The following is a 57,671-nucleotide window of genomic DNA, read 5'->3' as shown; positions in this document are numbered from 1 at the left end:
GTATTATTTATTTTTTTAGTGTTTTTTACTAAAAATATAGAATTTTTGTTATATATTTTACCTGAATCTCCAATTTGACCAGAAGATTCACCAAAAAAAGTTGTTTTTTTTAATATAATTTCACCTTTTTCCTTTTTTTTTATTATATTTTTTCTCTTTTTTTTTTTATATATATCTAAAATTTTGCTTTTTATTTTTTTTAATTTATATCCTAAAAATTTTGTTTTTCTTAAATTTAAAATATAATTTTTATATTTTTCTTTAAATTTATTATTTTTTTTATTTATTTTTTTTTTTTTTTCTATTATTTTTAATATTTTTTTTTTGTTTATTTTTATATTATTTTTTTTACATTCTTTTATAGAAGTATTTATTGGGAAACCTAATGTATCATATAGATAAAAAATTTTTTTTTCGTTTATATTTTTTTTTAATATATTTTTTTTTAAATATTTAAAACCACTATTAATAGTATTTTTAAAAATTTTTTCTTCGTTTTCTAAAATTTTTTTTATTTTTTTTTTATATATCTTATTTTTATTATCTTTTATTATTTCTTTTATTAATGTATATAAAAATGGAATTTTTATATTTATATTATATCCATATATTATTATTCTTCTAATTATTTTTCTTAATATATATCCTTGATATTTGTTTGAAGGTATTATTCCTTCTGACATTATAAAATTCGCGGTTCTAATATGATCTATAATTATATTAATAGACTTTTTACATATTTTTTTAGATTTACTTATTTTAATTATTTTTTTTCTAATATTTTTAAAAATGTCTATTTCATAAGTAGATGATTTTTTTTGTAATATATATGTTATTCTTTCTAAACCCATTCCTGTGTCTATATATAAGTGTTTTAATTTAACAAATTTATTTTTTTTAATTTTATTATATTGTATAAAAACTATATTCCATATTTCTACAAAATATTTTATTTTTTTTTTATTTTTTGTATAATATTTTTTATAAAATATTTCTGTTGATGGACCGCATGGACCTGTTTTTCCCATTTCCCAAAAATTATCAGAGCTATTTTTTTTTGATATTTTTATATTTTTTTTTGATATTTTTATTATATTTAACCATATTTTATAAGTTTCCATATCTTTATAATTTACTGTTATAAACAATTTTTTTTTTTCTAAATTAAAATATTTTTTGTTAGTTAATAATTTCCACGCATATAAAATTGCTTTTTCTTTAGAATAACTTCCAAAACTAAAATTTCCTAACATATTAAATGAAGTATGATGATGTGAAGTCATCCCAACTTGTTTTATATCATTATGTTTACCTCCTGTTCTAATACATGTTTGAGATGTTACAATTTTATTATATTTTATATTTTTTTTTCCTAAAAAATATTCTTTAAATTGATTCATTCCAGCATTTGTGAAAAGTAATGTTTTATCTTTTTTAGGTATTATTGATCCTTCCTTAATTATTTTATGACCATGTTTTTTAAAAAAGTTTAAAAATATTTTTTTTATTTCATTATATTTTATTTTCATTTTATTTATCTTTTATATTTTTTTTAATGTATAATTTGTATTTATAATTTTAATTTTAATATATATCTTATTTCAAAAATATTAAAATAAATTTAATTATAGTAATTTATGTTTTATTTATGGTATTTATTATATTTAATTATATTATTTTTAGAATCTTTGTTTTTATTAAATTTTCTAAAAATAATTATAAGAAAAATTAATTATGTATTTTATTTTTTAAAAAATAATTTTAAATTTTTTTTTTATTTTTATTACAATATTTTTTATGAATTATAAAGTTGGAAGTAAAAATGTATTTTTTATTAATTTGAAAAAAAAATATAGAATAGATGTTATTTTACAAAAAAAAATTTCTAAATATTCTAGATCAAAAATTAAACATTTTTTTATTAATGGAAAAGTTTTTTTAAACGGAATTGTTTGTAAAAAACCTAGTAAAAAGATTAATTATTCTATAATAATGTTTATAGAAAAATCATATAAAAAAAAAATTTTTTTCCCAGAAAATATTTTTTTAAATTTTATATATATAGATAAATATATAGCTATAATAAATAAAAAAAATAATATTATAATGCATCCTGGTAATGGTAACCAAACAGGAACTATATTAAATGCTATATTGTATTATTTTAAGGAATCTAATAACATTCCTAGAGCAGGTATAGTGCATAGACTTGATAAAAATACTACTGGATTATTAGTTATAGCAATAAATTTATTTTCTTATTATAAACTTTTAAAATTAATAAAAAAAAGAAAAATAGTAAGAGAATATGAAGCTATTGTAATTGGAAATATATTTTCTGATGGATATATTTCAGCTCCCATAAAACGTCATAAATTTTTTAAAACTAAAATGTGTGTTAATAAACATGGTAAAAAGGCAGTTACTTATTATAAAGTTATTAATAGATTTTCTAATTGTACACATCTAAGAATAAAATTACAAACTGGTAGAACTCATCAAATAAGAGCGCATTTTTTACATATTAATCATCCAGTAGTAGGAGATAAAAAATATTTTGATAATAGAAATATACATTGTTTAAAAAAAAATTGTTTTGATTATATAAAAAAATTTCCAAGACAAGCATTGCACTCTGTTATGATAAAGTTTAAGCATCCTAAAACAAAAAAAAAATTAAAATTTTGTTCTAATTTGCCTGAAGATATTAAAAAATTGGTCACAGTTTTAAAAAACAATTTTTAATAATATTGCACTTTTCTATTTAAAAAAAGAAAAGTGCAAAAAGAAATTTATATTTATTATATAAATTTTAATAATTATTTTTATTTTTCTTTTATTATTTTATCATATATTGCTTCTAATGCTAAAAAATATCCTTTTATTCCTAATCCGCATATTATTCCAGAAGAAATGTCAGAAAACCAAGAATTTGCCCTAAAATTTTCTCTAGAATATATATTAGATATATGTATTTCTATAAATGGAATATTTACTGATAATAAGGCATCTCTTAATGCTATACTAGTATGTGTATACGCTGCCGGATTTATTATAATATATTTTACTATTTTTTTTGATATTTGTATTTTTTTAATTAATTTAGATTCAGAATTAGATTGAAATGTTTTTAAATGAATTTTAAAAAAATTTGCTTTTTTTTTTAATTTTTTTACTAATTTTTTTAAAGTAATTTTTCCATATATCTTATTTTCTCTTTTTCCTAATAAATTTAAATTAGGTCCATTTATTAGTAGAACTGTTTTTTTTTTCATAAAAATATTTTTTATAAGTTTTTACATAAAATAATATTAATAATATATTATTTTAATAAATATATATATTTTTTAAAATTTTTATAAATATTAAATTTAAATATTAAAAATATAAATAAAAATTTTTTTTAAAAGTATTTTTAAATTTAAGTTTAAAAATTTTTATTAAAAATAAAAATATTTATATCATGCAGGTATACTGCATGATCTTAAAATTAAAAAAATTTTAGAATTTTATTTAATTTTTTTTTTAATTTTTCTTTCTTTTATTTTATAAGATTTTCCATGTAAATTTCTTATATAATATAATTTAGATTTTTTTACCTTTCCATATTTTTTTATTTCTATTTTTTTTATTATAGGAGAATATTTTTTAAAAACTTTTTCTATTCCTTCTCCATTAGAAATCTTTCTAACACAAAATGATGATCTAAATCCTTTATTTTTAACATAAATAACTATTCCTTCAAAATTTTGTATTCTTTTTTTTTCACCTTCTGATATCCAACTTTGTACATTAATTGTATCACCAGGCCTAAATGTTAATATATTTTTTGATATATTTTCATTTTCTATTTTATTTATAATTTTTTTCACAAATTTTCATCTTATTTTTATTTAATATTATTTTTTATATTTTTTTTTGAATATATTTAAAATTTTTTTTTTATTTTTTTTTAATTTTTTTTTGAATAGGTCTGGTCTTTTTTTTAAAGTTGTTTTTAATGATTCTTTAATTTTCCACAATTTTATATTTTTATGATTTCCTGATAATAAAACTTTTGGTACTTTCATTCCTTTAAATTTTTTAGGTTTAGTATAGTTAGGATAGTCTAATAATCCATTGAAAAATGAATCTTCTTTAATACATTTCTTTTTTAAAATTCCAGGTATAAATCTAACAATACATTCTATTAATACCATTGATGGTATTTCTCCTCCAGATAAAACATAATCTCCTATAGATATTTCTTCATCTACTTCTTTAAATATTATTCTTTCATCTATTCCTTCATATCTGCCGCAAATTAATATTATTTTATTATATTTTAATATATTTAATATATTTTTTTTGTTTATCTTTTTTCCCTGAGGAGATAGATAAATAGTTTTTATATTTTTTTTTTTATATAATGATTTTATGTGTTTTATAGTTTTATATAATGGATATGGATTCATTATCATTCCAGGTCCACCGCCATAAGGTGTATCATCTATATTTTTATTTTTTTTATTTGTAAATTTTCTTGGATTCCAAAATTTTATTTTTAATATTTTAGATTTTATAGATTTATGTATTATTCCATATTTTAATATAGTTTTAAACATTTTAGGAAATATTGTTACAATATTTATTGTAGTATTATTTTTTTTTTTCATGTACTATTTTAAATAAAATTTGAATAGTTTTTTATTATTATTTTTTTTTTATATAAATCTATATTTTTTATATATTTTTTTAATATAAATGGTATTAAAATTTCTTTTTTTTTAATTTTTTTTTTATTTGTTTTTATTACTAATATATCATATGTTTGTGTATCTATAATTTTATATACTTTTCCTAAATATATATTTTTTTTATTAAATATTTTACATTTTATTATATCTTTCCAATAATATTCATCATTTAATAAATTAGGTAAGGAAGAATTTTTTATAAATATATTTTTTTTAACAAATTTTTCTGATTCTGTTCTGTTTGATATGTTTAAAATTTTTATTAATATTTTTTTTTTATTTTTTTTCCATTTTTCTATTTCTATAACTTTATATTTTTTGTTTATATATATATATAATGGAGAATATTCAAATATTTTTTCTTTTTTTTCTGTAAAAGAAATTATTTTTAACCAACCTAATATTCCATATGATTTTATTATTTTACCAGCTATAAGCATAATTTATTTTTCTTTATTATACTTTTTACTCTTTTTGAAAATACTGCTCCTCTTGTTAACCAAAATTGCATTCTATCTTCTGAAACATAAAAATTTTTTTTTAAATTTTTTTTTATAGGATCATAATACCCTATCTTTTCTATAAATCTACCATTTTGAGGAAATCTTACATCTGACACTATAATTTTATAAAATGGTCTTTTTTTAGATCCCTTTCTTGAAAGTCTTATTTTTATCATATTATATTTTTCTCATTTTTTTTTAAAAAATTTTATTCGTAAAAAAATTTTTCAAAAAATTTTTTGTTCCATTTATTTTTATTTTTTTCATAATTTTTTTTACATTATTAAATTTTTGTAATAATATATTAATTTGCTGAACTGTTGATCCTGAACCTAAAGCTATTCTTTTTTTTCTAGATCCTTTTATTATTTTAGGATTTTCTCTTTCCTTTTTTGTCATTGAAAGTATTATTGTTTTGAAACTTTTAATTATATCATCATTAAATTTTTTTAATTTTTCATTTTTTTTTACATATTTAAAAGGTATTTTATTTATTATTTTTTCTATTCCTCCCATTTTATTTAGTTGATTAATTTGTTCTAGAAAATTATTTAAATTAAATGTATTTTTTTTGTTTATTTTATTTTTATTAGAAATATATTTGTCTTTTTTTATTTGTAAATTTATCTTTTCTATTAAAGATGTTACATCTTCCATCCCTATTATTTTATTAACTATTTTTTTTGGTTCAAATATTTTTATTTTATCTATTTTTTCTCCGTTACATAAAAATTTTATTGGTTTATTTGTTATTATTCTGGCAGAAAAAGCAATACCACATCTTGCATCACTATCTGTTTTAGTCAATACTATTCCTGTTATTTTTACATATTTTTTAAAAGTTTTTATTATTTTTATAGAATCTTGTCCTATCATAGCATCACATACTAATAAAGTTTCTATAGGATTTAAAAATTTTTGAAATTTTTTTAAATCATTCATCATATTTTTATTTATATGTAATCTTCCAGAAGTGTCTATAACTACGCAATCATACATTTTCTTTTTTGCTTCTTTTATTCCTAATTCTAATATTTTGCTATGTTTTTTTTTACCATGTACATTTAAAAAATCTATTTTTGATAATTTTGATAAAAATTCAAGTTGTTCTATTGCAGCTGGTCTATTTATGTCTAACGAAAATGTACAAACTTTTTTTTTATAGTTATTTTTTATAAAATTTGCAATCTTAACTACACTGGTAGTTTTTCCCATTCCTTGTAATCCAACTATTAATATTATAGCTGGGTTTTTTGTAGATAGATTTATAAAACTAGGCTTTTCACCAAATTCTGAAATCATTTCTTTTTGTATAATATTTATTAGTTCTTGTCCTGGTGTAAAACTTTTGTTTATTTTTTTTCCTACAGCCTTTTTTCTTATTTTTTCTATAAAGTTTTTAATAATTTTTATTGGAACATCTGATTCTAAAAAAGACTTTCTTATTTCCCTTATAGTTTCATTTATATTTTTTTCTGTAATTATTCCAGATCCAGATATTTTTTCTATAATTTCATTAAAATTTTTTTTTATATTTTCAAACATTTTTTTCTCTTAATATAAATATGTTAAGTAAAAATTTTTTTCAATATTTTTTTATTAATATAAAATATTAAATTAAATTTTTATTTTTATAGTTTCCTATTATTTTTATATTTTTGGATATTTTAAATATTTTTCTTAATATAATATTTATATTTTTCATTAAAAATTTGTTGTTTATTAGTTCAATAAAATATATATTTTTATGATTTTTTGTTTCTGATTTATTGCATATAATTTCTTTTATTTCTATTTTATTTTTATATAAAATAGAAAAAATTTTGTTTGGAAATTGTTTTTTGTTATAAGAAAATCTAATTAAAAGTATATTTTTTTTGTTATTTAATTTTATATTTTTTTTTCTTTTCAAAACTATAAATTTAGTAAAATTTTTTTTATTATCATTTATATTTTTTTTTAAAATTTGTATTTTAAATAAATTTATATTTTTTTTATTTCCTATAGCTGCTATATTATTGTTTTTTTTATTGATAATTTTATTTATAGCATATGATGTACTTTTCATAAATATTATATTGCTTTTTTTATAAAATTTTTTTATAAATTTTTCACATTGCAAAAATGGTTGTATATGTGTATATATAGTTTTTATTTTTTTTGTTTCAATATTTTTTTTTGAAAATAAACAATGATTAATTTTCAAACATATTGTTTCTACAACAAACAATTTAGTTTTTTCTAAAATATTATATATTTCATTTATTTTACCTGTATTTGAATTTTCTATAGGTAATATTGCAATTTCTGTTTTTTTTTCTTTTACATATTTTTCTACATTTTTAAAATTTTTATATATAAATTTTTTTTTATATATATTTTTTTTTTTACAATATTTTTTTGCAGCATAATATGAATATGATCCCTTTGGACCTAATATTGATATTTTTTTAGTTATTAATTTTCTAAATATTTTTTTTTGTATTTTTATAGAATATTTTATTATACTTATAAATATCTTTTTTATATATTTTTTAGAAATATTATATTTTTTAGATTTATTATATATATTTAATAAAATTTCTTTTTCTCTATTTTTGTCTTTTATATTCTTTTTAAGATATATTTTTATTTTTGCAATTTTTTTAGAAATTTTATTTCTTTTAAATAATAAATTTATTATTTTTTTATCTATTTCATTAATTTTTTTTCTAAAATTTAAAAGATTTATTTCTGAATTCATAAAAATTTTTACTCTTATTTTATAAAAAAAAAATAAATTAGAATTTTAATATAAAATTATGATATTTAAAAAATATTATATAATTTTTATTTTAATAATTTATATTATTTTGTTTTAATATAGTATTATATTAATAATTTATTATATAATAAATATTTTTAAAATTCTTATTAATTATAGTATTATATAGGTATTTTTTTAAAAATGAAAAGTTTTTTAATAAAAAATATAAATAAAGAAAAATGGTTTTATGTAAATGCTAAAGGTAAGATATTAGGAAGATTAGCATCTAAAGTTTCTAAATACTTAATGGGAAAACATAAGTCTAATTATGCTAATAATGTAAATAATGGAGATTATATAGTTATATTAAATGCTGACAAAATATCTGTTACTGGAAAAAAAATGAAAGATAAAATTTATTATAGTCATACTGGATTTATAGGAGGGTTAAAAAAAATTTCTTTAAAAGATATGCTTATAAAGAGTCCAGAAAAAGTAATAATAAATGCTATAAAAGGAATGTTGCCTAAAAATTCTCTTAGAAGAGTTTTTATGAAAAAGTTAAAAGTTTATTCAGGAGAAAAGTTAAGACATTTATCTCAAAAACCAAAGTTATTAAAAATTTAATTGGAAATTTTATATAATTAATTATGAAAACTAAAAACTATGGAACTGGAAGAAGAAAAACTTCTTCAGCTAGGGTATTTTTAAAAAATGGAAATGGAGAAATTTTTATAAATAAAAAAAGTATAAATGATTATTTTAAAATCGATACTATTTGTTCTGTAGTTTTACAACCTATTTCAATGTTAAATTTAAATAATAAATTTAATTTTTTTATTACTGTTAAAGGTGGGGGTATTTCTAGTCAAGCTCATGCTGTAAGACAAGGAATTACTAAATCATTAATAGAATATGATAATGTTTTTAAATCTAAATTAAAAAAATTTGGATTTATTACTAGAGATTCTAGAAAAGTAGAAAGAAAAAAATTTGGATTTAGAAAGTCTAGGAAAAGACCTCAATTTTCAAAACGTTAAATTAATTTTATTATTATAACCCGGTATAATTTTTTATATACTCGGGTTTTAAATTTTTTAAATATCTTTTATTTTATTTTTTTTAAAAATTTTATAATATTTTTACAAAGTTTATTAGTTCCTTTTTTATATTTTGCAGATATAAAAAATAATTTTTCTTTTATTTTTTTTTTAAAATTTATTTCTTTGATTTTTTTTTTATAATTTATTTTATCTATTTTATTTAACACTAACCATATAGGTTTATTTAATATTTTTTTATTATATTTTCTTATTTCTTTTTTTATAATGTTTATATTTTTTATAATATTAGAATTTTTTTTTAAAGAAAAATCTACTATATGAAGTAATATTTTGCATCTTTCTAAATGTTTTAAAAATTGTATACCTAAACCTATTCCACTTGATGCTCCCTTAATTATTCCTGGTAAATCAGCTATTGTAAAATATTTTTTATTATTTATTACAAATGCTCCTAAATGTGGATGTATAGTAGTAAATGGATACATTCCTATTTTTGTTTTAGAATTAGATATTTTTCTTACTAATGTGGATTTTCCTGAATTTGGTAAACCTAATGTACCAACTTCAGCAAGAATTGTTAATTGTAATTTAACTTTTAATTTTTTACCTTTTTTTCCTTTAGTATGTTTAATTGGAGATCTATTAGTAGAAGATTTAAATCTATAGTTTCCTAATCCTTTTTGCCCTCCTTTTAATATTAAAAATATTTGTTTTTTTTTTGTAATATCTGCTAATATTTTTTTTTTTTTTATGTCTATTATTTTTGTTCCTAATGGTACATTTATATAAATGTCTTTTCCTTTTTTGCCAGAACATTTTTTTTTCTTTCCATTATGTCCATTTTCCGCTTTTAAAACTTTTTTGAAGTTATATTTTACTAATGTATTTATATTAAAATCAGATTTTATCCATACATTTCCACCATTTCCTCCATCTCCTCCATCAGGACCTCCTTTAGGAATAAATTTTTCTCTTCTAAAACTTGTACATCCATTTCCTCCATTTCCTGATTTTATGTAAATTAAAATTTCATCAAAAAATTTCATTTATTTCTCTTTACAGGAAAATATCTTTTTGTTTTAAAGACATTTTTTTAGATTTTAATATTTTATTATTTTAAAAATTTATTATATTAATTTACATATATATATTTTTTTTTATTAATTCCTTTTTTTTTAAAATGTACTTTTCCTTTTTTTAATGCAAATAAAGTATGATCTTTTCCACATCCAACATTTTTACCTGGATGAAATTTTGTACCTCTTTGTCTCAAAATTATATTACCAGGTTTTACAAATTCTCCTCCAAATTTTTTTATACCTAATCTTTTTGAATTAGAGTCTCTACCATTTCTGGTTGAACCACCAGCTTTTTTGTGAGCCATTTTATATTCCTGTATTGTTACTAATTTTTATTATTTTTATCATAGTATATTTTTGTCTATGACCTTGTTTTTTTTTATAATGTTTTCTTCTTTTGAATTTTATGATATTTATTTTTTTCTTTTTATTATGTGATTTTATTTTAGCTGAAACATATTCTTTTTTTAAAAATGGTTTTCCTATAATTGAATTTTTATTTTTACATATCATTAAAACCTTTTTTGATGTAATTGTTTCACCTATTTTTAAATTTAACTTTTCTACATTTATTGTATCACCAACATTTGCCATATATTGATTATTATTTATTATGAATATTGCTTTCATATATTTACCTATTTAAACATTTTTGCGTTTAATAAAAATAAAAATTTATTATTTTTTTTAAAATTTTTATTAAAAATTTATTATTAACATTAATAATTTAATTTGTAATTATTTTTTTTAAAAAAAATTATTATATAAAAATTTAATATTTATATTATATATTTATATAATATTTTTATAATTAATATTTTAAATATTATTTTTATAAAATTTTATGTTTTTTATAAAATAAATATAATTTTATTTAGAATTATTTATTTTTTTCCATTCTTTAATAGAATATGTGTAAATCATAACAGCATGTATTTTTTTTTTTATAATTATATCTTGTATTGACTTATATATTATTTGTTGTCTTTCTAAATCTGTTTTATTTATAAAAATATCACTTATTGCAGTAATTTCTATATTGTCATTTTCTTTTATTATTTTTATTTTATAAATATCTATATTTTTTTTTATTATATTTTTTATTTTTTCTATTTTCATTTTTTATATTATAATATTATTAATGTTTTATAAAATTATAAGACATTTTTTTAAATATAATATATTTTTTTTTAAAAAATTTTGTTATTTACATTTTTTTAGTTATAAATTTTTTTATGTTATGTGTTGTTAAATATTTTATTTTTATTATTTTAACTTATATAATTACAAAAATTTTTATGTTTTATTTTTTTTAAGTTTATTAATTATTTATTATTTATATAATTAGTTATTTAACAAATAATTAATAATTTGATATAATTATAAATATATAAATTTATTATTATTTAAAAAATATTATAAATTAATAAAAAGTTGAGGTTTTAGTTTGGTTAAAAAAATACCTATAACTGTTTTAGGATTCAAAAAACTTAAAGATGAATTAAACAATCTTAAAAATATTAAAAGAAAAAAAATTATAAATAACATTAAAAAAGCAAGAGAACATGGAGATTTAAAAGAAAATGCAGAATATCATTCTGCAAGAGAAGAGCAAAGTTTTTGTGAAGGAAAAATTAAAGATATAGAAAGCAAATTGTCTAATATAGATATTATAGATATAACAAAAATACCAAATAAAAATAAAGTAGTTTTTGGAGTAACTGTAACTATTATGAATATATTTTCTAAAAAATATTTTAAATATAAAATTGTAGGTGAAGATGAATCTAATTTTAAAAATAGATTAATTTCTATAAGATCTCCTATATCTAGAGGTTTAATAGGAAAATATATAGGTGAAATCTCTTCTATAAATACTCCTAATGGTAAAATAAAATATAAAATTATAAATGTAGAACATTTATAATATTATAAAAATTTATATGAAATATAAAAATTTTTCTAAAAGTTCTACAATTTGGTTGAAAAGAAATTTTAAAGATAAAAATGTTTTAATTGCTAAAGAAAAAAAATTAATATCTAGATCTTGGTTTAAGATAGAAGAAATAAATTTAAAAAGTAAAATATTTAAAAAAAATATGAATATTGTAGATTTAGGATCTTCACCTGGTGGTTGGTCTAAATATGCTTCTAAACATATTGGTAGTAATGGAAATATAATTTCATGTGACATAAATAATATGAAATTTACAAATAATATAATTTTTTACAAAGGAAATTTATTAAATAAAAAATTTTTAAAACTTTTTTTAAAAAAAATTAGTATATATAATATTGATGTATTAATGTCTGATATGTCACCTAATATAAGTGGAAACAGGTGTGTTGATAATTTTAATATAATAAATTTGTTAAATTTGTCTTTTAAAATATGCAAAAAAATTTTTTTTAAAAATGGAATTTATATAACAAAAGCGTTTGAAGGAGAATATTTAAATAAATATATAAAAATTTTAAAAGATTTTTTTGTAAATATAAAAATTTATAAATTAAAGTCTTCTTATAATAGTTCTAGAGAATTATTTATTGTAGGAAAAGGAATAATGAGATGATTTTTTTTTATAATAGTTGTTATATGAGGTTAATTCTTTGAGTCATTCAGCTAAAAATATAATTATTTGGTTATTTGTATCTGTTATGTTTATGTCTGTTTTTCAAAGTTTTACTACTAGAAATTCTTTTAACAATAGAATATCTTATACTGCTTTTTTATCAGAAGTAAATAAAAATAAAATATCTGAAGTTACAATTGATGGAAGACAGATAGAAATAATAAATAAAAATAATAATAAATACTATACTACTATACCAATTAATGATCAAAAATTATTAGATATTTTATTATTAAAAAACATAAAAATTTTTGGTAAATCTCCTATATCACCAGGATTTTTTACTTCTTTAATAATATCTTGGCTTCCTATGTTTTTGTTAATAGGAATATGGATTTTTTTTGTTAGACAGCTTCAATCTGGCGGCAAAGGCGCTATGTCATTTGGAAAAGATAAATCAAAAATGCTTTCGGATAATAAAGTAAAAATTACTTTTTCTAACGTGGCAGGATGTGACGAAGCTAAAGAAGAAGTTAAAGAATTAGTTGAATATTTAAAAAATCCTAAAAAGTTTAAAAAATTAGGGGGTAAAATTCCAAAAGGAATTTTATTAGTTGGACCTCCAGGGACTGGAAAAACATTATTAGCAAAAGCGGTAGCAGGAGAGGCTAAAGTTCCATTTTTTATTATTTCTGGTTCAGATTTTGTAGAAATGTTTGTAGGTGTTGGAGCTTCTAGAGTTAGAGATATGTTTGAAAATGCAAGAAAGTTTTCTCCATGTATAATATTTGTAGATGAAATAGATGCTGTTGGAAGACAAAGAGGTACAGGTTTAGGTGGAGGACATGATGAAAGAGAACAAACTTTAAATCAAATATTAGTAGAAATGGACGGATTTGAAGAAAACAAAGGAATTATATTAATAGCAGCTACAAATAGACCAGATGTTTTAGATCCAGCATTATTAAGACCTGGTAGATTTGATAGAAGAGTTATAGTTTCTTTACCTGATGTAAAAGGAAGAAAACAAATATTAAAAGTTCACATGAAAAATATAATTGTTAAAAAAAATGTATCAACTTCTATTTTGGCTAGAGGGACTCCTGGTTTTTCAGGCGCTGACTTAGCTAATTTAGTAAATGAAGCAGCTTTATTATCAGCTAGATTAAATAAAAGCAGTGTTTCTATGTCGGAATTTGAAACATCTAAAGATAAAATAATAATGGGATCAGAAAGAAGATCTATGATAATGACTGATAAACAAAAAGAATGTACAGCATATCATGAAGCAGGTCATGTAATAGTAGGAAGATTAGTTCCAGATCATGATCCTGTTCATAAAGTAACTATAATTCCCAGAGGTATGTCTTTAGGTGCAACATTTTTTTTACCTGTAGATGATGAAATAAGTGTGAGTAAAGAAAAGTTAGAAAGTAAAATATCTACATTATATGGAGGAAGATTAGCTGAAGAAATAATTTACGGATCTAAAAATATTTCTACTGGAGCATATCAAGATATAAAAATGGCTACTAGTATAGCTAGAAATATGGTAACTAAATGGGGGTTTTCAAAAAAATTAGGTCCAATATTATATACTAAAGAAAAAGAAGAAATATTTTTAGGAAAAAATATATCTGTTTCTTCTAACATTTCTAATAAAACTGTTAGAGTTATTGATAAAGAAATAAAAATATTAATAGAATCTAATTATAATAGAGCTTTTAAAATTTTAAAAGAAAATATTGATATTCTTCATGCTATGAAAGATGCTTTAATTAAATATGAAACAATTGAGTTTTTTCAAATAGATGATTTAATGAATAGAAGAAATATTAGAAAAAATATAAATTCTAAAATTCATTAAAAAAATAGTATATAATATATTATTTATAAAATTTTTTATATATTTAATAAAATATGTTAGATCATTTTTTACATACTATACTATATATAAAATATAATATTTATTATTATATAATATTATATAAAAATTTATATATTTAAGTTTTTTATTAATTTTTTTTATAAAAATTTAAATTATATTATTATAATTTTTTAGTTATAATAATTTATATTTTTTTTAATAATAAATTATTAGGGTGATTATGTATGTTATCTTTTTTACATTTTTCATTATCGTTTCGATTTCTATAAATTTTATAATTTTGACACAAAAAGTTAAAATGTTAGAAATGCATGATTTTTATAGTATAAAAAATAAAAATAAATTATTTTTTTTTAATATTTTAAAAAACAATTTAACTAATAAAGTTATATCTATTTTATTATTATTTTTTTTCTTTATTAACTTAGTTTTATGTAATTTAATGACATTAAAAAAATAATTATATATTTAAATAAAATTATATATTTTTAAATTGTTAAAAGAATAAAATTTTATTTTTAATATTATTAAATTTTGCCAAGATGGTGAAATGGTATACACGCTATTTTGAGTTAATAGTGCCTTTTATAGGCTTACGGGTTCGAATCCCGTTCTTGGTATAAAATAATATTATATTTTTTTTTTAAAATTTAAATATTTTAAAATGTATTTTTAATATTAAATTTTATTTTTTAAAATATTTTGAACCCCGTAATTATCGGGGTTTTTTATTTTTATTTATAAATTTTATAAATACAATTTTTAAAATAATATTATATTAGAACTTTTTAAAATATATTTCTTTAAAATAAAGGATTTTTTGATGAATAAAGAAATTTTGTCTGTTGTAGAATCTGTTTCTAATGAAAAACAATTGCCTATAGAAAAAATATTTGAAGCTTTAGAATTTGCTTTATCTGCAGCTACTAAAAAAAAATATAATAAAGAAATTGATGTAGTTGTTAAAATAGATAGAAAACATGGTAGTTTTAAAACTTTTAGAAGATGGATTATTGTAGATAAAGTAAAATTTCCTACTAAAGAAATTACTCTAGATGCAGCGAAATTTGAAAATAAAAATGTAAAATTAAAAGAATATATAGAAGACGAAATAAGTTCTATTGTTTTTGACAGAATTACTACTCAAACAGCTAAACAAATAATGGTTCAAAAAGTTAGAGAAGCAGAAAAATGTATGATAATTAATAAATTTAAAAATAATATTAATGAAATTATTACTGGAATAGTAAAAAAGATTAATAGAGATTGTATTTTTTTAGATTTAGGAAATAATGCAGATGCAATAATAATGAAAAAAGATTTACTTCCTAGAGAAAATTTTAGATTAGGAGATAGAGTAAGAGGATTATTATATTACATACATACTGAGTCTAAAGGAGCTCAATTGTTCATTAGTAGATCAAAGCCTGAAATGTTAGTAGAGCTTTTTAAAATAGAAGTTCCAGAAATAGGAGAAGGTTTAATAAAAATAAAAGCTACTGCTAGAGATCCAGGATCTAGATCTAAAGTAGCTGTAAAATCTAATGATAAAAGAATAGATCCAGTAGGAGCTTGTGTAGGAATGAGAGGTGCTAGAGTTCAAGCAGTTTCTAGTGAATTATGTGGGGAGAGAATAGACATAGTTTTATGGGACTCTGATGAGATTAAATTTGTAATAAATTCTATGTCTCCAGCAAATGTATCTTCTATAATAGTTAATAAAAATAATCATACTATGGATATAGCTGTAGAATCTATAAATTTAGCTCAAGCTATAGGAAGAAATGGTCAAAATGTAAAATTAGCTTCTCAATTAAGTGGTTGGGATCTTAATGTTATGACATTATCTGAATTAAAAAAGAAACATAAAAAAATATAATTAATTTAATATAAATTTATATAGTTTTTTTTGAAAAAAAAATAAAATATTTTTTTATATAAAAATGTTAGTTTTATAAAATATTTTTTTTTAAAAATAATAGAAATAAAATTAAATTTATTTTATATAAAAATTAATAAATAAACTAAATTATATTTTTTTTAAATTTAATATTAACAATGTTCTTAAATAGGAAAAAAATATGAAAAGTAAAATAAATAAAAAATCTTTTTTAAAAAAAAAATTTGTAGAAAACAAAAATATTAAAGATAAAAAAATTTTTATAAAAAATAGTTTTTCTAATAAGTTTAAAAAATCTATTTTTATAAAAAGTAAAAATAGACCACATGATAAAGTAAATAGTTTTAAAGAAGATTTAAAAAATAAAAAATTTTTAAAAAAAAATACTTTTAATAAAAATATTTCTTCAGTAAAAAATAAAAATTTTAATAAAATATATAGTTTAGATATTGTTAAAAAAAATAATGTTAAAAATAAAAAAAATATTTTAAAAAGTGAGAAAATAAAATTAATAAAACAATCTTTTATCAAACCCAATAATATTATAAATAAAAATATAGTTTTAAATGAAAATATTTCTTTAATGAAATTTTCTTCATTATTAGGAATAAAAGTAAAAAATATATATGAAAAAATTTCTAAATTAGGAATAAAAATAAATAATAATTTTTTAAGTTTTAAAGATACCAAAAAAATATCAGAATTATTAGGATATAAAGTAATAGAAAAGAAAAATAATAAAATAAAAGATTTTCTTAAGAAAAAAAAATGTTCTAATAATTTAAAAATGAAAAATAGACCTCCTATAGTTACTATAATGGGTCATGTAGATCATGGAAAAACTTCAATTTTAGATTGTATTATATCTAGTAATATTAAAGATAAAGAATTTGGAGGAATAACTCAAAATATATCTATATATAATACTAAAATAAATAATAAAAACATAGTTTTTTTAGATACTCCCGGGCATGAAATATTTTCAAATATGAGATCTAGAGGTGCTAAAATAACAGATTTAATAGTTTTAGTTGTAGCAGCAGATGATGGTGTAATGCCTCAAACTATAGAGGCTATAAAACATGCTAAAACATCAAATGTTCCAATAATAATAGCAGTGAATAAGATAGACAAAGTTGACAAAAATATAGACTTTATTAAAAATGAATTAATGAAATATGAGATAGTTCCTGAAGAATTAGGAGGTGAAAACGTTTTTGTTTCTGTATCAGCTAAATTTAATAAAGGAATTGATAATTTATTGGATGCTATTTTTTTACAAACAGAAATTTTAGAATTAAAAACATTTTATGAATGTACTGCTAAAGGTGTTGTTATAGAATCTTTTTTAGACAAAAATAAAGGTATAATATCTGTTATAATAGTTCAAGAAGGTACATTAAAAATAGGAGATTTTATTATATGTGATTTAGAATATGGAAAAGTTAAAGCTATTAATGATGAATTTGGAAATTCTTTAAAATTTGTTACACCTTCTATTCCAGTTAGAATATTAGGATTATCAGGAATACCTATTTCAGGAAGTAGTTTTGTAGTTACACAAAATGAAAAAAAATCTAAAGAATTTATTTTTTATAAAAAAAATAAAGATAAGCAAAAAAAATTTAATAAATCAAAAAAAAATGAATCAGAAAATTTTTTGGAAAATATAAAAACAAAAAATTTTAGTAATATAAATTTATTAATAAAAGCTGATTCACAGGGTTCTTTAGAAGCTATTTATAATAAAATATTTAATATGTCTAGTAAAGATTTTGTTATAAAAATAATAAGTTCTGGTGTTGGATCAATAAATGAATCAGATGTGTCATTAGCAGAGACTTCTAAATCAATAATTTTAGCTTTTAATGTTTATCCTAACAAAATAGCTAAAAAAATAATTTTATTAAATAAATTAGATATAAAATATCATTCTATAATATATAATTTGTTGAATGAAATAGAATTGTTAAAGAAAAAAGTTTTGAGTTCTAATTTAGAAAATATTGTTTGCGGTGTAGCTCATGTAAAAAATGTTTTTAAAGTTTCTAACTTAATTAATGTTGCTGGATGTATAGTAACAAAAGGATTTATACAATGTAATTTAGATGTGAATATAATAAGAAATAAAAAAATTATATTTACAAGTAAAATAGATTCTATAAAGCATTTTAAGAAAGATATAAAAAAAGCTAAAAAAGGTTTAGAATGCGGAATTATTATAAAAAATTTTAATAAAATAAAAATAAAAGATGTTTTAGAAGTTTTTATAAATAAAATATAATAAGAATTTATTTTTATATTAAAAAATTTAGAGAAAATTATGATTTTATATTTTAACAGACAATATAAGATTTCTACTATTATTAGAAAAGAAATATCTAATATTTTATCTTTTTATATAAATGATAAAAGAATTAATTTTTTAGTAACAATTTCAGATGTAGAAATTTCCAAAGATTTAAAATATGCAAAAATATTTTTTACTTTTTTAAATATTTATAATTCTAGAAATATTAAAAATATTATTAAAATATTAAATAGCTATAAAAAATATATAGTAAAATTACTTTGTAAAAAAATAATATTAAGAACAGCTCCTATATTAAAGTTTTGTTATGATAATTCGTCATTAGAAGGAAACAAGATATCTGAAATTTTGAAAAAATGTTTTTAATAAAATAATTTTATATTAAATTGTTTTTTTTAGAGGTTTTTATGAGTAAAAAAAATATAAAACATTCAAAAATATTTTTAAAATTTGGTAAGAGTATTAATGATAGTGGATCTGCAGAAGTTCAGATTGCATTAATAACATTTAGAATTAAAACTTTAAAGATTCATTTTGACATTAACAAAAAAGATCATGGTAGTAAAAGAGGATTGTTGTGTATGGTTTCTAAAAGAAGAAAACTATTAAATTATTTAAAAAAGAAATCATTATCTAGATATAAATATGTCATTAAAAAACTTTCTATAAGAAGATAAAAATGTTTTTAGGGCTGTAAGAAGCCCTTTAACAAAAATAATTTTAAATTTTTTATGTTATTAAGTTTTATTTTTTAATTAATATTAATTATTTTAATTTAGAAAATAATATTATATATTTATATTTTTTTTTATAATAAATTTTAATAATGATATGTTAAGGAAATTATTTTGCAAAATTATATAAAACATAAATTTGAATATGGTAATAATACTGTTATTTTAGAAACAGGAATTATTGCAAAACAGGCTACTTCTGCAGTAGTCGCAAATATAGATGATACTATAGTTCTTGTAACAGTTGTTTTTAATAAAAAAGTTAAAGAAGAAAACAATTTTTTTCCTTTAAAGGTAGATTATCAAGAGAGAACATATGCTGCTGGTAGAATACCTGGTGGTTTTTTTAGAAGAGAAGGAAGACCAAGTGAAAATGAAATATTAATAGCAAGATTAATAGATAGACCAATAAGACCATTATTTCCTGAAGGTTTATTAAATGAAATACAAATTGTGGCAACTGTTATTTCTGTAAATCCTCAGATAAATCCAGACATAGTAGCTGTTATAGGAACTTCAGCTGCTTTAAATATTTCAGGAATTCCATTTTTTGGACCTATAGGAATTTCTAGAGTTGGTTTTATAAATAAAAAATATTGTTTAAATCCAATAGTTCAAGATATGAAATTTAGTAGTTTAGATTTGGTAGTTTCGGGTACTAAAAATGCTATATTAATGGTAGAAGCAGAATCTAACATGTTAACTGAAAAAGAAATTTTAAATGCTATTTTATTTGGACATAAGAATCAAAAAAAACTTATTAAAAATATTTCTTTATTTTCTAAAAAAGTTATAAAACCTAAAATAGATTGTAATTTTTTATTAAATAAAAAAAAATTGTTTTATAAAATTAAAAAATTTTATAAAGATAAAATTGTTAGTTCTTATTTAACTAAATTTAAGTTAGAAAGGGAAGAAAAAATTAATATTTTAAAAAATGAAATTTTAAATTTTATAAGTTTAAAATATCCAAAATATAATAAAATAGAAATAGAAAATTCTATAAATTTAGTTGAAAAATATATTTTTAGAAATATCATTCTAAACAATTTTAGTAGAATTGATAAAAGAAATTTTAATGAAATAAGAAAAATATATATACAAACAGGAACGTTGCCTAGAGTTCATGGATCTTCTTTATTTACTAGGGGTCAAACTCAATCTTTAGTTTCTGTTACCTTAGGAACTTCTAGAGATGCGCAAAATTTAGATGAATTATTGGGAGATAAAACAGATAATTTTTTGTTTCATTACAATTTTCCATCTTATTCTGTTGGAGAAATAGGACTATATGGATCTCCAAAAAGAAGAGAAATAGGACATGGAAGATTAGCAAAAAAAAGTTTAATTGCAGCTATGCCTAATACAAAAGAATTTCCTTATACTATAAGAATAGTTTCAGAAATTACTGAATCTAATGGTTCTTCTTCTATGGCTTCTGTTTGCGGAGCTTCATTGGCTTTAATGGATGCCGGCGTTCCAATAAAATTTGCAATAGCAGGAATAGCTATGGGATTGATAAAAAGATGTAATGAATATGTAATATTATCAGATATTTCTGGTGAAGAAGACCGTTTTGGTGACATGGATTTTAAAGTTTCTGGAAGTTTCATTGGAATAACATCTTTGCAAATGGACATAAAAATAGAAGGAATAACTATAGAAATAATTAAAGTTGCATTAGAAAAAGCTAAGTTAGCTAGATTAAAAATTTTAAAAATTATGTCAAATCATATTAATGCTCCTAAAAAAGAAATATCTATATTTGCACCAAGAATTCATACTATAAAGATTGATCCTTGTAAAATAAAAGATGTTATAGGAAAAGGAGGATCTGTAATAAGAATGCTTACTGAAGAAACAGGTACTACTATAGAAATAGAGGATGATGGTACTGTTAAAATTTCTTCTTCTTTAAAAGATCAAGCTAAAAATGCTATAAAAAAAATTAAAAAAATTACTTCTGAAATAGAAGTAGGAAAAATATATTCTGGAAAAATTACTAAAATAGTTGAATTTGGAGCATTTGTATCTATAGGGTCAGGAAAAGAAGGTTTAGTTCATATATCTCAAATTTCTAATAAAAGAATTAGTAAAGTTTCTAATTTTTTGAATATAAATCAAAATGTTTCAGTAAAAGTTTTAGAAATAGATAAAAATGGAAGACTTAGATTAAGTATAAAAGATGCAAAATTTAGTTAAAAATATATTAAAATACTTTTTTATAATATTTATATTATTATTTTATTTTAATAAATATTTTTTTTTTAATTAAAAAATATAATTAAAGTTATTATTTTTTTCATTAATATATTTTTTTTTAAAAAAAAATAATATATTTTGATTATATAAATTATACACTAAATTTTATTATTTATGATAAAATAATTAAATCTTATTAATATTTTTAAAATAGTTTTAAATAAAATTTATTATTTTAGTTAACATAAATAATATTTGTAAATTAAAAGGCATATAAAATTGCATGACTAATAATAAATTTACATTTTCTTCTTTAGGATTAAAAGATTGTTTAATAAAATCATTAAATGAAATAAAATATATAATACCATCTCCAATTCAAAAACTGTGTATACCTTTTTTGTTAAAAGGAGTAGATGTATTAGGAATGGCTCAAACTGGAAGTGGTAAAACTGCTGCTTTTGCTTTACCTTTATTAAACAATATAAAATTAAATTTAAGATTGCCTCAAATTTTAGTATTAACTCCAACTAGAGAGTTAGCTATACAAGTATCAAAATCTTTTTCTATATTTTCTAAATATATTTCAGGAATAAATGTTTTAGCTTTATATGGAGGTCAAAGATATGAATTACAATTAAAAATATTAAGATTAGGACCTCAAATTATAGTAGGAACTCCTGGAAGGTTATTGGATCATATTAAAAGAGGTACTTTAAATCTTTCTAATTTAAAAAGTTTAGTTTTAGATGAAGCTGATGAGATGCTTAGAATGGGTTTTATAGAAGATGTAGAGAATATAATGTCTAATATTCCGAAAGATCATCAAACTGCTCTTTTTTCAGCTACAATGCCTAACGAAATTAGAAGAATTTCTAGAAGATTCATGAAATTTCCTAAAGAAATAAAAGTAGAATCTAGCATAAAAAATAGACCTAATATAAATCAAAAATTTTGTATTGTATATGGTAAAAAAACTGATGCATTAATAAAATTTCTGGAAACGGAAAAATTTTCTGCAACTATAATTTTTGTTAAAACAAAAAATTCTACTATAGAAGTATCTGAAGTTTTAGAAAAAAATGGTTATAATAGCTCAGCATTAAATGGAGATATGAATCAATCTATAAGAGAAAAAACGTTAGAAAAATTAAAAGATGGAAGATTAGACATATTGATTGCTACAGACGTTGCAGCAAGAGGGTTAGATGTCGATAGAATAAGTTTGGTTATTAATTATGATATTCCGATGGATGTAGAATCATATATACATAGAATAGGAAGAACAGGAAGAGCTGGAAGATCAGGAAATGCTTTATTATTTGTAGAACCTAGAGAAAGAAGATTGTTATATAATATAGAAAGATCTATAAAAACTAAAATATTAAGAATAGATTTGCCTAATTCTAAATATTTAGAAAAAATTAGATTAAATAATTTTTGTAAAAAAATTATAGAAGAAGTAAATAGTAAAGATTTAGATACATACAAAAAAATATTTAAAAAAATGGATGCAATAAAGAATATTAATTTAGATATATTATTACCAATATTATTAAAAATAGCGCAAAAAGATAGACCTTTAATTATAAAAGAAAAAAATAAATTAAGAAAAAACTTTTTTAATAATAAAATTAAAGAAAATTTTTATGATAGAAGTTCGAGCAAGTTATATAAAAAAAATGCTTATAACATGAATTTGTATAATATAAGTGTAGGGAAAAGAGATGGAGTAGAAGTAAGACATATTGTAGGAGCAATAGCTAATGAAGGTAATATTAGTAGTAATAATATAGGACATATAAAACTTTTTGATTTTCATTCTACTATAGAAATATCAAAGAATGTAACAAAAAAAAATAATTTTTTAGAAAATTTTAAAAATACTAGAATTTTAAATAAGTTAATTAATATTAAGATTATATCTGGATTTAAAAATAATATTTTTAATAAAAATATAAAGAAAAATTTTTTTAGAAAGGATGTTTTTAAAAGAAAAAATATTACTAATACAAAAAAAAGATTTAACTAAAATTTTTAATATTATGCCACTACGTGGCATATTTTATTTAATAGCTATTGCATCTATTTCTATATCAGAGTTTTTAGGAAGTTTAGATACCTCTACACATGTTCTAGCTGGAAATTTTTTTGTATATTTTTCAAAAAATTTTTTATATATTTTATTTATTATTTTTATATTTTTGATATTTGTCACAAAAATTGTAATTTTTACTATATTTTTTATTTCTAAATTATTGCATTTAATAATGTTTTTTATATTTTCTAATATTATTTTTATTTGTGAAGATATTTTTTTAGGAATTTTTTTATTTTTTTTAGATATAGGTATTTGACCTGATATCATAAAAATTCCTTTTGACTCATAAATATAACTATATGGACCTATTTCTTTTGGAATTTTTTTTTTAATATTTTTCATTTAATTAAAATTTTATATTATTTTTTATATAATTTTATTATATATTAAAAATATAATTAAAATTTTAAAAAGTTTATATTTTTTTTTAAACTTAATATCATTATTGCTTGTATTATATATATTTTATTTTTAACTTGTTCAAATACTAAACTATTTTTAGATTTAAATACTTCATCAGTTATTTCTAATCCATTATTAATTTTGTACTTTCTAAAAATTTTTTTAGAAAATTCTGTTTTATTATTGTGAATTGCAGGCATGCAATGTAATATTCTAGTATTTTCATTTTTAGTTTTTTTTAATAAATTTTTGTTAATTTGATATTTTTTTAATAATTTTATTTTATTTTTTATTTTATTATTGTTTTGACCCATAGAAAACCAAGTATCTGTATATATAAAATCTACATTATTTAATCCTATATATTTATTTTCTGTAAATAATATTTTTTTATTTTTTTTCTTAATTTTTGGTAAAAATTTTTTATTAGATATCATATTTATATTTATGTTTAAAATTTTTGAAGCTTCTAAAATAGTTTTGGCTATATTGTTCTTACAATCTCCTATATATGCAATAGTTATTTTACATAGTTTTTTGTTTTTTTTTAAATTTTCTATAATTGTAAATATATCTGATAATATTTGTATAGGATGGTATTTATTAGTTAAACCGTTCCATACTGGTATTTTAGAATATTTTTTTATTTCTTTTATTACATTATGGTTTGGGCCTCTATATTGTATAGCATCGTACATAAAATTAAATACTTTTACAGTATCTTCTATAGATTCTTTTTCTCCCATATGAGTATTTTTTACATCTAAATTTGTAACATTTACTTTTTGATTAAATGCTGATATTTCAAAAGCACATCTTGTCCTAGTGGAATTTAATTCAAATATTGAAACTATGTTTTTACCTTCTAAAAAAGATATTTTTTTTTTTGTTTTTTTTAAATGTTTTAATTTTTTAGCTAGATTAATTATTTTTTTTATTTCTAATTTGTTTAAATCTTTTAAAGATAATAAACTTTTATTATATAATGAATTTTTCATAATTTATTTTTATTATATATTTATATTTTATATAATTATATTTTTTTTATTAGTTTAGTGCAAAATTATTTATTTTAGTATATTTCATTTTTATATCTATTTTTAATATTTTATTTTATTTTTTTTATATTTTTAAAAAATATTTTATATAAATTATATAAATTTTATTTTTTTAAAAAAAAATATGTAGTAAATATTATTATAATTATTTTGTATTTTACACAAAAATAATTTTATTGTTATATTTTTACATTATATATTTTTTTTAATTATACATTTTATTTTTTTATTATTTTTTATATTATAAAATATAATTTTGTATTAAATTGTTTAAAATTATTTTAAACAATAAATTTATAAAAATTTAATATAATATTTTTTTTTATAAAATATTAAAAAATATTATTATTTTTTAAAGTATAAAATTTTTATATGTTATATTTATTTTTATAAATATATTTTTTTTTAATACATATAATTTTTTAATATATTTTTAATATTACTTTATAAAAAAATTATTAAAATATATATTTTAAATTAAAAAATAATTAATTTTACAACAGAAATAATATGAAAAAAATATATGATCATAAAAAAATAGAAAAAGTATTATATGATTTTTGGGAAAAAAACGGTTATTTTGAATATAAAAAGCAATATAAAAATAATTTTTGTATAGTAATGCCTCCTCCAAACATTACAGGAGATTTGCATATGGGGCATGCATTTCAGCATACTATAATGGACATAATAATAAGATATAATAAAATGATAGGTAAAAATATATTATGGCAACCTGGAACTGATCATGCTGGTATAGCTACTCAAATAATAGTAAAAAATTATTTATTTTCAAAATATAAATATAAAAAAATAAAATTTTCTAAAAAAAAATTTTTAAAAATTATTTGGCAATGGAAAGATAAGATGCAAAATAATATTTGTTCTCAAATCAGAAGATTAGGAAGTTCAGTAAATTGGAAAAGGAATTGTTTTACTATGGATAAAAATATGTCTCATTCTGTTAAATTTGCTTTTATTTCTTTATATAAAAAAAAATTAATATATAAGAAGAAATCTTTAGTAAATTGGGATTTTAGTTGTAAGAGTGTTATATCAGATATAGAAATAGAGAAAAAAAAATGTAAAGGATTTATGTGGTATATAAAATATTATATTGTAAAAGATAATAATAAAATTAAAAACAAAGAAGAATATATCACAGTTGCAACTACAAGACCTGAAACTCTTTTAGGAGATGTAGCTGTTGCTGTTAATCCAAAAGATTCTAGATATAAAAATTTTTTAGGAAAAAATGTTTTAGTTCCTATTGTAAATAGAATTGTTCCTATAATATCAGATAAATCTATAAAAAAAAACAAAGGTACTGGGTGTGTAAAAATTACTCCAGCTCATGATTTTCATGATTATAAAATTGCTTGTGATAATAAATTACCATTAATAAATATTTTTACTGATTCAGGAAATATTTGTAATAAATTTACAATATATTTTGAAAATAATGTATGCAAAGAAACATCTCCAAAATTTTTGTATAATTTAGACAAGTATAAAGCTAGAGAAAAAATTTTAAAATTTTTAAAAAAAGAAAATATATTAGAAAAAACAGTTAGTAAAAATATAAAAATTCTTATAGGTGATAGAACAGGGTCTTTAATAGAACCAAGAATAACAGATCAATGGTATCTAAAAGTAAAAAAAATTTCTAAAAAAGCATTTAAATTGGTTAAAAATGGGTTAATAGAATTTATTCCAGAAAAATATAGAAATATATTTTTTTCTTGGATGGAAAACATAGATGATTGGTGTATATCAAGACAATTATTTTGGGGTCATAAAATACCAGCATGGTATGATAGTGATGGTAAAATATATGTAGGAATTAATAGAAAAGAAATAATAAAAAAAAATTTATTACCAAAAAATTTTTTTTTAAAGAGAGATAAAGATGTATTAGATACTTGGTTTTCTTCAGCTATATGGTCTTTTTCTTCCTTGGGGTGGCCTAAGAAAAATGATTTGTTGAAAATGTTTCATCCTACTGATGTTTTAGTTAGTGGTTTTGATATTATATTTTTTTGGATATCTAGAATGATAATGTTAACTTTAGTTTTATTAAAAGGAAATAAAGAATTTCCTGTTCAAATACCTTTTAAAAAGGTTTATATTACTGGTTTAATTCGAGATGAAATTGGAAATAAAATGTCTAAATCTAAAGGAAATGTAATAGATCCAATAGATATAATTGATGGCATTTCTTTAAAAGACTTATTGAAAAAAAGAACGACATATATGTTTAAAAGTTCTATGAAAAATAATATTTTAATTAGAACAAAAAATAATTTTCCTAATGGAATAGATTCTTATGGTGCTGATGCTTTAAGATTTACTTTAGCATCTTTATCTTCTCCTACTAGAAATATAAATTGGGATATGAAAAGATTAAAAGGTTACAAAAGTTTTTGTAATAAGATTTGGAACATCAATATTTTTATATTTTCTAATATATCTAGAAAAGAAATAAATGAAAATATGATTTTTAAAAAATTTAATATTATAGATATCTGGATAATTTCAAAATATAATATTATGATAAAAAAATATAGATATTATATAGATAATTTTAGATTTGATAAAGCTTCTGTAGTAATATATAATTTTATTTGGAACAGTTTTTGTAATTGGTATTTAGAATTCTTAAAAATAATTTTTAAATTTTTTCCTAAAAAAGACATACTATATTATAAAAATAATTTAATTAAGATCTTTCAACTACTTTTAGTTTCTTCTCATCCTATTATTCCTTTTATTACTGAATCAATATGGCAAAAAATAAAATTTTTTAAATATAATTGTACTAAAAGTATTTTATTGCAAAAATTTCCTAGTTATAAAAAAGATCTTATAGATAAAAATATTTTATATAATGTGACTTTTATAAAAAAATTTTTAAGAAATATTAGATCTATTAGAAATAAAATAAAAATAAATTTTTCAAAAAAAATTTCCGTTGTTATAAAATTTTATGAAATTTCTTTGAAAAAAATTTTTTTTCAAAATATAAATTTTTTAATAAAAATGGCTAATTTAAAAAAAATTATTTTATTAAAAAATACATATAATTATGAAGATTATTTTGTTAAAGTGTTGAAAGAAGCTAAAATAATAGTTATTTATAAAAAAAAATATTATGATAGTTTAAATATTAGAAATTTTATAAACAAAATAAAAAAAATAAATTTTAATATTAATTCTTCAAAAAATAAACTTAGTAATAAAAATTTTTTAAAAAAGGCTCCTAAAAATATAATAAAATTTGAAAAAAATAAAATATTTAATTTAATTAAAATTAAAAAATCAATTATAAAAAAAATAAAATCAAACAAACAATTATTATAAAAAAATTATATTTTTTATTTTTTAAATAATTGTGTATAAATTTATTTATAATCATATTTTTTATACTTTTGGTAAACAAAAAAATGAAAAATTTTTCTATAAAAGAAATATTTTATAATAAAATAAAAATAGAAAAAGAAATAAAAATTTATGGATGGATAAGAAGTAAAAGAGATTCTAAAAGTGGAATATCTTTTATTGATATTTTTGATGGTTCTTGTTCTAATACTTTACAGGTAATAGCTAAATCAAATTTAAAAAATTATAAAAATGAAATTATTAAATTAACTAGTGGTTGTTCTGTTTATGTAATAGGTATTTTAATATATTCAAGAAGAAAAGAACAGAAATATGAATTATTATTAAAAAAATTAAAAGTATTTGGAATTGTAAACAATCCAGAAAAATATCCAATTTCTTTGAAGAAACATACTTTTGAATATTTAAGAAAATTTGCACATTTAAGACCAAGAACTAAATTATTTAGTTCTATTTCAAGAATTAGAAACAGTTTATTAAATGGTATAAATAGTTTTCTTAAAAAAGAAAAATTTTTATGGGTTCCAACACCAATTATTACAAGAATAAATACTGAAGGATCAGGGTCTATGTTCAATGTAAGTCCATATGATTTTTATCAAAAAAGTAAATTTTTGAATAAAAGAAAAAAAATTTTTGAAGATTCTTTTTTAACTGTATCAGGTCAATTAACTTTAGAAACTTATGCTTCAGCTTTATCTAAAGTATATACATTTGGACCTGTATTTAGAGCAGAAGATTCTAATACTAAAAGGCATTTATCTGAATTTTGGATGTTAGAAATAGAAGCATATTTTTTTGATTTAGAAAATATAATTTTATTATCTAAAAATATTTTAAAATATGTTTCTGAATATATTTTAAAACGTTCTTTTTATGATATAGAATTTTTAGAAAAAAATTTTAATAAAAATATAATAATTAATTTAAATAATTTAATAGAATTAAATTTTGTAGAACTAGAATATAAAGATATAATTGTTCTATTAAACAAATTAGGAAAAAAAATATCTTTTGGAGAAGATATATCTTTAGAAAAAGAAAAATATATTGTAAATAAATATTTTCGTAAACCTTTAATAATAAAAAATTTTCCTAAAGAGTTAAAAGCATTTTATATGAGGAATAATTTAGATAATATTACTGTTTCTTCTATGGATATATTTCTTCCTAACATAGGTGAAGTTATAGGTGGATCTCAAAGAGAAGAAAGATTAAATGTTTTAGACAATAAATTTAAAGAATTTAATTTAAATAAAAAACAATATTGGTGGTATAGAGATTTAAGAAAATATGGAACTTCTTTTCATTCAGGATTCGGAATAGGATTTGAAAGATTGTTATGTTACATAATAGGTTTAGAAAATATTAGAGATGCATCTCCTTTTCCAAAAACTCTTAATAAATTTAATTATTAGAATTTAATATTTTAATTTTTAATAAATTTTTATATTATTTTATAATTATAAAATAATATAAAAAATATTTTTTATTAACAAAATTTTCCTAATATTTTTCCTCCTAATAAATGCATATGTAAATGTGGTATTGTTTGACCACCATATTTGTTGCAATTTATTACAATTCTATACCCTTGTTTATAAAAATTAAATTTTTTTGCTATTTTTATTGCTGTATATGCCATAGTTCCTATTATATTTTTATTTTTTTTATTTATTTTATTTATAGATTTTATTATTTTATTTGGAACAATTAAAATATGTATTGGAGATTTTGGATTTGCGTCTTCAAAAGCTGTAACTTTTTTATTTTGATATATTATTTTTGACTTAATTTTTTTTTTTATTATTTTTGTAAAAATATTTTCACAATTCATATTTATTCTCTTCTATTTTATACTTAAATTAAAAATTTTTATTATATTGTGGGTTGTAAAACCCACTTTTTTAAATATTATTTAAAGTTTTTTTTTTAAATGTTCTTCAATATTAGTTTTTATACTATCTGACTTAGTTCCGAAAACTGCTTGAACTCCGCATCCTGAAATTATAACTGCAGATGCTCCTAGATTACTTATTTTATTTTTATTAACTTTAGATGCATTTAAAACTGTTATTCTTAATCTTGTTATGCATGCATCTAAATTAGAAATATTTTTTTTTCCTCCTAAAGCTTTTATTAACTCTGGAATAATATTTTTATTTTTATAAATTTTATATATTTTTTCTCTACCTGGAGTATTTAATTTAAAAAATTTTATTAATGTCACAAATATTATATAATATATAAAACCATATAATATACCTATTATAGGAAATAATAAAATGTTGTTGCTGTTACCACTTAATATCATAAAATCTATAATTCCATGAGAAAAACTTGCTCCAGCTCTCATATTTAATAAAATACATATTGGAAATGACAATCCAGCTAATATAGAATGTACTATATATAAAATAGGTGCTGATATCATAAACGCAAATTCAATTGGTTCTGTTATTCCGGTGATAAATGAAGTTAAAATAGCTGATGTCATTAAACCACCTATTTTTTTTTTATTTATTTTTTTAGCACATTTCCATATAGCTATAGCAGCCCCTGGTAATCCATACATTTTAAATAAAAATCCTCCAGATAATTTTCCAGCTGTAACGTCACCAGCCATATATCTTGCAATATCTCCATGAAATATTTTTCCTGAATTGTTTACATATTCTCCAACTTGCATTTGAAATGGCACATTCCATATATGATGAAGGCCTAATGGTATTAATGCTCTTTCTACAGAACCATAAATAAAAAATGCTAATATTGGATTTTGATATGCAGCCCATTCAGAAAATTTTTCTATTATTTTTCCTATAGGAGGCCATATTAATGATAATAAAATTCCTAAAATTATTGAAAATAACCCTGATATTATTGGTACAAATCTTTTTCCTGTAAAAAATCCTAAATATTCTGGAAGATTTATTTTATAAAATACATTAAATAAATATGCTGACATTGCACCTGATAAAATTCCACCTAAAATACCTGTATCAATTAGGTTAGTTTGTTTATCCAAAACAGTAGTAAAATTTGTTAAAGCAGGTAACATTATAGAAAATGTTTTAGACATTATTTCATATGAAATGACAGATGCTAATGCTGCTACACCATCATTTTTAGTAAAACCTAATGATACCCCTATAGCAAAAATTAAAGGCATATTTTTAAATATAGAACTTCCTGATTCAATCATTATATTTGAAATTAAACTAGGAACAATTGAAAAATTAGCTGAACCTATACCTAACAATATACCTGCTATTGGAAGAACAGAAACAGGTAACATTAAAGATTTTCCTATTTTTTGTAAATTAGAAAAAATATTTTTGAACATATTTAATCTCTATTTTTGTATTTTATAAAATTATTATATTATATTTATGTTTTATGTTATTAATTTTTTATTTAAATTAAATAATTTTTTAAAATTTTCTTTCATTATTTCTGAAATTTCATCTAATTTTATTTTTTTTAATTTTGCAACACATTTTGCTATATAATATAAATTTGAAGGTTGATTTTCTTTTCCTCTATGAGGTTCTGGAGAAAGATATGGTGAATCTGTTTCTATAAGAATTTTATTTAATGGTATATATTTTATAATATTTCTTAGTTCTGATGCATTTTTGAATGTTATAATACCAGATATTGATATATAAAAATTAAGATCTATTATTTTTTTTAAATTTTTTAATTTTGTTTGATTAAAAGAATGAATTATTCCTCCATATTTACTAATTTCTGAAATTTTTAAAATTTTTATTGTGTCTTTTATAGAATTTCTTGTATGCACTATTATTGGTTTTTTAAATTCTTTGCTTATTTTTATTTGATCTAAAAACATTTTTTTTTGTTTTTCTTTATTTATTTTGTTTTGTTTTGAATAATCTAATCCTATTTCTCCTACTGCAATAACTTTCTTGTTTTTTAATCTTTTTCTTATATTTTCTATTTTTATATTTTTTTTATAATAAAATGGATGTATACCGCATGAATAAAATATATTTTTTTTATTTTTTAATAAAACATTCATTTTATCAAAATTATTTATTGAAGTAGAAACATTTAAAATATATTTTATATTTTTTTTTTTCGCTTCTTCTAATATTTGATATATATTTTTTTTTATTTTTTTATAATTTATTTTATCTAAATGGCAGTGAGAATCTATTAATATCATTTTTTTTTACACTTCTGGAAGTAATATATTGTTTATATTATTTTTTAATATTTTTTCCCATTTCAATATTTGTTCTAATAAAATTAATTCATAATTTATTCTATTTATATTTAATACATTTTTTTCAAATTGCATCCATGACATTATACTTTTATATATAATTTTTTTTTTAAACTTTTTAGATATTAAAATTATTAATTTTTTTTGATCTATATTTATTATAAAATTAAACATTTTTTTTTTATATTTTATAGAATCTAATAATATTGTATAAATTAAATTTAAAAAAAAAACTATTAATTTTTTTTTTATTACATATAAAATATCTATTATTTGTTTTTTTTTTATTTTTTCAAATAGATTTTTATAAAAATATTTTCTAATTTTCCATAAATTTCCTAACAACATTTTTTTTGCAAATAATGGAACATTATTACTTATTTCTATTGCTTGATTACATTTTTTATAATTAAAATTTGTATTTTTTAATAACCATTTTATATTTTTATTTTTTTTTATATTAAATATATTTATTATATATAGTCTACTTTTTAAAGTAGATATTATATTTTTTATTTTGTTTGTTTGTAAAAAAAATATTGTATTTTTTGGAGGTTCTTCAATTATCTTCAACAATGTGTTACTTTCTAATTTTGTTAATAATTCAGAATTTTTTATATATACTATTTTTTTTTTACTATATTTAGGTGTTAGTAATATTTTTTTTATTATTTCTCTTAAATTATTTACTTTTATTATTTTAGATAATTTTAAATCATATATATCAAAAAAAATATTTTTTTCTATTAAATTACATTTTGTGCATTGGTTACAAAAATATTCTTTTTTTATATTTTCACAAAATATCCATTTTTTTATATTTAAAATAAGTTTATTAATTCCTAAATTGTTATCAGAATTTATTAAAATAGAATGATGTTGTCTTTTTTTTAACATTTTAACTATTTTTTTATAATATTTTAATAACCATGGATATAATTCATTTTTCATTTTTTTTTAACCAAAATATAATTTTTTTTTTTAAAGTTTTTTTTACATATTCTTTATCTAAAGAAGCATTTATGATTATTTTTTTAGATATTTTTTTTATTTCTTTAATATAGTTTTTTCTAACTTTTAAAAAAAAATTTATACTTCTTTTTTCTATTCTGTCTATATTTTTTCTTGTACTTATTCTATTTAAACCTATTATAGGTAACGTGTCAAAATATATAGTTAAATCTGGATCCATATTTTTTATTAAAATGTTTGATAGAATTTTTATTATTTTTTTATTATTTTTTTTGTATACAGTTTGATATGCTATTGTAGAAAGATTATGTCTATCAGAAATAACCCAATATCCTTTTTTTAGATATGGAAATATTTTATTTTTTAATAATTGTATTCTAGATGCATAAAAAAGTAATATTTCTGTTTTATTATAAATTTTTTCGTTTTTAACTTCTGTTTTTAGAATTGATCTTAATTTTTCAGATATAATAGTGCTTCCTGGTTGCCTAACAGATATTATTTTTTTTATATTTTTTTTTTTTAATATTTTCTTTAAATATCTTGACATTTCTGTTTTACCAGATCCTTCTATTCCTTCTAGTACTATAAATTTACTTTTATTATGACAATTTTTTTTTAATTTCATTTTTTTTTATTATGTATTTTGAAATATCTATTACTGTTTTTAACTTTTCTATTTCTTTGTCTTTTATTTTTATATTAAATTTTTCTTCTATCCTCATAATAAATTCTATTTTTTCTAAGGAATCTATATCAGCATCTTTTTCTAAAGAAAAATCATTCTTTATTTTTTTTGTATTTATTTTGAATTGTTTAGATATAATATTTTTTATAATATTTTTAATTTTTTTCATGTTTTTCCTAATTTTTTTATTTCATGTACATACCACCATTTACATGTATTGTTTGACCTGTTATATAAGAAGATTTTTTTGATATTAGAAATGTTACTACATTTTCTATATCTTTTACTGTTCCAAATCTTTTTACTGGTATTTTTTTAATATATATATTTTTTTTTTCTTTTATTATATTTTTTGTCATTCTAGTGTTTATAAATCCTGGAGATATAACATTAGAAGTAATTCCATATTTTGCTACTTCTAAAGCTAAAGATTTATTAAATCCTATAATTCCATATTTAGATGCAGAATAATTTGATTGACCTATATTTCCAGTTGATCCTATTATAGAGCTTATATTAACTATTCTTCCATATTTATTTTTTATCATATATTTGATTACGTTTTTACACATTAAAAATATAGATGTTAAATTAATTTTAATTATTTCTGACCAATTTTTTTTTGTCATATTTAATATAATTTTATCTTTTTTTGATCCTGCATTATTTATTAATATATCAATAGATCCGAACATATAATAAATTTTTGATATTATTTTTTTTATATTTTTAGGTTTTTTAAAATTTATTAAAAATCTTGTTTTTGAATTTTTAATATATTTTTTCATATTTATTAGTCCTTTTTCAGATGAAGTTGTTCCTATTACTATTATTCCTTTTTTTAATAATTTTTTAGATATTTCTTTTCCTATTCCTGAACTTGCACCTGTAACTATAGCTATTTTTTTTTTCATTTTGTTATTATTTTTCTTGCATATAAAATATTTTTTTTACTATTTATTGTTATTGTTTTTATAAAATTATTATTTTCTTTTATAAAAATTTTATTAGTACTCATTTCTATAAATAATTTTACATTTTTTTTTATAATATAGTCAATACATTCTTTCCACTTAACTTTTTTATATAATTGTTTACATAAATATTTTTTTATATTATTTTTTTTATATATATTTTTTGCATCTATATTATTTATTATATTAAAAATTGGATTTTTAAAATTTATTTTTTTTAATAAATTAAAATATTTATTTTTAATAGATTTTAACATATTACAATGTACTGGAACAGATATTGGAACAGATAATATTTTTTTAGATTTATTAATTTTACATAGTTTTACAGCTAATTTTACTGATTTTGAATCTCCAGTTATAGTAATTATTTTTTTTGAATTTATGCTAGATATTTCTACAATATTATTGTAAGAACATTTTTTACAAATTTTTGTTACTTTTTCTTCTGTTAATCCAAATATTAATTTTGTAGAAAATTTTTTTTTAGATACTTTTTCCATAAGTTTTCCTCTTGCTTTTATTAATAATAAGCAATTTTTAAAACTTATAGAATTTGAACATATTAATGATGAATATTCCCCTAAGCTATGTCCAGCAATTATTTTAGGTTTTATATTTATATGTTTTATAAATAATTTATATATTGCTATTGATATTGTTATTATTATTGGTTGAAAATATCTATTCTTTATTTTTTTTATAGAATTTTCATAAATATTTTTCCAAATATTATATTTTATAATTTCAGAAGCTTTTTCAAAAGTATTTTTTATTGAATTATCATATTTATATAGTTTCATTAATCTATTTTTATTATATTTACTTTGTCCTGGAAAAATTATTGAAAAATTAATTTTTTTTTTCATATTTGTTTTAAATATATATTAAAAATAAATTCTATATGATTAAACAAATTTCATATAGAATTTTTTATTTTTAAAATACTTTTTTGCCTTTATAAAAATTTTTTTTTGTAATATGATGTCTTATATGTTTTTCTTTAGAGTTTTTATCTATTGATATTTGAATTATCTTACATTTATCTTGAGATCTTCTCATATCTCTTTTTGATCTAGAATGTTTACTTTTTTGTACAGCCATTTTTTTTCTCTTTTTTATAAAATTATTTTTTCATTAGATGTTATATTAATTTTTTCTTTTGTTTTAGGATGCACAAAAGAAAATTTGCATGCATGTAAACATAAATTTTTATTATTTATATTAATTTTTTTGTCTAGATTTCTATTTCCATATCTATTATCATTTACTATTGGATATCCAATTTGTGATGTATGTACTCTTATTTGATGAGTTCTTCCTGTTATTAGTATTATTTTTAATATTGTTATATTTTTATATTTTTTTTTTATTTTAAACTTTGTTTCCGAAACTTTTCCATTTTTATTTACTATAACTAGTCTTTTTCCAAATATATTTTTAGTTTTTAATAAAGGAAATTTTATTGTTTTTATTTTTTTTGGCCAACTTCCATGTATTGCTGCTATATATGTTTTTTTTGTAGTTCTATTTTTTATTTGTTCATGTAAAGATTTTAATACAAATTTTTTTTTTGATATTAATAATATTCCTGAAGTTTCTTTATCTAATCTGTGAACTAATTCTAAATTTTTTTCTATTGTATATATAAATCTCATTATTTCTATTATTCCAAAACTTATTCCACTTCCTCCATGTACAGCAATTTTTTTAGGTTTGTTTATTATAATTAAATATTTGTCTTCATATAAAATTCTTTTTTTTATAATTTTTGCATAATATTTTATACATATATTTTTTTTTTTATTTTTATTTATTTTGTATATTGGAGGAATTCTAATTATATCATTTTTTTTTAGTTTATTTTTTGCTTTTGCTCTTTTTTTATTTATTCTTATTCTTCCCTTCCTTATCATTGTATATATTGCATTTTTAGAAATTTTTTTAAATTTTTTTTTAATAAAATTGTCTATTCTTTGTCCTATTGAATTTTTTTCTATTAATATTTTTTTTACATTAGTATATTTTTTTTTTATTTTTTTCATATAATTTAAATACTTTATTATATATTAAGTTTTATGTATTTTTTATATAAATACATAATATTTTATTTTTGTTTAAAACTTTTTGATAGTTATAATATTGTGTTAATATATTTTTTTATTGTTTTTTAGGTTTAAAATATAATTTTATGAAAATAATGTTAATAAATTCTACTAAAAAAGAAGAAACAAGGATAGCAATTTTAGATAATAATAAATTATGTTATTTAAATATAGAAAATAATATAAATAAAAAAAATAAATATAATATATATAAAGGTAAAATAGTAAAATTTGAAAAAAGTTTAGATGCTTTTTTTATAAATTATGGTGTAAAAAAAAATGGATTTCTTCCTATAAAAGAAATATATAATTTACAATTATATTATAATAATAATATAAATTTTAAAGATAAAAATATTTTTTTTCAATTTGATTTATATATATTAGTTCAAGTAATTAAAGAAGAAACAAAAAACAAAGGAGCATTTTTAACTACATATATAAGTCTGCCAGGAATATATTCTGTTTTGCTGCCTTATAGCATAAATAAAGAAGGAATATCAAAAAAAATAACAGGAAATACTAGAACTAGAATAAAAAAAATTATTTCTTTTATAAAAGTTCCTAATAATATGGGTTTTATAATTAGAACAGCTAGCTCAAATGTTTCTATAAAATTACTTCAAAAAGAAATAGATATAAAAATAAAATTATGGAAAAAAATAAAAAAAAAATATAAAATGACAAAAAATCCAGGTCTAGTTTATAAAGAAAATGATATAGTAATAAAAACTTTTAAAGATTGCTTACATAAAGATACAGATAAAATAATTATAGATAATCCAATAATATTAAAAAAAATTTATAAATATTTTTTTTATATAGAAAATATTTCTTTTTTAAAAAATATAAAAGTATATAGTAAAAATATTTCTTTATTTAGTTTTTACAAAATAGAATCTCAAATTAATAATTTGTTTAAAAGAAAAATAACATTAAAATCTGGGGGGTCTATTACTATAGATAATACTGAGGCATTAACTGCTATTGATGTTAATTCTTTTAGATCTAAAAAATATAATAGTATAGAAGATACAGCTTTTAATACAAACATGGAAGCTATAGAAGAAATATTTCATCAAATAAAAATTAGAGATTTAGGAGGTTTAATAGTAATAGATTTAATAGATATGGAGTTTTTAAAAAATAAAAAAATTTTAAAAAATAGATTAAAGAAGTTAATTAAAATGGATAAAGCTAAAATTAAGGTAGGAGATATATCTAAATTTGGATTATTAGAAATGTCTAGACAGAGATTAAGCTCTGTATTACAAATATATAATTATTATTTATGTGATAGATGTAATGGAGATGGTTTATTAATAGATAATAAGTCTTTTTTATTGTCGATATTTAGATTAGTAGAAGAAGAAATTTATAAAGATAATGTTTATCAAGTAAATATAATTGTCCCTGCAACAACTAACATATTTTTTAAAAAAAAAAAAATAAATTATATTAATAATATTATAAAAACAAAACAAAATAAAAAAATTGTAATATTTTTTAGTAAAAATATAAAATATCCAAATTTTTTTATTTTAGGATTACATAAAAATAAAAAAAAAAAAAATATGTTAAAAAAAATTATAAAAAAATATAATACTAATAAAACTACAATAATATATTAAAATTTTTTATTTTTAATTATAAAAAAAATTATTTTTTTTTATATATTTTATATTTTGTGCAGGAGTATTTATATTTTTTAATATATATTTCTCCTGCTATTTTATATAAAAATTTTTATTTTTGATTATATTTATTGTTTATTATATTTAATCCTCTTTTACTAAGTATTTCAGATATTTGTTGATCATAAATTTCATTATAAACTTCATTTTTTTTTTCGTTAAATAACGTATTTTCTGGAATTGTCATTCTAATATTTTTTAAAAGTATTTTTATAAATATTTCTTCTATTTTTTCTTTTATAATATTAGAATTGTTTTTCTGATTTTCATATATATTATTTGATTTAATTGTATAATTTTCATTATTTAATATTTTCATTTTAAAATTTCTATTTTTGCTGATAAACATTTAGATGATTTTAATATTTTTAATATTTCTATTATTTCATTTGTTTCTATTTTAAAAGTTTTTAACATTGGCAATATATCTTCTAAAAAAATACTACTATTTATTATTATTTGATTTTCTTTAATTTGTTTATCAATTTTTTTTATATTTTCTTTTAAATTTATATATAAATTTTTATAATTTATACTACATGGTTCTATTTTTATTTTACTATTTGTTATTATTAATCCATTATTTATGTTTATAAATATTTTTGGTTCTATTGGAACTTTTATATTTATATTTTGTATATTAGATATTATTTCTACTATATTATTTGTTTGTGTTTCATTTAATATAGTTATTTTTTTTGAATTTATAGGTATTGCCGTATTTGGATAATATTTATTTATTTCATCACTAATTTTTTTTGCTAATTCAAAGTTTTCATGCTTTAATTGCAAATTTATTATTTTTTTATTATAAAAATTATTTTCTACTATTTTTTCAATATTTCCTCCATTTAATATTTTACCAGAATTTTTAGGTTCGTTAAAATTTAAATTAAAATTTTTATTTTTTTTATGATTTTTTTTTTCTATTATTATTTTACCTTGTGCTATTGCATAAATTTTATTATCTATTCCTTTCAATGGTGTTATTATTAAAGTACCTCCTTCTAAACTTTTGCAATTCCCTATAGAAGAAACTCTTACATCTATTTTTTGTCCTATTTCAGAAAATAATGGAAGTTCTGTAGTAACCATTACTGAGGCTATATTTTTTAATTGAATATTATTATTTTTTTTTATAATTATTCCTAATTTATATAATATATTTTTTAAAGCATATAAAGTAAAAGGAGCTTGTGAAACTGAATCTCCAGTTCCATTCAGACCTACTACTAGACCATATCCAATTAATTGATTGTCTCTTATTCCGTCTATATTAGTTAGATCTTTAATTTTTTCTGCGAAAGAAAACGTACTATTAAATAAAAATAATAATGATATAAGTATTTTACTAAAAATTAATATTTTTTTCATTTATGTTCTTTATGTTGTATATAAAAATATTTTTATATTGGTATAACATTTAAAATAAATCTTTGCCACCATCCCATATTTTCTATTTCTTTCGTATAATCATTTCTAAAATATTTTACTTTTACATTAGCTACACTAGTAGAAATTATTTTATTATTTTTTCTTATGTCATCAGGATTTATTATTCCTGAAAATTTTATTGTTTCGTTTCCTTTATTTATAACTATATTTTTATTGCCTGATATAAGTAGATTTCCATTAGGTAAAATTTTTTTTACTGTAACTGTAATTATTCCAGATAAAAAATTTTCTGAAAAATTTTGTCCTGAACCAAATAATTTATTTTCAGATTTTTGATTTAATCTAAAAATATTTTTTAATATCGTAGTTAATTTATTACCTCCATGTTGTTTTTCTTTTGCTCCTAATGCACTACTAGCATATCTTTTAGTATTTTCAGCTGATCTATTAGTAGCTATTGTATTTTCTTGTATTAAAACTGATATTAAATCTCCTACTTTATATTTTTTATATTTTTCAAATAAAGAATCATATTTTTTTTCTATTAAAACGTTTTCTTTGAATATTGATCCATCATTTTCATTTTTAATATTTTTATATATATAATTATTTTTTTCTAATATATTTTTTTCATTATAATTATTAAAAGAACATGTTTTGTATAATATATATATTAAAATAGGAATTAAAAATTTGGTATTTTTCATTTTTTTACTTTAAATTTTATTTTGTTTTATTAGTTTTTAAAGTTATTTTATTAAATTTATAATGCATTTTTTTATATTTCACATATTTTTTGTAACATTTTATCTGATACGTTTATAGCTTTACTATTTATTTCATATGCTCTTTGAGTTTGTATCATATTTATTAGTTCTTCTGCTATATTTACATTTGAACTTTCTAAATATCCTTGTTCTAATTCTCCAGCATCATATGTTCCAGGAACAGTTTCTAATGGCTCTCCAGACATAGAAGTTTCTTTATATAAATTATTTCCTATACTTTCTAGTCCCGGATTGTTTCTAAACATAGCTATATTTATTTGTCCTATTTCTATTTTTTCTTTTTTATTATTAATATTAACACTAACTATTCCATTTTTATTAATGTAAATGTTGTTAAAATTTTCAGGCAATGTAATATTTGGTTGCAACAACAATCCATTTTTATTTACTAATTGTCTATTATTGTTTATTAAAAATGATCCATTTCTAGTGTAAGCTAAAGTTCCGTCTGACATTTGTATTTGAAAAAATCCATCTCCATTTATAGCAATGTCTTTATTAGAATCTGTTTTTAACAAATTTCCTTGACTGAAATTTTTTTGTATTTCTCTAGTTCTAGCTCCAGCTCCGGCATCAAAATAGTTATTTGAATTATTATTTTCATCATACTTTTCATTTATATTATTGTTAGTAGCTTTGTATATCAAATCTTCAAATATAGCTACTGATTTTTTAAATCCGATTGTATTTACATTTGCTAGATTATTAGAAATTATGTTCATATTATTTTGTTGTACATCTAATCCAGTTTTTGATATCCACATAGATGGCATCATAATTATGTTTCCTTTTTAATTATTTATATTTAATATTTTATTTGTTATTTTTTCATTTTCATTTATAGTAGATATAATTTTCATTATAGTATTAAATGTTCTAGAATTTGATGTAGTTTCTATAATATTAGATATAGAATTTACATTGCTACCTTCTAAAATTCCAGTTTTTATTTCTAAATTTTTATTTTTTAAATATTTTTTATAATATTTATTTTTAATTTCAAATAATCCATTATGTGCTTCTTTTAATTTGTTTATATTTATTTCTTTAAATTTTATTTTTCCTATTACTTTTTCTTTATTTAAAAATTTTTTTTTATAATTTATAATAATTTCTCCATTATTTTTTATTTTTGGAAAATAATTTTTAGGTATATATATTGGTTTATTATTTATACCTATTAAAAAATTGTTATTTATGCTAAGAGCATTTTTTTTATTAATTTTAATATTTCCATTTCTAGTTAAATATATTTTAGAATTTTTTGCTTTTACTAAAAACCAACCATTTTTATTAACTAAGTATAAATCTAATGGTTGATTAGTATTATTTAATTGACCAATGGAATTATTATAATAATTAATTTTTTCATTTTTTATATTTTTATTTTTTTTATTATAAACTTTTAAAAAATAACTAAATTTTTCTTTAAAACCTATAGTAGATAAATTTGATAAATTGTTATTTATAATTTCTTGTTTTTCTAATATTCTATTTGCAAAATTTATGCAAGAACAAATTTCATTTTTCATATTAATTTTATATCTCTATTTTTTTAATATTTTTGTTATTTTAAATTTTTAAAATATTAATTTTTTGTTTTTTTTACATTTTCATTAAATTCTACTTTTTTTAAAAAATTTATTAAACTTTCATTAGTATTGCTAATAGATGGTTCTTCTAAACATTTTCTTACATCTTCTGGAAATTTTATTATTTCAGCAAATCCTAATTTTCCTCTTGTGTCATCTGAAAATACTCCTATAACATCTCCATTAGGACATATATCATAATGACTTAAACTTTTCATAGGAGCTCCATCTGCTTTAAGTTTTTTAAAATATGTAGGTTTATTTTTATTTGTTGTGATATCAGTACATTTAAATAATATTTTATTTTTTGTACTAGGATTAAAATCAGATTTTACAATTATTCCAGATCCCATTATATGTATTTTATTATTAGCTCTATTATAAAATATATAATTTTGGTCGTATCTTTCATTATTTTTTTTATTTATGGATATTATTCTCCAAGAATTTACTGCATTTTTTAAAAAATATATATCTAAATCATTATGATGTCCTAAATTATCATATACCGGAATACTTCGTTTTATTGTATAAGTTAATGGATTTAATGGATTAAATTTTATTTCTTCTTTTACTTCTTCTTCTGTATTTAAATTAGCTTCTATATTTATTTGATTTGTTTTTCTTATTATTGGTAAAAATTTTTTAGAAAAATCTAATATTTCAGGTTTTAATTCATTTTTAGGTATATTAACGTCATTAACTTTGTCAAATAAATGACCTGTTAAATATTTTCCATCATTGTTTACTATTTTGAATTCACTATTCATAGTGAAATCTCTTTTAGCACTAACAGATACATTTCCATCTTTATCTATAAGTCTAAATAAACCATAATATGTAGCTTGTTTCCTATTAAAAAAATTATCAAATATTTCACCTAATAATTTTTTTCCCCTTTGTACATATACAATATTTTTTTTTATATCTTTATCATTCATAACTTTATTTATTTCATTACTGTCATCATAAAAATTTATTGTTTTGTTTCCTAAAGAATTTGTTTCTTGTTTTTTATTTTCTATTTTTTTTTCATTTAATTTATTTTTTTCATTGTTTGTTACATTAGTAATTAACATATTTTCCTTAACTAATTTAAATTAGTATTATAATTTTATTTAAAAATTAATTAAAATATTATATTAATTTTTTAATACCTAAAATTTTTAATTATTTAGATATATCAATAGTTTTTAAAATCATATATTTTATTGTTTGTACTATTTCCAAATTTGCTTGATATCTTTTAGCAGCATTTAAATAATTAACTGTTTCATTTAAATAGTTTACATTAGATAATTTCAAATATCCTTTAGAATCAGCAAGAGGATGATTTGGATTATAAATTTTTTTATATGGATCTTTTGTATTAATTATTTTTTTTATTCTCAACATTTCTGGAGAATTTATATTTTTTTTATAAGTTTCAACTATTGCTATTTTTGCTTTATATGGATTAAATTTTCCATTTTTGTTTTCTATGCTTTCAGCATTAGAAATATTGTTAGTATGTATTTCAATATTTTTTTCTTCTACATTCATAGCTGATGAACATATATCTAATATATTAGTTAAAGACATTTTTTGTTATCCTTGAAGAGCTAAATATATATTTCTTATTTTTTTACTTATTGATGTTGCTGCTAACTGATAATTTAAACTATTTTTTAAAAATTTCATTTTTTCTTTATTTACATCTATTTTATTATTTTTTTTATAGTTTTTTCTTTTTTCCAAAATTTTCATATAATCTTTTAAGTTAATAGTTTTTGACTTTTTTATATGTTTATTACAAGTTATGTAAAGTTCTTTTTTTTTTTTTATATCATCAATTTTTTTTATAATTTCTTTAAATTTTATATTTCTTTTATTATAATTTGCACTTTTATAATTTGCAATATTTGATGCAGTAGATTCTACTTTAAGAGCTTTAAAATTTAAAATCATTTTATTTAATTCTAAATAGTCATTTATAATTTTTATCATTTTTTTCTACTCATTATGTTAAACAATTTTTTAATATTATTTTTATAATTTAAAAAAATACTTTATTTATTATAATATTATATATTTACATATGTATATATATATTAATATATTTTATAAAAAAAATATTTTTTATTTAAATATTTTTTAAAATTTATAAAATATTTTATTTTATATAATTTGAAAATTTTAATATGTTATATTGAAGTATTTTTAAATTAAAAACAAAAAATAATTAAAAATATTTTAGTATAAAATAATATAAAATTATTTCAATAAAATCTATTATTTTATTATTTTTTATATATTTTATTAAAATTTTTAAAATTTATAATATATTTTTAAAAAAAATTATAATAAACCTTATTTTTTATTTTTAAATTAGTAATTGAAGGTAGTAAAATTATGGCATTTTTAAAATCTATATTGTCAATAAGTTTAATTAGTTTTTTTTCTAGGTTTGTTGGTTTTATAAGAGATATTTATATTGCCAGATGTTTTGGTGTATCAATGTATACAGATGCTTTTTTTATAGCTTTTAAAATACCTAATTTTTTTAGAAAAATATTATCTGAAGGAGCTTTTTCGCAAGTTTTTTTGCCAATTTTAATAAAATTAAAAAAAAAAGAAGATAACAAAGTAGTTAATAAATTTATTTCTAATATATTTGGACTGATAATTTTAATATTAGCAGTATTAATTTTTTTAGGAGTGTTTTTTTCTTCTAAAATTATTTTATTGATAGCTCCTGGATTTTTAAAAAATTTTGATAAATATAATATAACAGTTTTATTACTAAAAATAATTTTTCCATATATTTTTTTTATTTGTTTAGTTGCTTTGTCTGCATGTGTATTAAATGCATGGAATCACTTTTTATCTTCTTCTTTTATGCCAGTTTTTTTAAACATAAGTATGATAATATTTTCTATTTTTTTTTCTAAATATTTTTCTCCAAGCATATTGTCTTTAGGATATAGTGTATTGTTTGGAGGATTTATACAAATAATTTTGCAGATTTTTAATTTATATAGAATTAATAGATTAATTATTCCATCTTTCAATTTTAAAAATAAACCAATATGTTTATTTTTAAAAAAAATGTTTCCAGCTATGTTAGGAGTATCAGCTAATCAAATTTCACTTTTGTGTAATACTATAATATCTTCATTAATAATATCTGGTTCAGTTTCTTGGATATATTATGCTGATAGAATAATAGAATTTCCAGCTGGAATACTTGGAACTTCCTTATCTACAATATTATTACCTTATTTATCTAATTTTTTTTATAAAAATCTTAAAAATAAATTTTTTGATTTATTTGATTGGGGAATTAAATTAAGTATAATAATTTCTGTTCCCAGTTCTTTATTTGTAGCTTTTTTTTCTAAATATATAATATTTACTTTATTTCAATATGGAAATTTTAGTTCCTTTGATACTTTAATGACTCAAAAAACTTTAATTGCTTATTCTTTTGGACTTGTTTCAATGGTATTAACTAAAGTATTAGTTTCAGCATTTTATGCCAGACAAGATGCTTCAACTCCTATGAAAATATCAATATTTAGTATAATTTCCGCGCAAGTTATGAATATATTTCTAGTTAGTAAGTTACAACATATAGGATTAGCTTTATCATTTAGTATAGGATCTTGGGTAAATTTATTATTTTTATTCTATTATTTGAATAAAAAAAATATATTTCTATTTAAAAAAAATTGGTATAGATTTTTATATATTATAACTTTTTCTATATTATTAATGATATTAACTATGTATTTTATAAAAAATATTTTTATTTATGTTTATTTATATTCTAATATAATAATTAGATTTTTATATTTATTTTTGTTTTTATTAATTTCTTTTTTTTCTTATTTTTTTTCTTTGTTCATTTTTGGATTTAATTTTTCTAAATTTTATAAAGTTATAAAAAAAATTAAATATGATTAAAAATATTACAATAAATATTTTTTAGGAGGAAGAGAGATTCGAACTCTCGGATGAGATTTTCTCATCGGCGGTTTTCAAGACCGCTGCCTTAAACCACTCGGCCATTCCTCCAAATTTTAAAAATAAACAAAATTACAATAAAATTTAGTATATATTTTATTATAAAAAATGTAAAATAGATAGTTAAAATATTAATTTGATTTATTTTTTTTTTATGATATTATTTAAATAAATTATTTTTTATAAAATTATATTTTTAATATGGCGTATTGACAGATTGGTTATGTGTCGGATTGCAAATCCGAAAAACTCGGTTCGACTCCGGGATACGCCTATAAAAAATTATTTTTTTTTTGTTTTTATAATTGCCCGGATGGTGAAATAGGTAAACACAAGGGACTTAAAATCCCTCGGCTTTTTTAGCTTTGCGGGTTCGATTCCCGCTCTGGGTAATATATATAATTTTTTATAATAAAATTTTTATATAATTTTAATTTTTATACTATTATTTTTTAATATGAAAAATTTGTATGAATAAATATGGTTTAGAATTTTATGGAAAGAATTTTACTTTATTAGTTTTGAATTTATATAAATATGATTTAAAGAATTTTGAAATATATTTTAAAAAAAAAATTAGAGAGTTTCCGAATATTTTAAAAAGTACTTCTATAGTAATAAATATTATGTTTTATATGAAAATACCAGATTGGATATTAACAAAAAAGTTAATATTATATTTTAAATTTAAAATAATAGGTTTTTCTGGTTGTATAAACTGTAATTTGAAAAATTATATAATTGGTTCAGGAATATCATATTTGAATATTGGAAAAAGTAAATTTTTACCTAATATTAAAATCAAAAATATTAAAAATGAAAAAGATACTATAAAAAATAAAAATGAATCAATTACAATAAGTCACCCTGTTAGATCAGGTCAAAAAATTTATTCTGAAAATTCTGATTTAATAATAATAAACAATGTTAGTTATGGAGCAGAAATAATTTCTAATGGTAATATTCATGTATATGGATCTTTAAAAGGGAGAGCAATAGCTGGATCTTTAGGTAATTTATCTTCTAAAATTTTTTGTAAATTTTGTTATCCAGAACTTATAGCTATTTATACTAATTATTGGTTATATGATCAAATTCCTAAAAAATTTATTGGTAATTCTTCTTATTTTTTTTTAAGAGACAATAACATATGTATAAAAAAAATATAATTATAAAAATTTTTAATAATAATGGAAATTATATTAATGAGTAGAATAGTTGTAGTTACTTCAGGAAAAGGTGGAGTTGGAAAAACAACAACAAGTGCTTCTATATCTGTAGGTTTAGCAAAATTAGGTAAAAAAACTGTAGTAATAGATTTTGATATAGGTTTAAGAAATTTAGATTTAGTTATGGGATGTGAAAGAAGAGTAGTATATGATTTTGTTAATGTTTTAAATAATGATATATCTATAGATCAAGCTTTGATAAAAGATAAAAGAATAGATAATTTATATATATTACCTGCATCTCAAACTAGAGATAAAAGTGTGTTAACAAAAGATTCAGTTAACAAAGTTTTTAAAAAATTGTCTGATATGAATTTTGAATTTATAATTTGTGATTCCCCTGCTGGAATAGAAAATGGTGCTATTATATCTATATATTTTGCAGATGATGCTATAATAGTAGCCAATCCAGAAATTTCTTCAGTTAGAGATTCTGATAGAATGTTAGGAATAATTTCTTCTACTTCTAAAAGATCAGAAACAGGAGAAAAACCTATATTAGAACATTTAATATTAACTAGATATGATCAAAAAAGAGTAGATTGCGGTCAGATGTTAAGTTTAGATGATATATTAGACATTTTAAAAATACCTATAATAGGAATAATACCAGAAGATTCTTCTATATTAAATGCATCTAATAAAGGAATTCCAATAATTTTAGAAAAAAATTCTATTTCTGGAAGATCTTATAAAGATACTGTAAAAAGATTTTTAGGAGAAAAGATTCCAATAAAAATTTATAAAAAAGAAAAAAGTTTTTTAAAATGGTTGTTTTGGAGATAAAATTATATGTCATTTTTATATTTTTTCTATTCTAATAATAAAAATACAGCTAGTATTGCAAAAAAAAGACTTAATTACATAATTTCAAAAAATCAAAAAAATAATTTTCAGATAAGTAATTTAAAAAATTTAAAAAATGATATTATTTTTACCATAAAAAAATATTTAAAAACAGATTCTAAACTATATAATGTAGAAATAAATGAAAAAAAAAATAAAAATTTCTATATATTAGAATTATATATAAATTTTTTAAAAAAAGATAAGTAATTAGTTTCTATGTTAAATATTTAGGAAAAGATGATGAATCATTTCTAATTATTTTGTTTTTTAATATTTTTTGAACTATATATATTATATATTTTGCATTTGGAAATTTTATTTTAAAAAAAAATATTTTTTTTTTAAATTTTATTTCTTTTAAAGCTTTTTTTATTTCTAATTTTTCAAATTTTCCAGAAATATTTATATTTTTTATTTTTATAATTTTTTTTATTAATTTTTTTAAAGTAACTATTTTTTCTGTATTTTTACCAATCCATATACCATTTTTTTTTCTATAATATTTTCCATAAAAAAAATTATTTTTTTTGTTTTTAATTAATACTATTAAATTTCTTTTTTTATATTTTTTCCAGAAATTTTCTGCAATTATTTTTAATGAAGATATAGCAAATAATTTTATTTTTTTATTTAAAAAAAAACTTTTTGCGATACTAGAAGATATTCTAATTCCAGAAAAACTTCCAGGCCCATTGGAATAAGCAACTATTTTAATATTGTTTATATTTATTTTATTTCTATTTATTATTTTTTTAATCATTGGAAAAATTTTTTCTTCATAATTATTTTTGCATTTGTTAAATATATAATCTATTTTTTTTTTAATTAACAATGCTACAGAACAACTTTTGTTAGAACTATCTAAAGATAAAATATTTTTTTTCATTTTTTATATTAATTATATTTTTGTTTTTTATAAATTAACTTTTTTTATTCTTACTAACTTTATTTTATATCTGTTTGACTTTAAAATAGTAAATTCTAGATTATTTATTTTAATAGTTTCTCCTATATTTGGTATATTTCCTGTATTTGCAATTAATAAACCAGCTAAAGAAGCACATTTTTTTTCTTTATCTACTAATTTATTTACATTTAATAATTGTTCTAAAGAATGTAAATCTGTATTTCCTTTAACTAACCAACTATTTTTTTCTTCTATTACATCTGGCGTTTCATCTGCATCCGGAAATTCTCCAGCTATGGCTTCTAAAACATCTAATGGTGTTATTAAACCTTGTATAACTCCAAATTCATTTGTAACTATTACAAAATTACCTTTTGATTTTCTTAATATTTTTAGTAAATTTATTGGGTCTAAAGTATCTGGTATTATTATTGGTAAAGTTTTAGAAGAAAAATCTAATATATTTATTTTTTTTTCTAGAGCTATTAACATTTCTTTTGCTCTAACTATTCCTATAATCTTATCTAATTCTCCTTTACATACTGGAAACAAACTATGTGGACTTTTTAATAATTGAGATCTAATTTTACTATTTTTGTGTTCTGAATTTACCCAAGAAATTTCTCCTCTTGGAGTCATTATGCTTCTTATTGATCTAAGCGCTAAAGTTAAAACTCCATGCATCATATATCTTTCTTCATCCTTAAATTCTTCATTTTCTCTTTTAGAGTTAGATATATAGTTATTTTTTTTAAATTTTTCCCTTTTTATAAATTCTTTTTTTTGTTTTTTTGACATTAATTTTATAACTATTTCAGCTAATCTTTTTCTCATAGGCATGCTAGACTGATATTTTATAAAATTTCTTTTTGCTATTTGATTAAATAGTTCTATTAATGTAGAAAATACTACAGCTGCATATAAATATCCTTTTGGTATAAAAAACCCAGTTGATTCTGCTATTAAACTAAGACCTATCATTAACAAAAAACTGATACATAACAATACTATTGTTGGATGTTTATTTATGAACTTTGTAATAATTTTAGCAGCATATAACATTATTATCATAGCAATTATCATAGATAATATCATCATAGATAATTTATTTACTACTCCTAAAGATGTAATTACTGAATCTAAAGAAAAAATTACATCTAATAAAACTATTTGTAATATTACGAACCAAAAACTATTATATATTTTATTTTCTATTTTTATACTTTTTGTATGGTCTAATCTTTCATTCAATTCTGTTATTGCTTTAAATAATAAAAATATACCTCCAAAAAATAGTATTATATCTTTACTAGAAAATTTAAAACTTTTTATTTGAATAATAGTATTATTTAGTGTTGTAATCCAAGATACTAAAAATAATAATATTAATCTAATACATAATGCAATACTTAAACCTATTATCCTAGCTTTATCTCTTTGATATGGAGGTAATTTATTTGATATAATTGTTATAAATAATAAATTATCTATTCCTAATGTTACTTCTAAAATAATTAAAGTTAATAGACCGGCCCAATTAGACGGATCTAAAATTATCTCCATTAAATACTCCGTAAAATAAAAAATAATAAACTTTATTATAAAATTTAAAATTAACAGTTTTAAATATATATATTTTTTAAAAATTAATTATTTAAAAAATTTTATATACAGCGCCTTTACAACATTTTTGTAAAGGCACATATAAAATTAAAACAATCATAAAATAAAATTTATAATATTCTATTTTTATTCATGTTTATATAGAAGATACGTTAACAGCGGCTGGACCTTTTTGACCATCTTGAATCTCAAATTCTACGTTTTGCCCTTCTGATAAAGTCTTAAATCCTTCACTTTGTATAGAAGAAAAATGTACAAAAACATCTTTGCTTCCATCTTCCGGTGTAATGAAACCAAAACCTTTAGATTCGTTGAACCACTTAACTTGACCTTTTATTTTTGCCATTTTTGTAATTTTTCCTTTGAATATATTTATATAGGTCTAAACATATAACGTATAGATAAACTAGAAACATTACTGCATGAGGCATGAATTTAAGATTCAAAAGATAAGTAATTTCAACTACTTTGTTCTAAAAATTTTAATTTAAAAATGCCATACATAAACAGAATTGTAACTTGTCTTACCTAACGTGGTTATCGACCACGATATAAAAATAAATTTTTATTTTAAAAAAAATATAATTTTTATAAATAATAACATATTTTATATATAAATAAAATATTTTATAAATAAAATATATAAATAATATTTTTTAATTATAGATTTTATAAAATTAAAATTTTATATCTTATTATATCATATAAATATATATTTTAATAATATATTTTATTTTAAATATAAAAATTTTTTAAAAGATAATATTATATATAAAAATATATAAATATATTTTTATACTTACAAGAAATTTTAACATATTATTTAATTTTATTTTTACTTTTACAAAATTTTATAATAAATTATATAATGACATATTTTTAAAAATATTTATAAAAAGTTTTAATTAATTAAAATTTTTATTTTTAAAATAAAATAAAAATTTAATTTTATTAATTTTATATTTTTATTATATAATAATTTTAAAATAAATTTTATAAAAAAAATTATTTTAATAATATTTTTTAAAAATATTTTTATATCCATTTTCTTCCATCTCTTTCAATAATTTTTTTAGATAGAGAAGGACCCCATGTTCCTGATAAATATAATTCAGATTTTTTAGAAACTTTTTTCCAAATATTAATTATATTATCTATCCATTTCCAAGAATATTTTACTTCGTCTACATGAACAAATAAAGATTGATCTCCTAATATGCATTCTAATAAAAGTTTTTCATAAGAGTCTGGAATATTTTTGTTTTTAAATGTTTTTGAATACTTAAAATACATTTTTGAACTTTTTAATTTACATTTTTTATTTAAACTTGGAATTTTATTTAAAAATTTTAAATATATTCTTTCATTTGGTTCTAAATATATAACAAGTTTATTATTAATGAAATCTGAAAATTTATCAAAAATTTTAGGTGTAGTATTTTTAAAGACTATCACTATTTTAGAACATTTTTTAGGTAATCTTTTTCCAGTTCTTATATAAAATGGAACTCCTTTCCATGTTTTATTTTTTATATCTACCCTAATAGATACAAATGTTTCAGTATTACTATTTTTTTTTTCTAAAATTTCTGAATTATATGATGATAATTTTATGTTATTAATTTTTCCATAAGAATATTGTCCTATTGCAGTTTTTTTATGTATTTCTTTTTCTTTTATAAAATGTAGTTTTTTTAATATTTTTATTTTTTCTTTTCTTATGTTTTTAGAATTTATTTTTTTTGGTTCTTTCATAGTTATTATAGTTAATATTTGCAAAATATGATTTTGAAACATGTCTTTAGTTTGACCTGTTTTATTAAAATATTCATTTCTACCTTCTATTCCTATTTTTTCTGCTATAGTTATTTGCACATGATCAATACTTTTGTTATTCCAATTATTATAAAATATTGAATTAGTAAATCTTAAATACAATAAATTTATTATAGTATCTTTTCCTAAATAGTGATCTATTCTAAATATTTGGGATTCTTCAAAATATTTTCCTATTTTTTTGTTTATTTTTTTAGACGTTGAAAAAGAATTTCCTATTGGTTTTTCTAAAACTATTCTTGAATTTTTTAAATTTAAATTAAATTTATATAGTCCTTTACATATTTTTGAATATAAATTAGAAGGTATTGCAAAATAATTAATTATAATTTTGTTTTTTTTTATTTTTTTTTTTAATTTATAAAAATTTTTTGTATCACATATATCTAAATTACAAAAAGTCAATCTATTTTTTAAATTGTTCCATGTATTTTTATTTATTTTTTCTATTAAAAATTTTTTTAAAGATTTTTTTACAAATTTGGAAAAATCATTTTTTGTCCAATTTATTCTCCCTACTCCTATTATTTTAGTTTTTTTATATAACATTTTTTTATTTTCTAATTTATATAATGCTGGAAATAATTTTCTTCGTGATAAATCACCTTTAGCACCAAAAATTACAAAATCATAATTATTATTCTTCATATATATTTTTCCTATTTTTTATTAATTTTTCAAAACATTTTAATAATATTATAATTAATATATAATTATGTTTACTATTATTATATTATTTTAAAAATAATTTTTTATATTTTTATTTTTTTAATATTAAAAAAAAGTGTATTGTTTAAATTTTTTAATAATATTATAAATGTTTTAGTTAATTAAAATTTAATATTTTTATTTTTATATTTTAAAATTTTTTAATTATATATTCTATGTTTTATTTGTTAAATAACACAATTTAATTTTATATAAAGGAATTATATTTTGAAAAAGTTAAAAAAAACTAAAATAATAGCTACTATGGGTCCTTCTACAAATAATATAAAAATTTTAGAAAAAATGATTATTAATGGTGTTAATGTATTTAGATTAAATTTTTCTCATGGAAATGAAACTGATCATTTAAGAAAAATTAAAATGATTTTTTTTTTAAGAAATAAATTAAATTGTAATATAGGAATTTTAGGAGATTTACAAGGTCCTAAAATAAGAATATCTAAATTTAAAAATAAAAAAATTTTTTTAAAAAAAAATGATATTTTTATATTAGACTATAATTTAAAAAATAAATATGGAAATAAAAATTCTGTTGGTATAAATTATAAAAATTTATATAAAGATTTATATAATGGAGATATTTTGTTGTTAGATGATGGAAGAATTTCTTTAAAAGTAAAATGTATTAAAAAAAAAAAAATAATTACAAAAGTTATTATGGGTGGAATTTTATTAAATAATAAAGGAATAAATAAATTAGGTGGAGGTTTGTCAGCAAAATCTATTACTAATAAAGATAAAAAAGATATAATTTTTTCTTCTAAAGTAAATTTAGATTATTTAGCTATTTCTTTTCCTAAATCATATAAAGACATAAATATTGTAAAAAAATTAATTAATTCTTATGGAAGAGATATAAAAATAGTTGCAAAAATAGAAAGAGCTGAAGTAGTAAATAATTATTCTATAATGAAAAAAATAATAATAGCTTCAGATGCTGTTATGGTAGCTAGAGGAGATTTAGGTGTAGAAATAAGTGAGTCAAAAATAGCATTAGCTCAAAAAAAAATTGTTAAAAGTTCTATAAAATTTAACAAAATAACAATAATAGCAACTCAAATGATGGAATCTATGATAAACAATCCATTTCCTACAAGAGCTGAAGTAATGGATGTTTCTAACTCTATATTAGATGGAGCTGATGCAGTAATGCTTTCAGCTGAAACTGCATCAGGAAAATATCCTTCAGAAACAGTTTTATGTATGAGTAAAATTTGTATAGAAGTTGAAAAAATTTTTTGTAATAAAAAATTTAAAACAAATTTTTATGAAAAAAAAAATATAAATCAAATTATATCTTCTTCTGCTGTACACATGTCGAATAATATAAAACATGTTTCAGCTATAATAAATATATATAAATCTAAAGAAAAATCTTTAATTTATTCTAGAACGTTTTCTAAAAATTTAATATTTTATTTTTCATATAATAAAAATATTTTAAATTATTTAACTTTATGTAAAGGAATTATTCCTGTTTATTTAAAAAAAATAATTAAAAAAAAATATATAGAAAAAAAAGTTATTTTTTTTCTTTTAAAAAATAAATTTATAAAAAAAAATGATTTAATAGTAATTTTTAAACAAAGCAATAATGTAAATATAAAAAATAATTTTATAAAAATTTTAAAAGCGTAATAATATTATTTTTTTATTTTAATATATAATTTTTTTAAAAAAGAATTTTTTATTTTGTCAGGAGCATTTGTCATAATACATGAAGACTTAGATGTTTTAGGAAATGCAATTATATTTTTTATATCTAAATTTTTTGTAATAATCATCATTATTCTGTCTAGACCTAAAGCTATTCCTGAGTGTGGAGGAGGTCCATATTTTAATGCATTTAAAAAGAAACCAAATTTTTCTTTTTGTTCTTTTTTAGATAAATTTATTATTTTAAATATTAATTTTTGCATTTTTACATTGTTTATTCTCACAGATCCTCCTCCTACTTCTTTTCCATTTATTACTAGGTCGTAAGATCTAGATAATATTTTTTTGGGATATTTTTTTATTTTTTTTATAGATTTTGTTTTTGGTAATGTAAAAGGATGATGAACTGTAGAAAATTTTCCTTTTTTATTTTTTTTGAACATAGGAAATTCTGTTATCCATATAGCTTTATAAGAATTTTTGTCTATTAGATTAAAATCATTTGCAATTTTTTTTATTATTTCTCCTAATTTTTTATAAATATTTTTTTTATTAGTTATAAACATTATTATTATGTCTTTTTCTTTGATTTTATATAATTTAATTAATTTTTTTATTATTTTTTTATTTATTTTTATGTCTTTATATATATTAATATTATTAATATTTTTTAAAACTTTTATAAAAAAAAAATTATTAATATTATATGTTTTTATAAGATTTTTATAATGTGTTATTTTTTTTAAAGATAAATTATTTTTTTTAGGTATATATATTCCTATAATTTTTTTATATTTTTTTAGAATATAGTCTGTTTTAAATAATTTTGTTAATTCTATTATTTTTAATGGATTTCTAATATCTGGACTGTCTGTTCCATACTTTTTAATTGATTTTTTATAAGTTATGGTTTTAATATTTTTAAATTTTATTTTACAAAATTTTTTAAAAATTTTATTTATTAATTTTTGAGAAATTATTTTAATTTTTTTTTCGTCTATAAAAGAAGCTTCTAAGTCTATCTGTGTAAATTCTGGTTGTCTATTCGATCTCATATCTTCATCTCTAAAACATCTAGCTATTTGATAATATTTATCAAATCCAGATATCATAATTAATTGTTTGAATATTTGAGGAGATTGAGGTAATGCATAAAATTTTCCTATATGTTTTCTGCTAGGTATTATATAATCTCTAGCTCCTTCTGGTGTAGATTTAGTTATTATTGGTGTTTCTATGTGTATAAAATTATTTTTTTGCATAAATTTATGTATTATGTAAATAATTTTACTTCTTATTATTAAATTTTTTTGCATATTTTCATTTCTTAAATCTAAATAACGATATTTTAATCTATTTTTTTCTTTATTTTTTTTTAATAAATCTATAGGAATATTTTTAGATTTACTTAAAATATTTATTTTTTCTGCAACAATTTCTATATCTCCATTAATAATTTTTTTGTTTATATTATTTTTATATCTTTTAATTACAATTCCTAATATTTGTACACAAAATCCATTTTTTAAATTTTTTATTTTTTTAAAATTTTTTATATTTTTTTCTTTTACAATTATTTGAATATATCCTGTTACATCTTTTATATAAAAAAATAAAAAATGTCCAAAATTTTTTATTTTTTCTATCCATCCGCATAAATATACTTTTTTTAGTAAAAATT

Annotated in this window: 56 protein-coding genes, 4 tRNA genes and 1 pseudogene (2 of these 61 running past the window's edge); 23 read left to right on the top strand and 38 right to left on the bottom strand. The window is 18.2% G+C overall.

Annotated features, from left to right (window positions below; genetic code table 11):
• Positions 1 to 1,529, bottom strand: the 5' portion of a protein-coding gene (alaS, locus tag RJT18_RS01355) for an alanine--tRNA ligase (RefSeq protein WP_343154659.1). Its footprint begins 1,036 nt before the window's first position; 1,529 of the gene's 2,565 nt are visible here — the first part of the coding sequence; the start codon lies at positions 1,527 to 1,529; the stop codon falls past the left edge of the window.
• 268 nt (positions 1,530 to 1,797) lie between these two features.
• Here alaS and RJT18_RS01350 point away from each other — a divergent pair, with 268 nt between their 5' ends.
• On the top strand, positions 1,798 to 2,745 hold the full coding sequence (locus tag RJT18_RS01350; protein ID WP_343154657.1) for an RluA family pseudouridine synthase: 948 nt from the start codon (positions 1,798 to 1,800) through the stop codon (positions 2,743 to 2,745).
• Between the two features lie 80 nt (positions 2,746 to 2,825).
• On the opposite strand, the gene aroQ is transcribed toward RJT18_RS01350, so the two are convergent.
• The 7 genes from aroQ to RJT18_RS01315 form a co-directional block, all read right to left on the bottom strand.
• On the bottom strand, positions 2,826 to 3,275 hold the full coding sequence (gene aroQ, locus RJT18_RS01345; protein WP_343154656.1) for a type II 3-dehydroquinate dehydratase: 450 nt from the start codon (positions 3,273 to 3,275) through the stop codon (positions 2,826 to 2,828).
• A gap of 234 nt (positions 3,276 to 3,509) precedes the next feature.
• Positions 3,510 to 3,872, bottom strand: a complete 363-nt coding sequence (gene rplS, locus RJT18_RS01340; protein ID WP_343154655.1) for a 50S ribosomal protein L19 — start codon at positions 3,870 to 3,872, stop codon at positions 3,510 to 3,512.
• A gap of 27 nt (positions 3,873 to 3,899) precedes the next feature.
• Positions 3,900 to 4,655: a tRNA (guanosine(37)-N1)-methyltransferase TrmD gene (trmD, locus tag RJT18_RS01335; RefSeq protein ID WP_343154654.1), complete on the bottom strand. Its 756-nt coding sequence runs from the start codon at positions 4,653 to 4,655 to the stop codon at positions 3,900 to 3,902.
• A gap of 8 nt (positions 4,656 to 4,663) precedes the next feature.
• Positions 4,664 to 5,176 carry a ribosome maturation factor RimM gene (gene rimM, locus RJT18_RS01330; protein WP_343154652.1) on the bottom strand — a complete coding sequence of 171 codons (513 nt, stop codon included), beginning with the start codon at positions 5,174 to 5,176 and terminating at the stop codon, positions 4,664 to 4,666.
• Complete coding sequence (gene rpsP, locus RJT18_RS01325; RefSeq protein ID WP_343154651.1) at positions 5,167 to 5,415, bottom strand: 30S ribosomal protein S16; 249 nt, start codon at positions 5,413 to 5,415, stop codon at positions 5,167 to 5,169. Before rpsP ends, rimM begins: the two co-directional genes overlap by 10 nt.
• 22 nt (positions 5,416 to 5,437) lie before the next feature.
• Positions 5,438 to 6,784, bottom strand: a complete 1,347-nt coding sequence (locus RJT18_RS01320; RefSeq protein ID WP_343154650.1) for a signal recognition particle protein — start codon at positions 6,782 to 6,784, stop codon at positions 5,438 to 5,440.
• A gap of 67 nt (positions 6,785 to 6,851) precedes the next feature.
• Positions 6,852 to 7,982, bottom strand: coding sequence for a prephenate dehydratase domain-containing protein (locus tag RJT18_RS01315; protein WP_343154649.1), 1,131 nt, complete (start codon positions 7,980 to 7,982; stop codon positions 6,852 to 6,854).
• A gap of 204 nt (positions 7,983 to 8,186) precedes the next feature.
• Between RJT18_RS01315 and rplM the strand changes: the two genes are divergently transcribed.
• Together rplM and rpsI are read left to right on the top strand one after the other, a co-directional pair.
• A complete protein-coding gene (rplM, locus tag RJT18_RS01310) occupies positions 8,187 to 8,612 on the top strand; it encodes a 50S ribosomal protein L13 (RefSeq protein WP_343154648.1) in 426 nt (141 codons plus the stop codon).
• A gap of 20 nt (positions 8,613 to 8,632) precedes the next feature.
• Positions 8,633 to 9,025 (top strand): 30S ribosomal protein S9, encoded by a 393-nt coding sequence (gene rpsI, locus RJT18_RS01305; RefSeq protein ID WP_343154964.1) that lies wholly within the window; start codon positions 8,633 to 8,635, stop codon positions 9,023 to 9,025.
• A 68-nt stretch (positions 9,026 to 9,093) separates the two neighbouring features.
• Here rpsI and cgtA read toward each other — a convergent pair whose 3' ends face one another.
• The 4 genes from cgtA to RJT18_RS01285 form a co-directional block, all read right to left on the bottom strand.
• On the bottom strand, positions 9,094 to 10,095 hold the full coding sequence (cgtA, locus tag RJT18_RS01300; RefSeq protein WP_343154647.1) for an Obg family GTPase CgtA: 1,002 nt from the start codon (positions 10,093 to 10,095) through the stop codon (positions 9,094 to 9,096).
• A gap of 86 nt (positions 10,096 to 10,181) precedes the next feature.
• The gene (rpmA, locus tag RJT18_RS01295) at positions 10,182 to 10,433 is read right to left on the bottom strand and encodes a 50S ribosomal protein L27 (RefSeq protein ID WP_343154646.1); all 252 of its coding nucleotides are present in this window, start codon (positions 10,431 to 10,433) and stop codon (positions 10,182 to 10,184) included.
• 1 nt (position 10,434) lies between these two features.
• The gene (rplU, locus tag RJT18_RS01290) at positions 10,435 to 10,758 is read right to left on the bottom strand and encodes a 50S ribosomal protein L21 (RefSeq protein WP_343154645.1); all 324 of its coding nucleotides are present in this window, start codon (positions 10,756 to 10,758) and stop codon (positions 10,435 to 10,437) included.
• Positions 10,759 to 10,998: 240 nt separating this feature from the next.
• Entirely contained in the window at positions 10,999 to 11,247 is a 249-nt protein-coding gene (locus tag RJT18_RS01285) for a BolA/IbaG family iron-sulfur metabolism protein (RefSeq protein ID WP_343154644.1), read from the bottom strand.
• Positions 11,248 to 11,575: 328 nt separating this feature from the next.
• Between RJT18_RS01285 and greA the strand changes: the two genes are divergently transcribed.
• From greA to RJT18_RS01235, 10 genes and pseudogenes are all read left to right on the top strand, one after another.
• Positions 11,576 to 12,055: a transcription elongation factor GreA gene (gene greA / locus RJT18_RS01280; protein ID WP_343154643.1), complete on the top strand. Its 480-nt coding sequence runs from the start codon at positions 11,576 to 11,578 to the stop codon at positions 12,053 to 12,055.
• 16 nt (positions 12,056 to 12,071) lie between these two features.
• A complete protein-coding gene (locus RJT18_RS01275; protein ID WP_343154641.1) occupies positions 12,072 to 12,701 on the top strand; it encodes an RlmE family RNA methyltransferase in 630 nt (209 codons plus the stop codon).
• Between the two features lie 37 nt (positions 12,702 to 12,738).
• Positions 12,739 to 14,568, top strand: coding sequence for an ATP-dependent zinc metalloprotease FtsH (gene ftsH / locus RJT18_RS01270; RefSeq protein WP_343154640.1), 1,830 nt, complete (start codon positions 12,739 to 12,741; stop codon positions 14,566 to 14,568).
• A gap of 557 nt (positions 14,569 to 15,125) precedes the next feature.
• A tRNA-Ser gene (locus tag RJT18_RS01265) sits at positions 15,126 to 15,209 on the top strand.
• A 203-nt stretch (positions 15,210 to 15,412) separates the two neighbouring features.
• A pseudogene (gene nusA, locus RJT18_RS01260) lies at positions 15,413 to 16,459 on the top strand (transcription termination factor NusA); the annotation flags it as partial.
• 211 nt (positions 16,460 to 16,670) lie between these two features.
• A complete protein-coding gene (infB, locus tag RJT18_RS01255) occupies positions 16,671 to 18,773 on the top strand; it encodes a translation initiation factor IF-2 (protein WP_343154639.1) in 2,103 nt (700 codons plus the stop codon).
• A gap of 39 nt (positions 18,774 to 18,812) precedes the next feature.
• A complete protein-coding gene (gene rbfA, locus RJT18_RS01250) occupies positions 18,813 to 19,166 on the top strand; it encodes a 30S ribosome-binding factor RbfA (protein WP_343154637.1) in 354 nt (117 codons plus the stop codon).
• 41 nt (positions 19,167 to 19,207) lie between these two features.
• Positions 19,208 to 19,477, top strand: a complete 270-nt coding sequence (gene rpsO, locus RJT18_RS01245; protein ID WP_343154636.1) for a 30S ribosomal protein S15 — start codon at positions 19,208 to 19,210, stop codon at positions 19,475 to 19,477.
• A 171-nt stretch (positions 19,478 to 19,648) separates the two neighbouring features.
• Complete coding sequence (pnp, locus tag RJT18_RS01240; protein WP_343154634.1) at positions 19,649 to 21,736, top strand: polyribonucleotide nucleotidyltransferase; 2,088 nt, start codon at positions 19,649 to 19,651, stop codon at positions 21,734 to 21,736.
• A gap of 283 nt (positions 21,737 to 22,019) precedes the next feature.
• Positions 22,020 to 23,768 (top strand): DEAD/DEAH box helicase, encoded by a 1,749-nt coding sequence (locus tag RJT18_RS01235; RefSeq protein ID WP_343154633.1) that lies wholly within the window; start codon positions 22,020 to 22,022, stop codon positions 23,766 to 23,768.
• A 33-nt stretch (positions 23,769 to 23,801) separates the two neighbouring features.
• On the opposite strand, the gene RJT18_RS01230 is transcribed toward RJT18_RS01235, so the two are convergent.
• On the bottom strand, positions 23,802 to 24,179 hold the full coding sequence (locus tag RJT18_RS01230) for a RidA family protein (RefSeq protein ID WP_343154631.1): 378 nt from the start codon (positions 24,177 to 24,179) through the stop codon (positions 23,802 to 23,804).
• Between the two features lie 56 nt (positions 24,180 to 24,235).
• Positions 24,236 to 25,237, bottom strand: a complete 1,002-nt coding sequence (gene argF, locus RJT18_RS01225) for an ornithine carbamoyltransferase (RefSeq protein WP_343154630.1) — start codon at positions 25,235 to 25,237, stop codon at positions 24,236 to 24,238.
• Between the two features lie 570 nt (positions 25,238 to 25,807).
• Here argF and RJT18_RS01220 point away from each other — a divergent pair.
• The gene (locus RJT18_RS01220; RefSeq protein WP_343154629.1) at positions 25,808 to 28,657 is read left to right on the top strand and encodes a valine--tRNA ligase; all 2,850 of its coding nucleotides are present in this window, start codon (positions 25,808 to 25,810) and stop codon (positions 28,655 to 28,657) included.
• An 83-nt stretch (positions 28,658 to 28,740) separates the two neighbouring features.
• Positions 28,741 to 30,114, top strand: a complete 1,374-nt coding sequence (gene asnS, locus RJT18_RS01215) for an asparagine--tRNA ligase (protein ID WP_343154627.1) — start codon at positions 28,741 to 28,743, stop codon at positions 30,112 to 30,114.
• Positions 30,115 to 30,188: 74 nt separating this feature from the next.
• On the opposite strand, the gene RJT18_RS01210 is transcribed toward asnS, so the two are convergent.
• From RJT18_RS01210 to RJT18_RS01165, 10 genes are all read right to left on the bottom strand, one after another.
• Positions 30,189 to 30,533 (bottom strand): HIT domain-containing protein, encoded by a 345-nt coding sequence (locus RJT18_RS01210; protein ID WP_343154626.1) that lies wholly within the window; start codon positions 30,531 to 30,533, stop codon positions 30,189 to 30,191.
• 81 nt (positions 30,534 to 30,614) lie between these two features.
• Positions 30,615 to 32,042, bottom strand: coding sequence for a PTS glucose transporter subunit IIBC (gene ptsG, locus RJT18_RS01205; protein WP_343154625.1), 1,428 nt, complete (start codon positions 32,040 to 32,042; stop codon positions 30,615 to 30,617).
• Between the two features lie 51 nt (positions 32,043 to 32,093).
• Positions 32,094 to 32,888, bottom strand: coding sequence for a TatD family hydrolase (locus RJT18_RS01200; RefSeq protein ID WP_343154623.1), 795 nt, complete (start codon positions 32,886 to 32,888; stop codon positions 32,094 to 32,096).
• Positions 32,889 to 32,894: 6 nt separating this feature from the next.
• On the bottom strand, positions 32,895 to 33,899 hold the full coding sequence (locus RJT18_RS01195; RefSeq protein ID WP_343154622.1) for a DNA polymerase III subunit delta' C-terminal domain-containing protein: 1,005 nt from the start codon (positions 33,897 to 33,899) through the stop codon (positions 32,895 to 32,897).
• Positions 33,889 to 34,548 carry a dTMP kinase gene (tmk, locus tag RJT18_RS01190; RefSeq protein ID WP_343154620.1) on the bottom strand — a complete coding sequence of 220 codons (660 nt, stop codon included), beginning with the start codon at positions 34,546 to 34,548 and terminating at the stop codon, positions 33,889 to 33,891. The genes RJT18_RS01195 and tmk overlap by 11 nt, the downstream gene beginning before the upstream one ends.
• On the bottom strand, positions 34,523 to 34,777 hold the full coding sequence (locus RJT18_RS01185) for a phosphopantetheine-binding protein (RefSeq protein ID WP_343154619.1): 255 nt from the start codon (positions 34,775 to 34,777) through the stop codon (positions 34,523 to 34,525). The genes tmk and RJT18_RS01185 overlap by 26 nt, the downstream gene beginning before the upstream one ends.
• A 16-nt stretch (positions 34,778 to 34,793) precedes the next feature.
• A complete protein-coding gene (gene fabG / locus RJT18_RS01180) occupies positions 34,794 to 35,522 on the bottom strand; it encodes a 3-oxoacyl-ACP reductase FabG (protein WP_343154618.1) in 729 nt (242 codons plus the stop codon).
• Positions 35,519 to 36,451: an acyltransferase domain-containing protein gene (locus RJT18_RS01175; protein WP_343154617.1), complete on the bottom strand. Its 933-nt coding sequence runs from the start codon at positions 36,449 to 36,451 to the stop codon at positions 35,519 to 35,521. Before RJT18_RS01175 ends, fabG begins: the two co-directional genes overlap by 4 nt.
• A 70-nt stretch (positions 36,452 to 36,521) precedes the next feature.
• The gene (gene rpmF, locus RJT18_RS01170; protein WP_343154616.1) at positions 36,522 to 36,686 is read right to left on the bottom strand and encodes a 50S ribosomal protein L32; all 165 of its coding nucleotides are present in this window, start codon (positions 36,684 to 36,686) and stop codon (positions 36,522 to 36,524) included.
• Between the two features lie 14 nt (positions 36,687 to 36,700).
• A complete protein-coding gene (locus RJT18_RS01165) occupies positions 36,701 to 37,627 on the bottom strand; it encodes an RluA family pseudouridine synthase (RefSeq protein ID WP_343154615.1) in 927 nt (308 codons plus the stop codon).
• A 146-nt stretch (positions 37,628 to 37,773) separates the two neighbouring features.
• Between RJT18_RS01165 and RJT18_RS01160 the strand changes: the two genes are divergently transcribed.
• A complete protein-coding gene (locus tag RJT18_RS01160; protein ID WP_343154613.1) occupies positions 37,774 to 39,318 on the top strand; it encodes an Rne/Rng family ribonuclease in 1,545 nt (514 codons plus the stop codon).
• Between the two features lie 115 nt (positions 39,319 to 39,433).
• Here RJT18_RS01160 and RJT18_RS01155 read toward each other — a convergent pair whose 3' ends face one another.
• The 8 genes from RJT18_RS01155 to RJT18_RS01120 all read right to left on the bottom strand — a co-directional run bounded on the left by RJT18_RS01155 (position 39,434) and on the right by RJT18_RS01120 (position 45,142).
• Complete coding sequence (locus tag RJT18_RS01155) at positions 39,434 to 39,700, bottom strand: hypothetical protein (protein ID WP_343154612.1); 267 nt, start codon at positions 39,698 to 39,700, stop codon at positions 39,434 to 39,436.
• A complete protein-coding gene (flgI, locus tag RJT18_RS01150; RefSeq protein WP_343154611.1) occupies positions 39,697 to 40,755 on the bottom strand; it encodes a flagellar basal body P-ring protein FlgI in 1,059 nt (352 codons plus the stop codon). Before flgI ends, RJT18_RS01155 begins: the two co-directional genes overlap by 4 nt.
• A 32-nt stretch (positions 40,756 to 40,787) precedes the next feature.
• Complete coding sequence (locus RJT18_RS01145; RefSeq protein ID WP_343154610.1) at positions 40,788 to 41,483, bottom strand: flagellar basal body L-ring protein FlgH; 696 nt, start codon at positions 41,481 to 41,483, stop codon at positions 40,788 to 40,790.
• A 71-nt stretch (positions 41,484 to 41,554) separates the two neighbouring features.
• Positions 41,555 to 42,340, bottom strand: a complete 786-nt coding sequence (gene flgG / locus RJT18_RS01140; RefSeq protein WP_343154609.1) for a flagellar basal-body rod protein FlgG — start codon at positions 42,338 to 42,340, stop codon at positions 41,555 to 41,557.
• A gap of 15 nt (positions 42,341 to 42,355) precedes the next feature.
• The gene (locus tag RJT18_RS01135; RefSeq protein WP_343154608.1) at positions 42,356 to 43,096 is read right to left on the bottom strand and encodes a flagellar basal body rod C-terminal domain-containing protein; all 741 of its coding nucleotides are present in this window, start codon (positions 43,094 to 43,096) and stop codon (positions 42,356 to 42,358) included.
• A 56-nt stretch (positions 43,097 to 43,152) separates the two neighbouring features.
• A complete protein-coding gene (locus RJT18_RS01130; protein ID WP_343154607.1) occupies positions 43,153 to 44,235 on the bottom strand; it encodes a flagellar basal body FlgE domain-containing protein in 1,083 nt (360 codons plus the stop codon).
• A gap of 91 nt (positions 44,236 to 44,326) precedes the next feature.
• The gene (flgC, locus tag RJT18_RS01125; RefSeq protein WP_343154605.1) at positions 44,327 to 44,737 is read right to left on the bottom strand and encodes a flagellar basal body rod protein FlgC; all 411 of its coding nucleotides are present in this window, start codon (positions 44,735 to 44,737) and stop codon (positions 44,327 to 44,329) included.
• 6 nt (positions 44,738 to 44,743) lie between these two features.
• Entirely contained in the window at positions 44,744 to 45,142 is a 399-nt protein-coding gene (locus RJT18_RS01120) for a hypothetical protein (protein WP_343154604.1), read from the bottom strand.
• 405 nt (positions 45,143 to 45,547) lie between these two features.
• Between RJT18_RS01120 and murJ the strand changes: the two genes are divergently transcribed.
• Positions 45,548 to 47,101, top strand: coding sequence for a murein biosynthesis integral membrane protein MurJ (gene murJ, locus RJT18_RS01115; RefSeq protein ID WP_343154602.1), 1,554 nt, complete (start codon positions 45,548 to 45,550; stop codon positions 47,099 to 47,101).
• A 23-nt stretch (positions 47,102 to 47,124) separates the two neighbouring features.
• Here murJ and RJT18_RS01110 read toward each other — a convergent pair.
• A tRNA-Ser gene (locus tag RJT18_RS01110) sits at positions 47,125 to 47,212 on the bottom strand.
• A 152-nt stretch (positions 47,213 to 47,364) separates the two neighbouring features.
• On the opposite strand from RJT18_RS01110, the gene RJT18_RS01105 reads away from it, so the two are divergent.
• The 5 genes from RJT18_RS01105 (at position 47,365) to minE (ending at position 49,446) form a co-directional block, all read left to right on the top strand.
• Positions 47,365 to 47,435, top strand: a tRNA-Cys gene (locus tag RJT18_RS01105).
• Between the two features lie 33 nt (positions 47,436 to 47,468).
• Positions 47,469 to 47,553 (top strand) — tRNA-Leu (locus RJT18_RS01100).
• 78 nt (positions 47,554 to 47,631) lie between these two features.
• Entirely contained in the window at positions 47,632 to 48,330 is a 699-nt protein-coding gene (minC, locus tag RJT18_RS01095; RefSeq protein ID WP_343154600.1) for a septum site-determining protein MinC, read from the top strand.
• 36 nt (positions 48,331 to 48,366) lie between these two features.
• Positions 48,367 to 49,176 carry a septum site-determining protein MinD gene (minD, locus tag RJT18_RS01090; RefSeq protein WP_343154599.1) on the top strand — a complete coding sequence of 270 codons (810 nt, stop codon included), beginning with the start codon at positions 48,367 to 48,369 and terminating at the stop codon, positions 49,174 to 49,176.
• Between the two features lie 6 nt (positions 49,177 to 49,182).
• Positions 49,183 to 49,446 (top strand): cell division topological specificity factor MinE, encoded by a 264-nt coding sequence (gene minE, locus RJT18_RS01085; RefSeq protein WP_343154598.1) that lies wholly within the window; start codon positions 49,183 to 49,185, stop codon positions 49,444 to 49,446.
• Positions 49,447 to 49,453: 7 nt separating this feature from the next.
• Here minE and tsaB read toward each other — a convergent pair whose 3' ends face one another.
• The 4 genes from tsaB to zwf all read right to left on the bottom strand — a co-directional run bounded on the left by tsaB (position 49,454) and on the right by zwf (position 54,253).
• Positions 49,454 to 50,125: a tRNA (adenosine(37)-N6)-threonylcarbamoyltransferase complex dimerization subunit type 1 TsaB gene (gene tsaB, locus RJT18_RS01080; RefSeq protein ID WP_343154596.1), complete on the bottom strand. Its 672-nt coding sequence runs from the start codon at positions 50,123 to 50,125 to the stop codon at positions 49,454 to 49,456.
• A 27-nt stretch (positions 50,126 to 50,152) separates the two neighbouring features.
• Positions 50,153 to 51,709, bottom strand: a complete 1,557-nt coding sequence (locus RJT18_RS01075) for a TerC family protein (protein ID WP_343154595.1) — start codon at positions 51,707 to 51,709, stop codon at positions 50,153 to 50,155.
• A gap of 196 nt (positions 51,710 to 51,905) precedes the next feature.
• Positions 51,906 to 52,115, bottom strand: a complete 210-nt coding sequence (gene cspE / locus RJT18_RS01070; RefSeq protein WP_343154594.1) for a transcription antiterminator/RNA stability regulator CspE — start codon at positions 52,113 to 52,115, stop codon at positions 51,906 to 51,908.
• 689 nt (positions 52,116 to 52,804) lie between these two features.
• Positions 52,805 to 54,253 carry a glucose-6-phosphate dehydrogenase gene (gene zwf / locus RJT18_RS01065; protein ID WP_343154593.1) on the bottom strand — a complete coding sequence of 483 codons (1,449 nt, stop codon included), beginning with the start codon at positions 54,251 to 54,253 and terminating at the stop codon, positions 52,805 to 52,807.
• Between the two features lie 285 nt (positions 54,254 to 54,538).
• Here zwf and pyk point away from each other — a divergent pair, with 285 nt between their 5' ends.
• Complete coding sequence (gene pyk, locus RJT18_RS01060; protein WP_428994280.1) at positions 54,539 to 55,972, top strand: pyruvate kinase; 1,434 nt, start codon at positions 54,539 to 54,541, stop codon at positions 55,970 to 55,972.
• Positions 55,973 to 55,977: 5 nt separating this feature from the next.
• Here the strand turns inward: pyk and aspS are convergent, their stop codons facing one another.
• Positions 55,978 to 57,671: the 3' portion of an aspartate--tRNA ligase gene (aspS, locus tag RJT18_RS01055; RefSeq protein WP_343154590.1), read on the bottom strand. The gene runs 34 nt beyond the window's last position; the window shows 1,694 of its 1,728 coding nt (coding positions 35-1,728); its start codon lies off the right edge, out of view — the gene reads right to left on this strand; the stop codon is at positions 55,978 to 55,980.

Source organism: Buchnera aphidicola (Pseudoregma panicola) (genome assembly GCF_039376655.1).
Taxonomy (GTDB): domain Bacteria; phylum Pseudomonadota; class Gammaproteobacteria; order Enterobacterales; family Enterobacteriaceae; genus Buchnera_G; species Buchnera_G aphidicola_C.
This window is presented reverse-complemented; position numbering and strand designations above follow the sequence as displayed.

Excerpts from the sequence above, each read along its gene's own strand:
- RJT18_RS01350 (WP_343154657.1), top strand. The coding sequence starts at position 1,798 with ATGAATTATAAAGTTGGAAGTAAAAATGTATTTTTTATTAATTTGAAA.
- aroQ (WP_343154656.1), bottom strand. The coding sequence starts at position 3,275 with ATGAAAAAAAAAACAGTTCTACTAATAAATGGACCTAATTTAAATTTA.
- trmD (WP_343154654.1), bottom strand. The coding sequence starts at position 4,655 with ATGAAAAAAAAAAATAATACTACAATAAATATTGTAACAATATTTCCT.
- rimM (WP_343154652.1), bottom strand. The coding sequence starts at position 5,176 with ATGCTTATAGCTGGTAAAATAATAAAATCATATGGAATATTAGGTTGG.
- rpsP (WP_343154651.1), bottom strand. The coding sequence starts at position 5,415 with ATGATAAAAATAAGACTTTCAAGAAAGGGATCTAAAAAAAGACCATTT.
- RJT18_RS01320 (WP_343154650.1), bottom strand. The coding sequence starts at position 6,784 with ATGTTTGAAAATATAAAAAAAAATTTTAATGAAATTATAGAAAAAATA.
- RJT18_RS01315 (WP_343154649.1), bottom strand. The coding sequence starts at position 7,982 with ATGAATTCAGAAATAAATCTTTTAAATTTTAGAAAAAAAATTAATGAA.
- rplM (WP_343154648.1), top strand. The coding sequence starts at position 8,187 with ATGAAAAGTTTTTTAATAAAAAATATAAATAAAGAAAAATGGTTTTAT.
- cgtA (WP_343154647.1), bottom strand. The coding sequence starts at position 10,095 with ATGAAATTTTTTGATGAAATTTTAATTTACATAAAATCAGGAAATGGA.
- rpmA (WP_343154646.1), bottom strand. The coding sequence starts at position 10,433 with ATGGCTCACAAAAAAGCTGGTGGTTCAACCAGAAATGGTAGAGACTCT.
- rplU (WP_343154645.1), bottom strand. The coding sequence starts at position 10,758 with ATGAAAGCAATATTCATAATAAATAATAATCAATATATGGCAAATGTT.
- RJT18_RS01285 (WP_343154644.1), bottom strand. The coding sequence starts at position 11,247 with ATGAAAATAGAAAAAATAAAAAATATAATAAAAAAAAATATAGATATT.
- RJT18_RS01275 (WP_343154641.1), top strand. The coding sequence starts at position 12,072 with ATGAAATATAAAAATTTTTCTAAAAGTTCTACAATTTGGTTGAAAAGA.
- infB (WP_343154639.1), top strand. The coding sequence starts at position 16,671 with ATGAAAAGTAAAATAAATAAAAAATCTTTTTTAAAAAAAAAATTTGTA.
- rbfA (WP_343154637.1), top strand. The coding sequence starts at position 18,813 with ATGATTTTATATTTTAACAGACAATATAAGATTTCTACTATTATTAGA.
- rpsO (WP_343154636.1), top strand. The coding sequence starts at position 19,208 with ATGAGTAAAAAAAATATAAAACATTCAAAAATATTTTTAAAATTTGGT.
- RJT18_RS01235 (WP_343154633.1), top strand. The coding sequence starts at position 22,020 with ATGACTAATAATAAATTTACATTTTCTTCTTTAGGATTAAAAGATTGT.
- RJT18_RS01230 (WP_343154631.1), bottom strand. The coding sequence starts at position 24,179 with ATGAAAAATATTAAAAAAAAAATTCCAAAAGAAATAGGTCCATATAGT.
- argF (WP_343154630.1), bottom strand. The coding sequence starts at position 25,237 with ATGAAAAATTCATTATATAATAAAAGTTTATTATCTTTAAAAGATTTA.
- RJT18_RS01220 (WP_343154629.1), top strand. The coding sequence starts at position 25,808 with ATGAAAAAAATATATGATCATAAAAAAATAGAAAAAGTATTATATGAT.
- asnS (WP_343154627.1), top strand. The coding sequence starts at position 28,741 with ATGAAAAATTTTTCTATAAAAGAAATATTTTATAATAAAATAAAAATA.
- RJT18_RS01210 (WP_343154626.1), bottom strand. The coding sequence starts at position 30,533 with ATGAATTGTGAAAATATTTTTACAAAAATAATAAAAAAAAAAATTAAG.
- ptsG (WP_343154625.1), bottom strand. The coding sequence starts at position 32,042 with ATGTTCAAAAATATTTTTTCTAATTTACAAAAAATAGGAAAATCTTTA.
- RJT18_RS01200 (WP_343154623.1), bottom strand. The coding sequence starts at position 32,888 with ATGATATTAATAGATTCTCACTGCCATTTAGATAAAATAAATTATAAA.
- RJT18_RS01195 (WP_343154622.1), bottom strand. The coding sequence starts at position 33,899 with ATGAAAAATGAATTATATCCATGGTTATTAAAATATTATAAAAAAATA.
- tmk (WP_343154620.1), bottom strand. The coding sequence starts at position 34,548 with ATGAAATTAAAAAAAAATTGTCATAATAAAAGTAAATTTATAGTACTA.
- RJT18_RS01185 (WP_343154619.1), bottom strand. The coding sequence starts at position 34,777 with ATGAAAAAAATTAAAAATATTATAAAAAATATTATATCTAAACAATTC.
- fabG (WP_343154618.1), bottom strand. The coding sequence starts at position 35,522 with ATGAAAAAAAAAATAGCTATAGTTACAGGTGCAAGTTCAGGAATAGGA.
- RJT18_RS01175 (WP_343154617.1), bottom strand. The coding sequence starts at position 36,451 with ATGAAAAAAAAAATTAATTTTTCAATAATTTTTCCAGGACAAAGTAAA.
- rpmF (WP_343154616.1), bottom strand. The coding sequence starts at position 36,686 with ATGGCTGTACAAAAAAGTAAACATTCTAGATCAAAAAGAGATATGAGA.
- RJT18_RS01165 (WP_343154615.1), bottom strand. The coding sequence starts at position 37,627 with ATGAAAAAAATAAAAAAAAAATATACTAATGTAAAAAAAATATTAATA.
- RJT18_RS01160 (WP_343154613.1), top strand. The coding sequence starts at position 37,774 with ATGAAAATAATGTTAATAAATTCTACTAAAAAAGAAGAAACAAGGATA.
- RJT18_RS01155 (WP_343154612.1), bottom strand. The coding sequence starts at position 39,700 with ATGAAAATATTAAATAATGAAAATTATACAATTAAATCAAATAATATA.
- flgI (WP_343154611.1), bottom strand. The coding sequence starts at position 40,755 with ATGAAAAAAATATTAATTTTTAGTAAAATACTTATATCATTATTATTT.
- RJT18_RS01145 (WP_343154610.1), bottom strand. The coding sequence starts at position 41,483 with ATGAAAAATACCAAATTTTTAATTCCTATTTTAATATATATATTATAC.
- flgG (WP_343154609.1), bottom strand. The coding sequence starts at position 42,340 with ATGATGCCATCTATGTGGATATCAAAAACTGGATTAGATGTACAACAA.
- RJT18_RS01135 (WP_343154608.1), bottom strand. The coding sequence starts at position 43,096 with ATGAAAAATGAAATTTGTTCTTGCATAAATTTTGCAAATAGAATATTA.
- RJT18_RS01130 (WP_343154607.1), bottom strand. The coding sequence starts at position 44,235 with ATGTTAATTACTAATGTAACAAACAATGAAAAAAATAAATTAAATGAA.
- flgC (WP_343154605.1), bottom strand. The coding sequence starts at position 44,737 with ATGTCTTTAACTAATATATTAGATATATGTTCATCAGCTATGAATGTA.
- RJT18_RS01120 (WP_343154604.1), bottom strand. The coding sequence starts at position 45,142 with ATGATAAAAATTATAAATGACTATTTAGAATTAAATAAAATGATTTTA.
- murJ (WP_343154602.1), top strand. The coding sequence starts at position 45,548 with ATGGCATTTTTAAAATCTATATTGTCAATAAGTTTAATTAGTTTTTTT.
- minC (WP_343154600.1), top strand. The coding sequence starts at position 47,632 with ATGAATAAATATGGTTTAGAATTTTATGGAAAGAATTTTACTTTATTA.
- minD (WP_343154599.1), top strand. The coding sequence starts at position 48,367 with ATGAGTAGAATAGTTGTAGTTACTTCAGGAAAAGGTGGAGTTGGAAAA.
- minE (WP_343154598.1), top strand. The coding sequence starts at position 49,183 with ATGTCATTTTTATATTTTTTCTATTCTAATAATAAAAATACAGCTAGT.
- tsaB (WP_343154596.1), bottom strand. The coding sequence starts at position 50,125 with ATGAAAAAAAATATTTTATCTTTAGATAGTTCTAACAAAAGTTGTTCT.
- RJT18_RS01075 (WP_343154595.1), bottom strand. The coding sequence starts at position 51,709 with ATGGAGATAATTTTAGATCCGTCTAATTGGGCCGGTCTATTAACTTTA.
- cspE (WP_343154594.1), bottom strand. The coding sequence starts at position 52,115 with ATGGCAAAAATAAAAGGTCAAGTTAAGTGGTTCAACGAATCTAAAGGT.
- zwf (WP_343154593.1), bottom strand. The coding sequence starts at position 54,253 with ATGAAGAATAATAATTATGATTTTGTAATTTTTGGTGCTAAAGGTGAT.